Below are 57,671 nucleotides of genomic sequence, written 5' to 3' on the forward strand. Positions count from 1 at the left end.
GCTTCGAGGTCGGCTCCAAGGAACGCAAGCTCGGGATCAAGGGCTCCCCGACCCGCGAGATCCACCTCGTCGACTGCCGGATCCCCGGCGACCGGATCATCGGCGCCCCCGGCACCGGCCTGCGCACCGCCCTGCGCACCCTCGACCACACCCGCCCGACGATCGGCGCGCAGGCGGTCGGCATCGCGCAGGGGGCGCTGGACGCGTCGATCGCCTACACCAAGGAGCGCAAGCAGTTCGGCCGGCCGATCGCCGACAACCAAGCCGTCCAGTTCATGCTCGCCGACATGGCGATGAAGGTGGAAGCGGCCAGACACCTGGTCTACGTCGCCGCCGCCCGCGCCGAGCGCGGCGAGCCGAACCTCGGCTTCATCACCGCCGCCGCGAAGTGCTACGCCTCCGACGTCGCCATGTCGGTCACCACCGACGCCGTCCAGCTCTTCGGCGGCGCCGGCTACACCCGCGACTTCCCCGTCGAACGCATGATGCGCGACGCCAAAATCACCCAGATCTACGAAGGCACCAACCAGATCCAGCGCGTCGTCATGTCGAGGCAGCTGCTGAAGGGCTGATGGGCGGCGCGTTCGCCCTGGTCAGAGGCCGAAATCGCCGTCCGGAAGCTCGGCGGACGGAGCGGTCTCGGTGACGCTGGGTGTCCGGTCATGGCCGGCTGAAGGCGGCTGTGGCCGGGTGTCTGTGGACTCGGCGTGGACTCGATCATGGCCTTGAGGGTCGTCACTGAGCGTGGCCTCGGGGGCGTCCGGCGGATGGACGTCGTCTTGCTCGGCGGCGAAGGAGGCGTCGATCAGGCGGAGAGCGCGCTTTTCCTCACCGACGATGCACTTCGCGTAGACGGTGAGGAGTACACGGACGCTGTGGTCCGCCTCCACCAGGCGCAACAGGTGCGAGAAGTTGACCGGAGCGTCCGCCGCGCGCAACAGCCCTGCACCAGCTGCCGCTCGTGCACGGCGTCGGCCACGAGCAGGTATTGTCCCGCGGCCACCGCGGGGAGATCCCCCGAGCCGCACGTCGCTCCTCTCGGCGGCGGCCCGGGGTCCATGACGGCGCCCGGGCCGGCCGGAATGGCTGGTGGAGTGTGGCCACGCGGGTGGTCAGATGCCGGCGTCGCCGCGGCGGTAGTCGGCGGTGAGCTCGTCCAGGCGCTTGTACAGCTCGTCGTCGAGGTGCAGGTCGACGGCGGCGAGGGTGGCGTCGAGCTGCTCGGGCCGGCTGGCGCCGATGATCGGGGCGGTGACCGCCGGCTGCGCCAGCGACCAGGCGACGGCCAGTGTCGGCAGGGCGACGCCGAGCTCGGCGGCGACGGCGGTGAGCTCGTCGACGGTGTCGAACATCCGCTCCTGCCAGTACCGCTGCTGGTAACGGTCCGCGGCGGTGCCGAGGGTGAACCTGCTGCCGTCGGCCGGCGGCTTCGTCCGGTCGTGCTTGCCCGACAACAACCCGCCCGCGAGCGGGTTGTAGGGGATCACCCCGACGCCCTCCTCCGAGCACAGCGGGAACAGCTCGCGTTCGACCTCGCGGAACAGCAGGCTGTACCGGGGCTGGGCCGAGTCGAACCGGACGAGGTTCAACGTCTCACTGCGCCCTAGCGCGCGGGCGAGCTGGTACGCGAGATAGTTGGACACCCCGACGTAGCGGACCTTGCCCGCCCGCACCACGTCGTCCAACGCCCGCAGCGTCTCGTCGATCGGCGTGTGCCTGTCGTAGCCGTGCAACTGGTACAGGTCGATGAAGTCGGTGCCCAGCCGGCGCAGCGAGGCATCGACCGCGTCGAGGATGTGCCGCCGCGACGCACCCCGGTCCCACGGCCGCGGACCCGTCGGCCCGACGCACTTGGTCGCCACCACGAACCCGTCGCGACGGCCGGCCAGCCAGCGACCGACGATCTCCTCGGTACGACCGATGGTCTCGACGGTCCCACCCAGCGGATAGACGTCGGCCGTGTCGAGGAACGTGATGCCGCCCTCGGCGGCACGGTCGAGGATCGCCCGGGAGCGCTCCTCGTCACACTGCAGACCGAACGTCATGGTCCCCAGGCACAACGGGGACACCTGCAGGCCGGTCCGACCGAGCCTCACGTGTTTCATCGTCTTCATCCTTCGTTGGACATGGTGTCGAAGGCGATGGCCGAACCCCGTCGGCGGGACCGGCGGGCCGTGCCATGCCTCCAGGGGTCGATACGAAGCGGCGCGCCGTCAGCCGTGGACGTGGTCGCGCCAGGAACGCTCTGGCTTCCAGCCGAACAGTTCACGGGCCCTGGCGATCGAGATACCGCCCGCGTCGGGCCGGTCCAACGCGCGCACCGGAGGAGCGGTAGAGCCGAACACCTCGGCGACGAGCTCCGCCAACGGGCGGCCGGCGATGTTGTCCGGTTGGGCGGCATAGACCACCTCATGGCCGATCGTGTCGGACGTCGCCGCCAGAGCGATCAGCTCCGCCAGATCGTCGACGTCGACATACGACCACTGGTTGACCGCGTTTCGCCGAGGATTCGCGGTCACACCGGCGCGGACCTCCGCGTAGCTGTCGGGAGTCAGCACCAGGCTGGGACGCACGGAGACGGCCKTGGCGTCGCTGCGGCGCACCAGCGCGTCGCAGATGGCCTCCCCCAATGCCTTGGACAGGCCGTAGGCGTCCTGCGGACGCAGCGGATGGTCCTCGTCGACGGGCAGGTAGTCGGGCAGGAACGGCCGTTCGGCGGTGACGAAGCCGGGAGCGGTCTCGCTGGAGACGTACACCAGGCGACCCACCCGGGTACGGGCGACCGCCTCGGCGACGTTGAACGTCGACTGGGTGTTGTTCGCGAAGATGACGTGRCCCGGGTCGTGGGACGGCTCGGGGATGCCGGCGGTATGCACGACGACGTCCGGCCGGGTGCGCAGCACGACGGCGATGGCCTGCCCGTAGTCGGTGAGATCCGCACGCAGGTAGGGCTCGAATGGCGGGCCGTAGTGCGCGCCGACGATGTCGGTTCCGGTCACGTCGTGCCCATCCGCGGCGAGGCGGCCGACGACACGGGAACCGACCTTGCCCTGGGATCCGGTGACCAGTACTCGCACGCGTCCTCCTTGAGACTAAGGAATTCGAGGGATTGACCTGTAGGTCCGGCCAAGGTGCGCGCCGCCCGCCCGGGCCTTCAGGCGGAGGATCCCGCCGGGCAGGACGCCCTGGATGAAGCCCGGGAAGGGGCCGAACGACTTCGAGCCCTTCCACGATCAGGGCGGAAAGATCATCACGGCCTACGGCGTGGATGACCCCGCCATACCCGTCGGCTGGAGCACCCAGATCCGGCACCCTATCCGGCAGCCGCGAGTAGACCATCGTCGTCACCGCCGAGTCCATCCTCCTCAACGAGGACACGGCTCGGCGGTGACGACGAGCACCGGGTCGGTGTCCGACAGGCCCCGACCCAGGACGCGGCGCGTTGGGGGAGACCGAGGACGGGTGTGGCGAGTTGGGTCAGCGGTTGCGCCAGCGTGGGTCTCGTTTCCGCGCGAAGGCGGCGAGGCCCTCACGCACGTCCTCGCTGAAGGGCTGACCGGGCGGGCGTTTCTGCTGGTCATCCCTGAAGGAGCGGGGTCGGTCAAGACGGCGCCGGGATCTGTTTTGGCTGGTTGTGGGCGTGCGGGGGTTGGCCGCTGTGGGGCCGGCGGCGCGTGGCTGGGGGCCAGCGGCTGTGCCTGCCGGTGTGCTGCCCGCGGGTTCGCGGAGGCTCCGGGGTCAGGGCCCGTAGGCCCCGGAGGGGACCCGGTCGCCGTAGGCGATGCGCCAGCAACCTTGACGTTGGAGGGGCGGGCCCGCACGCCCCGCGGCGGCGAGGTGCTCGGCGAATCTGTAGCCGGGTAACGTGGCCGGACCCGGGTGCAAGTAGCTCCGGCTGTACGTGCCCCCGGGTACCGCGACGACGACGGTGGTCGGCGCGGCGCCGTCGTCAGGCGTGAAGACGGTGGCCATGACTGTCACCCGCTCGCCGACCACGCTGGACACATCGAACGCGATGTCCGTTCCCATGACCATCGCTCGCTCCTACCAGCCCGGCGGACGGCGCCTATTCCGCCTTTTCCAGGGCGGCGATGACCTCGTGGTGAAGGTCGACGACGAAGTCGTGGCTGACCCGGTTGGTGGGGATGACGAACGCTCCGCTGGCGATGCCGTCGAGGGCACGGCGCGCGATCACGTCACCGTCCTGGCCATAGGTAGCGAGCACCTCGGCGATCGCGGGCTGGGCGGCCGCGTAGGCCCGCAGCCGCTCGGTGCGCACATAGCTGGGGCACAGCAAGGACACGCCGATCCGGTCGTCCGCGAGATCCCGCCGCAGGCAGGCGGCGAGGCCGAGCAGGGCGTGCTTTGACACGGTGTACGCGGTCATCGGCGGGACGTAGGGCGGGACGCCGAGCGAGTGCTCCGAGCCGGTCACGAGCACCGATGCCGCCCGGCCCGCGGCCCGCGCGCGGCGCAGCGCCGGCAGGAACGCCTGAATGGTGTGCAGCGTGCCGACCACGTTGACGTCGAGCACGTCGCGCAGACCGTCTCCGGTGAGCGTGTCGACGGTGCCGCTGGCCCCGATGCCGGCGTTCGCGCAGACCAGGTCGACGGTTCCGTCCGGCCCCAGCAGGTCGGCCGCGACCGCGCCCAGCGCGGCGGCGTCCCGCACGTCAGCGGTAGCCCCCCGCGCCACCCCGCCAGCCGCTCTGACCAACGCGACCGTCTCGTCCGGGCTGTCGACGTCGATGACGACGACCTCGGCGCCGCGGGCCGCGATCTCGAGAGCCAACGCGCGGCCGATACCCGTCGCCGCCCCCGTGACGACAGCCCGTCCGCCCGCGAGATTCACCTGGCACCGCCGGCGGTCGTCATCGGCGGTGTCCTCAGGGCGTTCATGAACACTCCCGGTATTCGGACCGCGGTCCGGTCATGGTGTCGAAGACGTCGTAGGGCGGACCGTCCCGGAAGAACTCCGGATTGAACAGGTCGATGCGGTCGACGGCAGGGCTCATGCGGGTCTCCTCGGGGCAGGCGACCAGCCGGACCACGCCGGCCGTCGCCTTGGCCACGACAGAAGTGATTGAAATTTGGATTCACTGGGACTGATCGGATTTGGAATGGTTCCGTCCAGATCAATCACGCTCAGGCGTGCCCGGCGACCGTCGGCTCGACGGGCTCCAGCGCAAGGCCGTCGCCGTCGGCTCGGATCCTCACCGCGGACGGTTCGGCGAAATGCGTGCCGAAGAGAATGGCGCCGGTGTCGACGGCCCGGTCTATCAGTGCCAGCCGGCTGGTCACGGCCTGCGCGGCGTCGCCGTCCGCGACGGTCGCGAGCTCGGCCTGCAGCAGCTGCAGTGGATGGTGCGCGGCGTCGCCGGTGATGACCGCCTGTTGACCAGCCGAACGGATGAGCACCGAGACATGCCCCGGCGAGTGACCGAACGTCGGCAGCAGGGAGACCTCGTCGGTGAGCCGATGGTCCGCGGCGGCGAGCGTCGCGCGGCCGGCACCGATCACCCAGGTCACGTCGCGTTCGACCGAGGCGAGCAACGAGGTGGAGAGGTCCGCGTCGCGCACCGCGTTCCACTCCTGCTCGCCGAAGACGTACTGGGCGCGGGGGAAGGTGGGGACGCGTTCGCCGTCGACGAGCCGGGTGTTCCAGCCGACGTGATCGAAGTGGACGTGGGTGCAGACGACCACGTCGATACTCTCCGGCGGGAAGCCGGCCTCGGCGAGACGCCTCAGGAACGGAGACGCGGGGTCGCCATGCTGATGCTCGGGTCCGACGCAGGTGTCCACCAGGATGCGGCGGCCTCGGCTCTCGATGACGAAGGCGCCGATGACCAGTGTCATCGTGCCGGCGTCGTCGAGCTGCGCGGCGCTCAGGCGCCCCGCGTGGCGGCGGCGGACGTCGGCGTCCGCGGCCGGGATGAACTGGTCGATCGGCAGGCGGTGTTCGGCCTCGTCGATCCGGGTCACGGTTACCTCTCCGACACACCAGCGCCGGAGAGGTAACGGAAGGTCGGCGAAGCTCACTGGCCGACTCCGACGGGCAGCGGCACGTTGTAGAGCTTCGCGGCGTTGTCCTGCATGATCTTGCGGACGCTGACCGGGTCGACACCGCGAAGCGCCTCGGCTGAGCGCTCGACGGGCGACGGGTACAGACAGGTCGGGTGCGGGAAGTCGGTCTCCCACATGATGTTGTCCGCGCCCAGGTAGTCCAGCAGCAGCTTCGGCCCGGCGTGTTCGAACCAGAAGGTGCCGTAGATGCCGCGGCGGAACATCTCCAGCGCGTTCGGCCGCTCGACCGGCGGCAGGTCCGGGAAGGTCTCCCGGTACTCGTAGTCGATCCGCTCCAGGACGTATGGAATCCAGCCCATGCCGCTTTCCACCGAGACCCACTTGAGGTCGGGGAACTTCAGCAGGATGTCGCTGACGCACAGGTTCGAGATGAACCGCGAGTTGGCCAGCTCCATCTGCACCGAGTTCACCGGCTTGACTGCCCGGGGCTCCAGGGACGGCCAAGCCGTGGTGTGATTGCTCTCGCCGGTGGTCGCCGTGGAGCCGACGTGGATGTTGATCGGCATCTTCAGGTCCTGCAGCGCCTCGTACAGCGGCTCCCATTCCGGCTGCCCGAGGTCCGGGAGACCGCCCAGGTGCGGGTTTCCGGCCATGGTGATGCCGCGCAGCCCCATCGCGGCCGCCCGCTCGGCCTCCTTCACCGACGCCTCGATGTCCCAGAACGGCAGCACCGCCATGGGAAGCAGCCTGTTCTGGCCCTCCTGCTGCCATTCCGCGGCGGCGTCGTTGTAGATCGACACGATCGCGGCGCCGGTCTCGCGGTCAACCTGCTGGATGAGAGCGTAGGCGGCGAAGCCCATCGTGTTCGGATAGACGATCTGCGCCCAGATCCCCATCTGGTCCATCACCTCGAGGCGGGCGCGCGCGTCGTAGGAGGCCGCGTGGATGTCCTCCCACTTCATGCCCTGGGTGATGTCGACCTTGTACATCGGGGTCTTGTTGCCCGCCTTGTCGACGAAGCTCGCRCCGCCCGCCATGAACAGCGGGGTGTCGCCGAGCCACCAGCGCAGCGCGCCCTTCGCGTCGGCGCGCACCTGCGGGACGGAGTCCTTCAGCTTCGCCGGGGCGCGGGAGGTCCACAGGTCATAGGGCTCGGAGAAATGCGAGTCCGCGTCGATGAGGTGCAGCCCCTCGAGCACACCGAGGTCCCGTGTCATGTTCCACTCCCGGTTGTCGGGCCGATCGCCGCCGGCCTCGTGCCTCGCCGCTGCGACCGGCGCGCGACCGGCCACCACGAGGTCTACCCACCACCGACCACACTAGCAGATCCTGGATTCAGGATGCACCACGATCGACGCGATCCGGCTCGCGCTGGCAGAGGCCGGGATCGGCAAGGACGAGGCAGAGTACCTGCTCCCCATCCTCGACGAGATCGTCGGGGCAGGTTGCAGACCCAGCGACCCGCGAGTTCCGCTCCGGTCGCCCGGCGCGCGCGGGTCGGGCGACGTGGGCGCCGACGTGTCCTGTTTCGCGACACCACCTCCCGGGCACCGCCCACGGCGGACGTCAGACCGCGGGGAGCGTCCCCGCCGCCACGTCGGCGACCGTCCTGGCCGTCGGCAGCGCCGTGACCGACTCGAGCAGGGCGGCGCTCCCCGCGCTCCCGAGAACCGGTGCGACCAGATCGATGAACTTGCGCGTCAGATCGGTCCGCTGCGCCGGGAGACCAGCGTCGGCCACGGCGCCCGCGGAGTCCGCCTCCTGCGCGAGGGTTGCTCCGTCGCGCAGCCGCAACCGAAGGGTGACGCCGAAACCGGGCCGCTCGACCTCGCGGAGCTCGACACGGTCCTGCAGTCGCGCCACCTCCGTGTCGCCGACGGCCTCGTCCGTGAAGCCCTCGGGCGTGGTCGGGCGCCCGCAGAGCGCCAGCGCCGCCGTGTAGCGGAGGCTGAACTTGGCCTCGAGCCCGCTGCGCGGCCGGTCGACCTGGCAGGTACGCCAGACCAGCGGGCCACCCTCGATCACGAGGTGTTCCACGTCGCCAGCCGCGAGGCCGTCGGTCGTCAGCGCTCGCAACGCGTCGATGGCCGGATGGGTCACCCCGCAGCAGGCGTGCAGCTTGAACCGGGTGTTCTCGATCCCCCACGCCCCGCCGAGCCGCTCCTCCACGATTTCTGGACGGAAGTCGTCGGACTCGATGGCGAGCCCCTGCTCGGCCTCGATCGCGTCGAGCGGAGCCGTGAACCCGCCGGCGGCAAGCTTCGCGGCGAGCACCCCGCTCATCGCGGCCCGCCCGGCGTGGAGCGGCTTGGCCATCGTCCCGAACATCGCCTTCAGCCCGGCGGCCTGCGTCGCGGCGAGGCCGAGGGCGACGCGCATGCCAGTCTGGTCCAGGCCGAGCAGCCCGCCCGCCGCGCCGGCCGCGGCCAGCGTCCCGGTGGTGCCCGTCCCGTGCCAGCCCCGGCGGTAATGGCTCTCCCCCATCGCGAGGCCGACCCGGGCGGCGACCTCCGTGCCCACGACGACGGCGACGAGGAGCGCCTCGCCCGAGGCGCCGGCCTCCTCCGCCACGGCAAGAGCGGCCGGGCAGACCGCGACGGACGGGTGGCCCAGCATCCAGCCGCTGCCGTCGTCGAAGTCCAGCGCGTGGGCGGCGACCCCGTTGACGAGCGCGGCATGCTGAACTCCAGCGCCGGCGTGCACCCCGAGCACGGTCGCCGGCCCCGCGCCGCCGTCACCGGCCGACCGCGCGATCGACGCGGCCGGCTCGGCGGCGCCGGCGACCGTGACGCCGATCCAGTCGAGGACCGACTGCGCCGCGCGTTCCTGGATGGGAGCCGGCACGTCCGCGGCCTTCAGCGCGGTCACGCGAGCCGCCAGGTCCGCGGTGAAGTCCCTCATCATCTCAGGGGACCAGCACTGTGCGGACGACCTCGCCGCTCTCGATGGCCTCGAACGCGTCGTTGACCTTCTCCAGTGGCACCGTGGCCGAGACCATGCTCGCCAGGTCGAGTCGGCCGGTCTGCGCGAGCGCCACGAGCTGCGGCATGTGCCGGCGCACCTGCGCCGAACCGTACGCCGAGCCGATGAGGCGCTTGGCCGACGAGTGCAGATCGTTCGCGGGCAGGGGAAGCACCAGGTCCGAGGCCATCGCGCCGACGAAGGTGACGGTCCCGCCGCGGCAGGCCGCGTCGTAGGCCTGGCGCATCGTGTCGGGCCGTCCGACGACCTCGAAGGTGAAGTCCACGCCGCGCCCGGCGGTCAGCGCCCGGATCTGCTCGACGGGATCACCAGCGCCGGCGTCCACGATGTCGGTCGCGCCCAGCTGGCGCGCCATGGCGAGCTTCGCCGGCGCCAGGTCGACCGCGATCACCCGGGCGGCCCCGGCGATGACCGCGCCCTGCAACGTGGAGAGGCCGACCCCGCCGCAGCCGAAGACGGCCACGGTCGAACCCGGGACGACGCCGGCCGCCCACAGGGCCGAGCCGACGCCCGTCGTGACGCCGCACCCGATGAGCGCCAGCTGCTCGAACGGCAGGTCGGTCTCGACCTTCACCACGCTGGACTCGTGGACCGTCATCTGCTGCGCCATCGTGCCCAGGCCGGCCATGGACTTTCTGGGCGCGCCGTCGATCGACACGTGCGGCACGCCGCCGAGCGCGCGGCCGGCCTCGCACAGGTGGGAGCGGTCGCGCAGGCACTGCCAGCAGCGGCCGCAGGCCGGGATGAACGAGGCGATCACCTTGTCCCCAGGACGCACCAGGGTGACCGCGTCGCCGACCTCGGCCACCGTCCCGGCACCCTCGTGGCCGATCACGATCGGCAGCTCGAACGGGTACTGGCCGCGCTGCGCCGACAGGTCGGAGTGGCAGACCCCGCTGGCGCCCACGTCGACGAGGACGTCGTGCGGGCCCAGTGCCAGCGGCTCGACCTCACGTACGACCAGTGGCGCGCTGTAGTGTTCGAGGATCGCGGCTTTCACAGGGACTACCTCCTCTGGACGCGGCACCCGTACGGCGCCACAAGCACCCGAAGACTTGCATCCAGGATTCTGGAATGCAAATCTAGCCGTGTCGGCGGGAAAGTCCAGTGACGCCGGCCTCCGGGGCCGCCAAAACCCGGGAGCGCGGAGCTCCCCGTCGCCCGGCGACGCCGGGGACCCGACTACCCACCACCGGAGCCAGCTCGATGTCGATCACCGAATCCCAGCCGGCCGCCCAGGCCGCCGGGCTCATCCGCCACGACCCCTGGATCAACGGCCAGGCCGCGCCGGCCGCCGAGGGCGCCTACCTGCGCACCATCTCCCCCACCACCGGCGAGCCCGTCGCCGAGGTCGCCCGGTGCGGCGGGCCGGAGGTCGCGGCCGCGGTCGCCGCCGCCCGCGCCGCCCAGCCCGCCTGGGCGGCCAAATCAGCCGTCGAACGGGCGCGGGTCCTCTCGTCGATCGCCGCCGGTATCCGCGCCGAGCTCGAAGCCTTCGCCGAGGCGGAGTCCGCCGAGACCGGCAAGCTGATCGCGCACGCCCGGCCCGAGGTCGCCGCGTCGGCCGACTACTACGACTACTACGCCGGCGCCCTGCACGCGCTGCATGGGCGGACCATCGACCACGGCGCGGACAAGCTGGTCTTCACCCGACGCGAGCCGTTCGGCGTCGTCGCCGTCATCACGCCGTGGAACGGCCCGCTCAACCAGGTATCCCGCAGCATCGCCCCGGCGCTCGCGGCTGGCAACGCCGTGGTGGCCAAGCCCTCCGAGTTCACCTCGGCGACCACGCTGCTGCTCGCCCGGGTCGCCACCGCCGCCGGCCTGCCCGACGGCGTGCTCAACGTCGTCCCGGGCACCGGTCCGCAAGCCGGCGAACCGCTCGCCTCGCATCCCGACATCGCGAAGATCGTCTTCACCGGCTCGGTGCGCACCGGCAAGCTGCTCGGCGCGATCGCGGCGGAACGTGTCATACCGATCACGCTCGAGCTGGGCGGCAAGTCGCCGCTGGTCGTCTTCGACGACGCCGACCTCGCCGGCGCCGCGGGCGCCGCCGTCGCGACGATGCTGGCGAATGCCGGCCAGGTCTGCTCGGCGACGACCCGGCTCATCGTCCAGCGCGGCCTCCACGACCGGCTCGTCGAGGCGATCACCCAGCGGGTCGCGCCGCTACAGCCTGGCACCCACTACGGGCCGATCATCACCGGACCGCAGTACAAGCGCGTCCTGGAGTGGTTCGCCACCGCGGCCGAGGAAGGCGCGACCGCGGCGGTCGGCGGTGGTCCCTGCCTCGCCGAGGACGGGACGCCACTCGCCCAGTACGTCCAGCCGACCCTCTACACCGGGGTGCGCAACGACATGCGCATCGCCCGCGAGGAGATCTTCGGCCCGGTCGTCGTGGTCATCCCCTTCGACGACGAGGACGAGGCAGTCGCGATCGCCAACGACTCCGAGTACGGCCTCGCCGGCGCGGTCTGGAGCCGGGACACGTCCCGAGCGCTGCGCGTCGCCGCGCGGCTCGAGACCGGGCAGGTCGCGGTCAACGGCGGGACGTTCGGAAACGACACCCCGTTCGGCGGCTACAAGCAGAGCGGCCACGGCCGTGAGAAGGGCCTCGAGTCGCTCGACGAGTACACCCGCGTCAAGTCGATCAGCGTCCGCTTGTCCAGCTGAGAGGGCGGCCTCGAGGCCTGACGCGCCCGTCGAGACCACAGTCGGCGACGGCGGGCGTCCTCGCGTCCTGTACGAGACGACGCCCGCGGTCACCTCGGGCGTCCCGGCTGGGAAGCAGGCACCTCCGCATGACGACCTTCCACGTCGGACGGGCCGCGGTGACCACGCTGGTCGACGGCACCTTCCTCATGGCGCCCGACTTCCTCGCCGGGCCCGTCGATCCAGGTACTGACGAGCGCGACACGCGAGGCCGTGTGCCGCTGCCCATTCAGGCGTTCCTCGTCCGCGGCCGGCGCACGGTCGTCGTCGATGCCGGGCTCGGCCCTGACCCGGAGGGCGCGATGGAATCTCTCGCGGCCCATCTCGGGATCGATCGCGCCGGCATCGGCCTGTTCGGCCACGCCGGACTCGGACCCGCGCTCGCGGAGCAAGGAGTGGCGCCCGACGACATCGACGTCGTCGTCGTCTCCCACCTGCACGCGGACCACACGGGCTGGCTGACCGGCCAGGACGGCACGTCGATCTTCAGAAACGCTCGGCTGCTCCTGCCGCGGGCCGACTATGAGCTCTTCGTGGCGGGCGAGCGGCGGGGACTTGTGCCCGCGACGCGCGAGGCGCTGCGCGCACTCGTCGCGAGCGGCCAGGCGGAGCTGTTCGACGGGGAGGAGACGGTCAGTCCCGAGATCACTGCGTTGCCGGCACCTGGCCACACACCTGGCCACACGGTGTTCGCGATCGCCCACGGAGGCGAGCGCGCGATGATCCTCGGGGACGCGATGTACTGCCCGGCGCAGCTCGGCGAACTCGAGATCGGCGCGATGCACGACGTCGACCCGGCCCTGGCCCGCAGAACCCGCGAGCTGATCGCACGCGACGCCGAGGCTCACGGCACCCTGGCAGTCGGCTGCCACTTCGCCGGCGGCCGCGCCGCCCGCCTCGTGAACGGCCGCGCCGTCGTCAGCTGAGCGGCGCCCTCCTCGGGTCCGRCCACGCGGATCTCGACCAGCCGTTCCCCACTCGTTCGGCGACGGGCCCCACCCTCGGTGCGCCGGCCCGGCTTGCGCGGATGGCCGCGGCGCCACCGGCGACCACGCCGGTCAGGCCGGTCAGGCCGGTCAGGCCGGTCAGGCCGAGGGCCCACCTGATCTCCTCGGCTCCGGGCGTCAACCAGATGCGCGAACGGAGCGGAGCATCGGAGGGACGGACCGCACGTCACGGCGGCGTCAGCGGAGACATGGACCCTCGTCGGCATGATCGGATACGGAGGGTGACTGCCCAGCGCCACATCTCCGATTGAGGTCTTCGCGCCAAAGGGCAGCGCACCTATGCGGCTCCTCGGGGCGCCCATGGGTTGGTCGTCCCGGTCGATCATAGTGGCAATTTATTTAGTCGAGTCTTACTCTATTGACGCGCGGCGACCGCCGCGTGGACCACGCCCGAGGGTCGAGGGAGACTCCCATGCTCACCGGACTGTCCGGCCGCACCGCCGTCGTCACCGGTGGAGCCCGGGGTATCGGCGCCGCCATCTGCGAACGGCTGGTCGCCGAGGGCGTCAACGTCGTCGTGGCCGACATCGACGGCGACGCGGCAGTCGCGTTGGCCGACCGGTTCCCGACCGCCGTCGCGGTGAGCACGGACGTCTCCGTTCCCGGCGGCGCCGAGACGGCGGTGCGGACCGCCGTCGACACCTTCGGCCGGCTGGACCTGTTCCTGTCCAACGCGGGGGTCGAGTGCGCGGTGCGCTCGGTGGTCGATTTCGACGTCGAGGACTACGAGCGGGTCTTCGGGGTGAACGTCCGGGGCACCTTCCTTTCGGTCCAGGCGGCGGTCCGGCGTTTCATCGCCCAGAGTGAGGACCGGTCCGGCGACGGAACGTCGCCCGGGAACGCGGGCCGGCTGCTGCTCACCGCGTCCACCGCTTCGCTGGTGGGCAGCCCGGGGATGGCGGTGTACATGGCGTCCAAACACGCCGTCCACGGCATCCTGCGCTGCCTCACAGGCGAGTTGGGCCCGCTGGGGATTCGGGTCAACGGAATCGCGCCCGGTTCCGTCGACACCAGCCTCCTCCGCTCTTTCGAGGTCGGGAAAGGTGAACACGCGGGCATCGACGCGGCCGCGATGAGGAAGGCCATGGAGGCCAGTTCGCCCATCGGGCGCTACAGCCGTCCGGCCGAGATTGCCGCGCTCGCCGCCTGGCTGTTGTCCGACGAGGCGAGCTACATGCACGGCGAGTTGGTCACCATCTCCGGCGGCACCGCGCCCTGACCGCGCCGGCGCGCCTCGAGCCGACTGGCGCCTACCGGCGTCGCCGGCGTCGGCGCTCGGCTGGCGACCGGAGAGGCCGGGGCGCTGACGGTACCGTGACCGGCGCGGGGGGCGGCGCGGCGCCGGTTTCCCCATGCTCCCGCGCGCTCCCGCGCCGCGGTCACGTCAGCCGTCGCCCAGCGGGAGGTTGTAGAGCTTGACCGCGTTGTCCTGCATGATTTTCCGGACCGACGCCGGGTCCACATCCTTCATCGCGACGGCGGAACGTTCGACCGGCGACGGGTAGAGGCAGGTCGGGTGCGGGAAGTCCGTTTCCCACATGACGTTGTCGGCGCCCAGGTAGTCCAGCAGCATCGTCGGCCCGGCGTGCTCGAACCAGAACGTCCCGTAGATGCTCTTGCGGAACATCTCGAAGGCCGGCGGCCGGGTCGGCTCCGGGTCGCCCGGGAACTGCTCACGGTACTCGTAGTCGATCCGCTCCAGCACGTACGGAATCCAACCGATCCCGCTCTCGACCGACACCCACTTGAGGTCCGGATACTTGAGCAGGACGTCGCTGACGACCAGGTTTGAGATGAACTTGGAGTTGTTCAGCTCCATCTGGACCGAGTTCACCGGCTTGATCGCGCGCTTCTCCAGCGACGGCCAGGCGGTCTTGAAGTTGTCCTCGGACGTCGTGTTCGTCGACCCGACGTGGATGTTGATCGGGAGCCCGAGGTCGGTCAGCGCCTCGTAGAGCGGCTCCCAGTCGGGCTGGCCGAGGTCGGGCAGGCCGCCCACGTGCGGGTTGCCGGCCATCGTGATGCCGCGCAGGCCCATGCGCTTGACCCGCTGTGCCTCGGCCACCGACGCCTGAATGTCCCAGAACGGCAGGACCGCCATCGGGAACAGCCGGCCCTCACCCTCGGCCTGCCACTCCGCGATCGCGTCGTTGAAGATCGAGACGACGGCCGTGCTGGTGTCGCGATCCAGGTCCTGGATCAGCGCGTAGGCGGCGAAACCCATGGTGTTGGGGTAGACGATCTGTGCCCAGATCCCCATCTTGTCCAGGATTTCCAGCCGCGCCTTCGCGTCGTAGGACGCCACGTGAATCTCGTCCCAGCTCATACCCTGAGTGATATCAATCCTGTGCATGGGCCGCTTCTGTCCGGAGCGGTCGACAAAACTGCCGCCCCCCGCCATGTACAGCGGCCGCTCTCCTAGCCACCAGCGCAGCTTCCCGTCCGGGCCGGTGCGCACCTGGGGAACGATGTCCCGGTATTTGGCCGGCGCGCGCGACGTCCACAGGTCATATGGCTCGGAGTAGTGGGAGTCGGAGTCGACGAGCTTCAGACCCGCGAAGGGCCCGTCAGCGGGGAGTGCCATGGCGGGAACCTCTCTGCCCGCGCAGCGCGGGCGGTCATGAGACGGATGGTCGGGCGAGCGCTGGGTGCGGCCCGCCGGAAGCGGCCCCGACCAGGACCTGGTCGCGATGCCGGTTGTCTTGAGCTGACCACCGAACGGGGCTTTCCACCCGAGCGCCCCGCCGCTGCCTGCGGCCTGACCCGGGCATCCATCCGGTGGGTACCTGCGGCACCCGGCCGGCGTCGCGGGTTCACCCGCTCCCGCCACGGCCTGACGCCACATCCGCGAGGCCTAGGCATGGCCTCTCCGTATCGCTTCGGTTAAGTTGGCAAAGGACGTGTTGTACCTCTCGAGCCGCGACTCGGCGAGCGGCTCCTCCGGCAGGTAGTCGGTGATCCAGCGCAGTCGGCAGCCGACGCCGTCCACCGGGAGGATCTCCATAACGGCGAAGTGGTAGATGTTAGCCTCGGACCAGGCCGGAATGGTGTAGGACAACCGGCGATGCTCGGGGTCGACAGTGACGAGGTTCTCCCGCACCGTGTAGCCGTCGACGGTCGTGACGACCCGAGCGTTGCCGTCCATGACAACCTTCTCGACCACCGAGAAGATACGGTCCTCCCCCCGGCTGTAGGCGGCCAGCACACTCCAAGCCGTGTCCGGGTCGGTAGAAACCTCGGTACTCAGATGAATACTCGGCATCTCGCGCATCCTTCCGGTCCGGCGAGAACCTCGCTGGAGAAATCGGTGACACGGGTCGGGTTGAGGAACGTCCCGCGGGTCATCCCGCCGTCCACCGGAACCGCCGGTGATGTGCGCGGACGTCCGACCTGTTGAGGGCGCCAGCCCCGGGGAAAGCGGTCGTCGTCAGATGGCACTTGGACACCTGAGCCTGCGGATGCGGCCCCGGTCGAGAGATTACCACCATCAATATGGTATTACTATATTAACTGGAGTATCACTTCAGTCGATCTCGGGGCGCCCGGGCCGGTCACACCATCCACCGGCCAGCCAGCCCCGTGGGCGCTCGCCGCGCCGCGCCCATTCCGCGCCCTCGTCCGCGCCGTAAGCAGCCGCGCCTGCAGCGGCGGGCCCAGACCGAGAGGGCAGCGTCAGCCCCTCACGCGCCGGCCGTGACTCCCTCAGCCTGCTGGGCCCGTCCGGCCCAGAAGGGGCTCCTACAGGTGGCCCGGGCCGGCCGGCTCAGCCGAAGGTGAGGACCAGCCGCCCGCCGGCTCCCCCGGCCGCGAGCCGCTGGTGCGCCTCGGCGGCCCGCGCCGCCGGGAACGTCGCCGCGACCCGCGGCGTCAGCGATCCGGCGGCGGCCAGGTCGACCAGGCGCTGCAGCTTCGCCTGCTCCCGGCCGTAGACCCGCACGCTGATGGTCCCGGTGGCGATGCCCCGCTCGGTCGCGCCGGAGTAGGCGCGCACCGCGATCAGCCGTCCGCCGTCCCGGATGGCCGGCAGCAGCGCCTCTCCCAGCAGTGCCCCGTCGATCACCACGTCCACGCCGCCGGGCACCAGCTCGCGCAGCCGGGCCGGCGCCCCCTCTCCGCGCGCCACCAGATCCGAGACGCCCATGGCCCGGAGCCGGTCGGCGTACTCCGCGCCGGCCACCGCGATCACCCGCGCGCCCGCCGCCACGGCGAGCTCGACGGCGAAGGCGCCGACCGCGCCGCCGGCCCCGGTCACCGCGACGGTGGTGCCGGGCGCCGCGCCGGCCTGGTCGACCGCGAGCTGCGCGGTCAGCCCGGACATCGGGATCACCGCCGCCTCGACGGTGCGCAGCGCGTCCGGCAGCAGGGCCACCGCGTCGTCCGGGACGAGCAGGAACTCGGCGTGCGCGCCCCGCCCGCCCGGGATGAAGGCGGTGATGGCCGCGACCCGCTGCCCCTCCTCCCAGCGGGAACCCGGCCCGGCCGCCGCGACCGTGCCGGCCGCCTCCAGTCCGCCGACATGCGGCGGCGGCCCGGTGATCGCCGAGCCCACCCTGCCCTCCCGGAACGACAGGTCAGCCGGATTGATGGTCGCCGCCTCCACCCGGATGAGCATCTCCCCGGGGCCGGGCTCGGGGCGCGGCAGCTCCAGCATCGTCAGCACCGCCGGCCCCCCGGGCTCCCACCAGCCCACCGCCCGCATCGTCGCCCCGCTCGCGGTCTCGCCCACCTCGCGCCGCCTTCCATCCCAGCAGTCGTTTCGGTAGTGCCTCACAGTAGTTAGTGAAGCATCGCTTCATCCAACGACGGATCGCGACCTTCACAGGCCCCGGGCCGACCAAAGGCTCCGCATGGCCCCAAGCGCCCCCGCACCGCGGGTGACCTCGACTCGACATGCCGGTCGGACGGACAGGTCAATGACGTGACGCGGGTGAATGCCGGCGGACAAGGMCAGCGCGACCGCCGTCGGCGAGGCATGACCGCCCGCTGGATCCGGGCGATGCAGTCGGCGAGCGATGGTCGGCAGCGGGCAGGCGGTCAGGGCTCAGCGCGTTCGCGACGGCCCTCGTTCTTCGACTCGTCCCGCGTGATGCCGACGGCCGCCTCACTGAGACTCCACAACCGCTGGGCCGCGACCGCGTCGAGGGCGTACTCCTTCACCCCGCGCATCGGGTTCCGCCGCGACCACGGTCGGGCAATCTGGCAGTCCTCGAGGTAAAGGCCGCCCAGGCCTTCGAGTTCGGGGGCGACGACGGCCCAGACAATGGTCGCGGCACCCTCCCGTAGGTTCTTCGGCCGACGGCTCGGGCTTCCGTCCTCCGCGCTCGGGGACGACGGTGGCTGGGGGCGTTCGTCCATGGCGTCGAGGTGGCGGGGCAGGCCCGTACCGCGGACGAGACCGGGCATCACCGCGTTCGCCGTGACCCCACGGCCGGCGCGGCGACGGGTCAGTTCGACAGCGAAGAGCACCGCCGCCGTCTTCGAGCGCGCATAGCCAAGCCACGGCTCATAGCCGTTGTCGAAGTTCAGGTCGTCGAGATCGACGTCGGACCAGATATGCGCCGACGAGGTGAGAGTGACGACCCGGGACGGCGCCCCCGCGATCAACTGCTCGGTCAGCAGCTGGGTGAGCAGGAAGTGGCCCAGGTGGTTGACACCCATCTGGGTCTCGAAGCCGTCCACCGTACGCCCCTTCGGCGTGCCCATCAGACCGGCGTTGTTGATCAGCGCGTGGATCGGCTCCGAACCGAGGCGGGTGGCGAACCTCCGGACTGAGGCGAGGCGCCCGAGATCGAGCGCCTCGACGCGCGGCGCGGGGCGGCCAGTATCGGCGGCGATGTCCTGCGCCACCTTGGTGCCCACCGCCGTGTCACGGACCGCGAGCACGATGTCCGCGCCCGCGCCGGCCAGGGCCTTCGCGGTTTCGGCGCCGAGCCCCCCCGAGGCGCCCGTGACCACGATTCGGCGCCCGGTCAGGTCTTGACCGGCGAGAACCTCTTCCCAGGTCGTAGCTTCGTCGAAGTCGGGCATCTCATGCACTCCTCATTCCTACGGCCGCATGGGGCCGGTCCGACCCCAGACGGTGATCCACTTGGAGGAAGTCGACAAGACCACGGTCGAGTCCTCCACCGTGTTCTGTGGGCTCGACGTCGGCAGGTCCACCCACCACGCGACCGCCCTGGACCCGGCCGGGAAGAAGCTGCACGACCGGCCGCTGCCCGACGACGAACCCGCCCTGCGCGCCCTGTTCGAGAAGCTGGCCGAGCACGGCCGGCTGGGCGGCTCGCGTGGCACGGTCGCCCGCGCCGGTGGGATACGCGCCGAGTCAGAGCGTGGCCGGTAGGGATTTGGGGCCGTGGTGGTGGATCTGGCCGCCCGGTTCGGGGTCCTCGGTGAGCAGCCGCAGGGTGGGTAGGCGGTCGAGGACCCTGTCGACGACGGTGCCGATCTCCAGCCGGCCCAGATGGGCGCCGAGGCAGAAGTGGGCGCCCCAGCCGAATCCGAGGTGCGGGGCGGTGACCGGCCGGGTGACGTCGAAGACGTGCGGCGCGTCGAAGACGCCGGGGTCGCGGTTGGCCGAACCCAGGGCGACGACGATGGTGTCGTCCCGCCGGATCTGCTTGTCCCGGCGGGAGAAGTCGGCGTCCGCGACCCGCCAGACCGCGTGCACCGATCCGCTGTAGCGCATGATCTCTTCGACCGCGGCCGGAAGGATCTTCGGCCGGCCGGCGCGCACCGCCGCGAGCTGGGCGGCGTTGCGCTCGCTGAACAGCTGGAGCAGGCCGCCGCCGATCGCGCTGGCGGTGGTCTGGTGGCCGGCCAGGAAGACGAGCACGGCGTTGGACGCGATCTCATGCTCGGTCAGGGTGTGGCCGTTCTCCTCGGCGAACGCGAAGCCGGTCAGCAGGTCCTCGCGTGGGTCGGCCCGGCGTGCCGCGATCAGCTCGCGGAAGTGGGCCTGCATCTGCTGGGCGGCGGTGATGCCGGCCTGGATCTGTTCCCGGGTGACGATCGGCGAGTAGGTGACGCTGATGTCGTGGGTCCAGTCGTGCAGGAGGTCACGGTCGGACTCCGGCATCCCGAGCATCTCGCAGATCACGTACATCGGGAGCTGGTAGGCCAGATCGGCGACGAGGTCGCCGCCGCCGTCGGCCTGGATTCCGTCGATCAGTTGGTCGACGTAGCTGTCGATGATCTGGCGGAGGCCATGGACGGACGTCCGCTTGAACGCCCGGTCGGCCAGCGCGCGCCGGCGCTTGTGTTCCGGCTCGTTCGACATGCCGATCCACTCGCGGATGGTCTGCTGGAGTTCCTCGATGCCGGGCAGGCCGTAGTCGGGCTGCCACTCGGCCGGGTCGGCCTGGCGGGTCAGGTCGGACTTGAGCAGGTCGCGGCAGTCCTCGTAGGCGAGCGCGATCCAGCCCACCCCCGCGCAGTGGGGCAGCGGGTCGAGGGCGCGGACGCGGTCGTACTCGGGGTGCGGACGGCGGGTGAAGGCCGGCGCGGCGAACGGGTTGAGCGGGTCGACGCCGTCCTCGATGCCGCCCTCGACGGTGGACGCGGTCATGACGTGGCCCCGGCCGGGTCTGTGGCGGTCGGGTCTGTGGCGGTCGGGGCCGCGCCGTCACGCAGGACGTCCTCGGCGAGCGCGCGGATCCGGGCCGGGTCGAGGAACGTCCCGCAGGTCATCCCGCCGTCGACCGGAATGGCCTGGCCGGTGATGTGCGCGGAGGCGTCGCTGGCCAGGAACAGCGCCGTTTCGGCGATGTCCTCGGGCCGCCCGACGCGGTGCAGCGGCGACTGGTGCCGGAAGTACTCCATCACCGGCCGGGTCCGCGGATTGCTCATCATCGAGCGCTCCAGCGCCGGGGTCTGGATGGCGCCCGGGCAGATGGCGTTGGCCCGGATTCCCACCGGCCCGTACTCCCAGGCGACGTACTGGGTGAGGTTGATGACGCCGGCCTTGGCCGCGCCGTACACGCCGAGAGTGTTCTGGCCGCGCATGCCGGTGATCGAGGCCGTGCTGACGATGACGCCCCCGCCACCCGCGATCATCAGCGGAATGGCGGCGCGGCAGCCGTGGATGGGGCCCTTGAGGTTGAGCGCGATGCAGGCCTCGACCTCGTCGTCGCTCACCTTGGTCAGGTCGCCGGTCGCGCCGACGGCGCCGCCGCCGGCGTTGTTGAACAGGACGTCGAGCCGCCCGTGCTGGCTCATCGCCACGTCGAGGACACGGGCGACGTCGGCCGGATCGGTCACGTCGCCCTGGACGAACTCGCAGCTCAGCCCGGCCTCGGCCGCGAGCCGCCTGGTCTCCAGGCCTGAGGCTTCGTTCAGGTCGGTCGCGATGACCCGGGCGCCCTCCCGGGCGAACAACAGGGTCGACGCTCGTCCCATGCCGCCGCCGGCGCCGGTGATCACCACKACCTTGTCTCGCAGGCGCACTGTTCCTCCCAGTGTTGCCGAGCTCGGGGAATGGCCGCGCCAGAGCCTCCACCCCTCGGGGCCAAGTATCCACTATATCATCTTAACTATAGTGAGTCTAGATTGAATAAATCAACCCTATATCGGCCTTTATGCCGGATAAAGAAAGGGCACGATGCACAAAACGATCCGCTAGTGGTGGGCCCTACGCCGCGAGTCGCGGCGGCCCGTCGAGCTTGGTGGGCGCGAAGCGGTCGAAGGCGATAATATATCTCCACTAGACTGACTAGAGCTTTGCTCTACACATCGCGAGAGGAGGGTCCGACCCCGTGGCGTTCGACGACGTGCCGCCGGCTGACCACCCGTCCCGCGACGGCACGCACCGCCAGCGGCAGGCCGCCGCGACCCGCGAGACCATCGCCCGCGTAGCCCTGGCCCTGTTCGCGGCCCAGGGCTACGCCCGCACGACCATGGAACAGATCGCCCGGGACGCCCGGGTCTCGACCGCCAGCGTCTACGCGATCTTCGGTTCGAAGCGCGAGGTGCTGCGCGAGATCCGCCGGGTCTGGTTCCGCGAGGCGGAGCTGGCCAGCCTGGTCGAGGCGGCGCTGGCCGAGCCCGACGCYGTCGAGCGTCTCACCCTGGCCGCCCGCTGGATCCGCCATCAGCTCGAGGTCGGGGCGACGATCGCGATGCTGGTGGACGAGGYGATCCGGACGGACCCGAGGGTGGCCCAGATGTGGGGGGCGCTGCGTCTGGTGGCCGACGACACGATCATCAAAGTGATCRCCGGCATCGCCGGCCAGCTCGCGCCGGGTGTGTCGGCCCACTTGGCCGTCGACGTCGTGTGGGCGCTCTCGCGGGCCGCCGTCTACCGCGAGCTCATCGAGGACCGGGGCTGGACCCCGGACCGCTACGAACGGTGGCTGGCCGCGACCCTGCGCCAGCAACTCCTGGGGACGACGATCTCACCCGCGGCCGAGGCAGGAAGCGACGACCACGATGTGGGACTTCACCACTGATCCCGATTACCAGGAGAAGCTGGACTGAGCCGGCGACGCCCGGCATCGCCGGCGACCGCGGTGTCCACCTGGAGGAATCGGTCACAGGGCCGCCGTATTGATCCACCGCGGCCGCCAGGCCGTGTCGCCGCCGGAGCAGTGGCGACCTTTCAAGGAAAAGATCGCCCCGATTTGTCGGGACAACGACCAGATCCGGCGCGCCGCCATGTCCGCCGGTCTCCCAAGGGACGACGCGGGTTCCCCGAGGCGCGACCACGTCACTTAGCCCGCTCGGACGGACGCCATGACATGAACGGTCACCGMCAGGCCGGCCGTCGGCCGCTGTCTCGACAGCAAGCGCTCCGCGCCCCGCCGGATCACCGCGACAGACATCTTCCCGATGGAAATCGGGCACTTGACACCCACCAGCTAACCAACACTCCCGCATGAGTCACACCGAGAATGTTGCCTCCAGATGAAATATCAGTATCCTGGATCCATGTTCTACTTCGAACATGTTGCGTCCTGTTGTCACACCCCCGAGCGCCTCCCAAGGCCTCGACTCCTTGACCGTGAGCCGGCAGTAGGACCGCGACACCCCACACCCACGACGACCTTTTGTCCGGGTGTCCTTCTCACATGGGAAATATTATGATCAACGAACGACAGCGGCTGGCCATGACAGCGGCGACCAGCCTCGCTCTGAGCATAGCGCTTACGGCGAGTGGATGYGCGGGCGCGGACAACTCTCCATCCAGCGGCAGGTGTTCTTCGCCGGGCGTCAGCCAGAAGGACATCCGCTTAGGCTTTATCTACCCAGACTCGGGCCCTGAGTCATCGACATTATCGCCCACACGCGCCGGCGTCGAGGCACGTATCGCCAGCCTCAACGCGCAGGGAGGCGTCCACGGCCGCAAGGTGGTGCTCGAGTGGCGCGACGACAGTCAATCCCTGGACAGCAACCTCAACGCTGCCAAGGACCTCGTGGAGCACGGGAACGTCTTCGGAATTATCGAGGAGTCGGTGACGGCGACGGGATCGGCTGACTACCTCGCGAACGAGGGTATACCAGTGACAGGACTCGCCCTCGAGCCCGCGTGGGCCCAGCATCAGAACATGTTCGGCGCCGTCTATCCCTATGCCCAGGGGGCCACGACGACATTCGGCCAGTATGCGCGGCGCCAGGGCGGGACGAAGGCGTTCGTCATAAATTGGCCACTTTCGGCCGCCGCCAACGATGTCGTCAAAAAGCTCACGGCCAGCCTGAACTCGCAGGGAATCCCGGTGGTCGGGACCACGGAGTTCCGCGACGGCATCACGCCGCCCGAGAGGGTGGCGCAGGATTTCGCCTCCTCCCACGCCGACGTGCTGGTGGCGTCGATTCCCGGCGCGGGGATGGCGTCGATCGTCGCGGCACTCCGGTCGTCCGGTGCTACGTACAAGACCGCGTTCGGCCCCGACGGCTATGATCCCGCACTGCTGCAGAAATACGGATCAAAGATCGCAGGCATGACCTCCTACACGTACTACACGCCCTTCGAAACCCAGACACCAGGTATCCGAAGGTACATGGATGCCATGAATAGTTATGCTCCCGAGCTTCCCAGCAAAACCCAGACCTGGGCTCTGCACGGCTATATCGGCGCCGATCTTTTCCTCCGCGGGCTTGAGGTGGCAGGCGCCTGTCCGACACGTGAGGACTTCATCACCTCCCTGTCCCACACCACCTACGACGCCGACGGTCTCCTAMCCTCGCCGGTGAACCTGGCGACGTCTCGCGGAGTTCTCAACAACTGCTATTTCTTCATGCGTGTGAACGCCGACGGAACAGGATTTGAACCAGTGCCGAGCGACGGTTCCGAGGACATCCGCTGGTGCGGTGAGCGCATCGCCAACTGACCCCGTACACACGAAGTCCGCTGACAGTGCCGTAAGAAAGCTCACGACGGGAGTTACCCCACCGATCGGTGGGGTAACTCCCGTTGGCGGCTTCCTCGTCGCTGCCAACGGTGTATTTTCGCCCCCCGCCTCGCCAGCACGTGCCAAGCCCCGAGATCGCCGCTTCGACCACTCCGGGCCTCAGAGAGTGGTCACGAGGCGGCCAGGACAACCGCGCCCGACGCCGACGCGCGCCGACACCGAACACAAGGTGGCCACCCACGATCCGGGCGGATCAGCCTGTCTGATGGACGAGTATCCGGGTCAAGCCGCACACGCCCAAGAGCTCCAGGTCTCGATGGCTCTGCTCGCCGGCGCCAGAGCGGCCAGAAACCGCCTTGTTGCTGCCATGCCCTATCGGGGCAGACTCCATACGTAGGTAGTTCGTGACGTTACGTGAGGTTGGCCGATGGGTACCGACGGTACGCCGCCCGGCCTTGATCCGCGAGTGACGGTGGAGCTGCTCCACGAGTCGCAGCGGACTCGGATCACCCGGCTGGTGCTCCCAACCAGGAGCGTGATCCGGAAGGAGCCGCTGGGGYCGGCGGCGCAGGAACGGTTGCGGCACGAGGCGGAGATCCTCGAACGACTGTCCGAAGCCCACGGGGTCGCGCACCTGGCAGTTGGTGCGCCGCCGTGCCCAGGGTCGCTCCTGATGGCCGACGTCGGCGGAACCGCGCTGTCCGAACGGACGACACCCTGGGACCCGGTCGAGCTGGTCCGCATGGCCGAACTGCTCGCGCGGGCGGCCGCGGAAATACACCGCCACGGCGTGGTGCATCGTGACATCAACCCGGCGAACGTCGTGGTGAGTTCCGACTTGCATATCCCGTTTCTTATAGATTTCTCATTGGCGACGACATTCACGGTGGTTCAGCCCGTATTCCTGCACTACCAGGAAATTGTCGGAACGGTGCCGTACCTGGCGCCGGAACAGACCGGGCGGACGGGGCGCCCAGTGGATCAGCGAGCCGACTTGTACGCCCTCSGGGCGACGTTGTATGAGTTGGCGACAGGTACGCCGCCCTTCGGCACGGACGACCCACTGCGGATCATTCATGACCATCTGACGCGGGTGCCGGTGGCGCCGTCAGCCATCAATCCGGCAGTACCGGTGGAGTTGTCAGTAATCATCCTGCACCTRCTGGAGAAGGAACCAGACGACCGATATCAGAGCGCCGACGGGCTTGTACATGATCTCGCGCTGGTACGCCAGGGCGGTGTGGTGACGCGTCCTGGTGAGCGTGATTTTCCGGCTCGGCCGCTGGYACCGTCCCGTCTTGCCGGGCGTGGYCGGGAAATCGAGGAGCTGAGAACGGCGTTCGCCGAGGCGATGGTTGGTCGTTGCCCGGGGGTCGTGCTCAGCGGTGTGCCGGGGGTAGGCAAGACGTCGCTGGCTCATGAGCTGCGACGGACTGTCGCTGATGTCGACGGCTGGTTCGTGGCGGGTAAGTTCGATCAGTACCGCCATGACCACGAGTACGACGGTGTTCGGCAGGCGTTCCGAGCGCTGGGCCGGTTGTTGCTGGCCGAACCGGAGGAGCCCCTCGCCGAGGCACGTGACCGAATGCTGCGGGCGCTGGGGCCGAACGTCGGGCTGGTGGYGGTGGTCGTGCCGGAGCTGGCGACACTGCTGAAGGCGTCTCCGGATCCAGGGGATCCGATGACGGCGCGGGTGAGGGCGCAGCACAACTCGGTTGAGGTGCTGCGTGCGGTCGCGTCCCGAAAGCGGCCAGTGGTGTTCTTCGTCGACGACCTGCAGTGGGCCGGACGGACCCCGATCGGCTTCCTCGACCTGGTCTTCAGCGGCGAGGAGGCGGTCGAGGGCCTGATGCTGGTGTGCGCCTTCCGGGACTCTGAGGTGGACGCGGCCCATCCGCTCGCGCCGACGCTTACCCGGTGGCGTCGCCAGCAGTCCGGGCCGCGTCTGTTGCGTCTGGGCAATCTGAGACCGGACGGGCAGGCCGCCATGGTGGCCGACCTGCTGGACCTGGCTCCACGGCCCGCCGCGGAGTTGGCACGGATGATCGAGCCATCGACCGGGGGAAATCCGTACGACGCTGTTGAGTTGTTGAACTCGTTGCGTCAGGACGGGTTGCTGTCACGCGGCGAGGAGGGCTGGCGGTGGGACAAGGGGGTGTTGAGCCGGCGACTGGCACGGGTGGACGTGACCGGGCTGTTGGCTGCCCGCACGGCCACCCTGCCGGCGGCAACCAGGCAGTTGTCGGCGGTGATGGCGTGCCTGGCGGGTCGCGCGGAGCTGGAGCTGTTGGAGGCGGCGACCGGGYTCACGGGACACGAACTCGAACAGCGACTCGCTCCGGCTTTTGCCGCCGGTCTGCTGGTGCTCACACTGGCCGGGCGGCCCAGTGTGGAATTCCATCACGACCGCACCCAACAGTCCATCCTGGAAAGCCTTACCGTCCAGGAACAGGACGCGGTGCGCTTGGACCTGGCCCGGCACCTGGCCGACCGACACGAGTTCATCGCCGTGGCGGCGGAGCAGTACCTGCTCGCGGGCCACGCGGTGCACGACGCAGCAGAGCGGCGCACGATGGTCGAGGTGTTCCGGCAGGCCGCCGACCAGGCGAAGGGACTCATCGAGTCTCCGTTGACGGAGAGGTTCCTGGCCGCGGCGCTGCGGCTCATCGAACCGACTGACACTGGTCAACTGCTGGCGGCCCACATCGATCGGYATGCCGTGCTGTACCGGCTGGGTCGGCTGGAGGAGGCGGACGAGGAGTACCAGGCCATCAGCCGGCTGTGCGCCGATGCGGCCCTTTGCGCGTCGGCRACCGCGCTGCAGGTAGGCAGCCTGTTCCACCGGGGCCACGCCGGCGAGGCGATGAAGCTCGGCCTCGAGGCGTTGCGGCGTCTGGACCCCGCCGTCCCGGATCGCGACCATCTGGACGTGGAGATCGACCAGGGGCTTGACGAGCTCTACCAGTGGATCGACCGGACCAGCGAGCGCGACGACCTATGTCGGCAGAGCATCACCGACCGTTCACGTCTGGGCGCCATCCAGCTCATCAACGGGCTCATGGCTCCGGCCTTCTGCTGCGACCCCGCGATGCAGGCATGGCTGACCGTGGCGACCCTGCGGACGTGGGCTCGAGACGGCCCGGACCCCGCCCTCGTCGGCCCGAGCGGCTGGATCGRCTCCCTGACCGTCACCCGCAGGCATGACTACCGCACCGGACACCGCCTGATGAGGCGGATTCTCGCCGTGAGCCGGGCCCGCGGCTACGAACCCGACCTGTCGCTGGCACAGTTCTTGTACGTGGCCGGTACTGGTCACTGGTTCGAACCCCTTGAGGACAACGTGTCCACGGCGCGTCGCGCGTTGGAGGGCCTGATCCAAAGCGGTGATCTGCTGAACGCGTGCTTTACGCACTCTGTTCTGATACCGATCCTCCTCGACTGCGCGCCGTCGCTCGAAATCGTTGCCGCCGAGTCCGACGAGGCACTGGCGTTAGCCACGCGTACCGGCAACGGACAGGCTGTCGAGGTGTTCCGGGTATACCACGATCTGGCGCGAGAGCTGCAAGGCCAGACCACCGAACCGGCGGTCGGCAAGGCGTTCGCGCCGAGCCTGCTGGACGACCAGGTCGTCATGCCCCACCTACACTCCACCCAAGCGTTTGCTGCCGCCATCTTCGATCATCCGGCTGACCTGGAACAGCACACAGCCGCCATGATGCGGTTACTGCCGACCTTCGAGTCAGCATATTTGTCGATAACGGGACGTCTGCTACGGGCCTTGGCGTTGGCGGGCCAGGCACGCGCGGCGGCCCCGGACCAGCGCGACGGCGTACTGGGCGAGTTGAACGAGTTGATCGTATGGCTAGCCGACCGTGCCGCCGACGCGCCGGCGAACTTTGGGCATCTACTGCGTCTGGTGGAGGCGGAGCGGGCGTGGGCGGTCGGCGACTTCCGTGCGGCGGTCTACGCGTTCGACGCGGCGGAGCGGGAAGCCTCCGCACGGACCCGCCCGTGGCATCGAGCGCTGATCCTGGAACGCGCAGCCAGGTTCTATCTGGCTCACGGCATCCAGGAAATCGGTCAGAGACAGCTTGCCTGCGCCCGGGACCAGTACCAGGCCTGGGGCGCGACCGCGAAGGTCAGCCAGCTTGACTACGCCCACCCCGCCGCTCGAACGACGCAGGCCAGCACTCGGTCCACCGTCACAACCGGTGCGCTCGACATGCTTGGAATCGTCGCCGCTTCCCGGGCGCTGAGCTCCGAGACGACCATCGACGGTCTACGAACGAAGGTCGTGGGCATCCTGGGCGAGATGACGGGCGCCACCGGCGTCCGTCTTCTGCTCCGCGACCAGGACCAGCACGGTTGGACGGCACCGCTCGACCACAGCGACACAGTGCCCCTCGACGAGGCCGCCCGTCGGCACCTCCTCCCGCCTTCGGTCGTCCGATACGCCGAACGCACCGGAGAACCCGTCGTCGTCGACGACGCCACCCGCGACGATCGGTTCCGCAACGWCCCTTACCTCACCGACCTCGACCGTGTCTCCCTGCTCGCCATCCCCATCACCATCCGCAACGAGTTGCGAGCCATGCTCCTGCTCGAGAACCGGCTGATCCGCGGTGCGTTCACCACCGAACGCCTCGACGGCATCATGCTCATCGCCGGACAGCTCGCCGTCTCCCTCGAGAATGCCCTCGTCTACACCTCCCTTGAACGTAAGGTCGCCGAACGCACCGAACAGCTCGCCGCCGCCAACCAACGCCTCGAACAGCTCGCCGCCACCGACCCGCTGACCGGGCTGGCCAACCGGCGGCAGCTCGACGAGGTCCTCAACGCCGCGTGGCACGCAGCCGCGGACCGGGCATCTCCCGTCGCGCTTGCCATGATCGATATTGACCACTTCAAGTCGTACAACGACCACTTCGGCCACACCGCAGGCGATCAGTGCTTGCGACGCGTAGCGGCGTGCCTGGCCGCCAGCATCCGCGGCACCGATCTCGCCGCCCGCTACGGCGGCGAGGAGTTCGCCGTCGTCATGCCCGGCGCCGACACCACCATCGCCACCCGCATCGCCCACCGGCTGCGCACCGCCGTCGCCGGGCTCGCCGAACCACACCCGCAGGCCAAGGGCCGCGTCGTCACCGTCAGCGTCGGTGTCGCGGCGGCCACTCCCGGTCCCGACGACGACGTGGCGGCACTGGTCGAACTCGCGGACGCCGCGCTGTACCGGGCCAAGGGCGAAGGCCGCGACCGTGTGGAAGCAGCACATCCACTGYCCGCGTCCCGATAGACGGGCTTCGTCGTGGCGCGGTCACCAGCGCCTCAGCAGAGCAGAGGCGTCCGCCCCGGCTCAGACGTCGGCGCTGGAGGTGACGTCGGCGGCGGCGGCGATGAGGCTTTCGAGCGGGCTGGGGTGCCAGGCCACGAGCGCGGCGACGTCGTCGACGGTGACCTCCGCCTGTAGGAGAGCCGCGGCGGTGCCGACGATCTCGCCGGCGCCGGGGCCGACGCAGTGCACGCCCAGCAGCTCGCCGTCCGGGCCGGCGATGACCTTCACGGCGCCGCCGCCACCGCCTCCGGCGACCGTCCGGGCGTTGTGCGCCAGGTCGGCGACGCCGACCCTCACGTCTCCGGCCGCACGCCGCGCGGCCGGCTCGCCGAGCCCGACCCAGCCGATCTCGGGCCGGACGCCCACATAGCGCGGCACGGCGACGGTCCGTGCCCTGGCCGAGCCGCCCGCGGCGTTCTCCCCGGCGACCCGGCCGGTGTGCTCGGCCACCGAGGTCAGCAACGCCCCGCCGAGGACGTCGCCCGCGGCGAAGACGTGCGGCACCGCGGTGCGGCAGGCACCGTCGACCGTGATCGGCGCGGAGTCGGGCAGCCCGACGCCGGCGAGGTTGAGTCCGGCCACCGACGGCACCCGCACGTCGACCGCCAGCACCGCCTGGGCGGCGACCTCCGGCCCGTCCGCGCCCAGCGCCACGGTCCCGTCCGTCCCGCCGCGCACCGTCACCTGGCGGTGCACCGCGCAGCCGAGGGTCTCGAGGCCGTCGACGACGAGGGCCTGCAGGTCCGGGTCCAGCCCCGGCACCACCGCGCCGGTGGGGCAGGCCAGCGTCGTCTCGACGCCGAAGACGGACAGCAGGAAGGCGTACTCGACCGCGAACGGCGTGCCGCCGGCGTCCGGTCCCAGCACCACCACGCTCGCCGGGAGCTCGCCCATGCCCTGCACCACGTCGGGGGTCAGGATCCTCGACGCGGGTACGCCGGGCAGCGCGGGCACCTCCCAGGACGCACCGGTCGCCAGCACGAACGCGTCCGCGGTCAGCGTCGCCTCGGACTCCCCGCCGATCTTGAGCGTCTCCTCGTCGACGAAGGCCGCGTTGCCCGTCAGGTGGCGGACGCCGGCGAACCGCAGGGCCGCGGCCACGCCGTCGCGAAGCTGGCCCACGAGCCCGGCGGCGCGCGCGACCGCGCCGCCGACCCGCAGGTCGACGCCGCCGCCGAGCACCCCGGTGCCCGCGAGCTCGACGGCGGACAGCGTGGTGCGCCCGACGTCGAGCAGGATCTCCGTGGGGATGCAGGTGGCGTTGACGCACATGCCCCCGAGCCGCTCCCGCTCCACCAGGGCGACCTTCGCGCCGAGCTCGGCGGCGCGGCGGGCGGCGGCCACCCCGGCCGGCCCGCCGCCGATGACGGCGACGTCGTAGTGCTCGCTCACCGCAGCAGCCTGTGCGGGTGGGCCAGCAGGTCGGCGACGGTGGCGAGGAAGGCCGCTCCCGGTGCGCCGTCGACGACCTGGTGGTCGATGGTGAGGCTCAGCGTCATCGCCCGGCGCCGCATTGGGGTGTCACCGTCCCAGGCCACCTCGTCGGTCAGCGCCCCCACGCCCAGGATCGCCACCTCCGGCGGGTTCAGCACCGGAGTGAACCACTCCACCCCCGCGGAGCCGAGCGCCGTGACGGTGAAGGTGCTGCCGGTGAGGTCGTCGGGGCCGAGTGTCCCGGCCCGCGCGGCCTCGGCCAGCCGCTGGCTCTCACCCGCCACCTCGAACAGGGTCCGCGTGTCAGCGGCCCGGATCGCCGGGACGACCAGGCCGTCGTCGAGCGCGACCGCGAGCCCCACGTCGACCGGGCCGAGCAGCTCGACCTCCTGGGTCTCCGGGTGCAGCACCGCGTTGAGGCCGGGGTGTTCCCGCAGCGCCCGGGCGGCGGCGACGACGACGAGATCGGTGTACGAGGGCTTGGCGCCCAGCGCCGCCCAGTCCGCGACCAGCGCGGTGCGCAGCGCCACCGCCGCCGTCATGTCGACGCGGCGCCCCAGGGTGAGCTGGGCCGAGTCCCGCAGGCTGTCGCGCATCCGCGCCGCGATGATCCGGCGCATCCCGCTCATCGGCGCGCGCTGACCCGCCACCGCCGGCGGCCGCCCCACCGGCGCCACGGCGACGGCGCCCGAGCCGTTCGAGGCGCTGGCCGAGGCGGCGGCCTGCTCCACGTCCTCCTTGGTGACGCGCCCGCCCGGGCCGGTGCCGACAACGCGGTCGAGGTCGACGCCGAGACGTTCGGCGGTCCGGCGCGCGACCGGCGACGCGGGCATGGGGCGGTCGGCGCCCGCTTCCCTCGTGGGCGCCGACGGCGCGGAGCTCGGCGCAGGCGCGGCGGCGGCCCGCTCGCGCTCCGCGAGGGCTCGCCGCACGTCGTCCACCAGGACACGGCCGCCGGGACCGGTGCCGGCCACCGCGGCGGGGTCGAGACCGTGTTCCTTGGCCAGCTTGCGGGCCGCGGGCACGACCGGGGCGGCCTTGCCCCCGGCCGGACGCGGCCCACCGGTTCCCGTCACCACCGTGGGCACGGGCCCGTCGGGCCGCGCGCCGGACACCTCGGCCGGGTCCTCGCCGGCGAGCGCGATGACCGCGAGGACCTGCTGGACCTGGGCCACCTCGCCCTCCGGGACGAGGATGCTGGCGAGTACGCCGTCGACCGGCGCGACGAGCTCGCCGTTGGTCTTCGCGGCCTCGATCTCGGCGAGCACGTCGTCCAGGGCGACCTTGTCACCGACCGCCTTGTGCCATCGGTTGACGGCACCTTCCTTCATCGCCATGCCCCACTGGGGCATTCTGATCTCGACCGGCACCCGGTCCGCCCTCCTCGCCTGTCCTCGCCGTCTCGGCGCCGTAGCCGTGCTGGAAGGAGCCGCCGGCTATTCCAGGACGGACCGGACCGCCGCCGCGATCCGCTCGCTCGACGGGAACAGCGGCGCCTCCAGCGGCGGGGCGAACGGGATGTGTATCTGCGGCGTGGTGACCCGCACGATCGGTGCCTGCAGGTGCCAGAAGCCGTGCTCGGCGACGACCGCCGCGATCTGGCTCGCCGCGCTGCAGACCTCGTGCGCGGGGTCGGCGACGACCAGCCGGCCGGTCTTCTCCACGGAGGCGAGGATCGTGTCGGTGTCCATCGGGGCGAGCGTGCGCGGGTCGACGACCTCGACGGACACGCCCTCCTCCGCCAGGAGCTCGGCCGCCGCGAGAGCCTGCGGGACCGCGCCGGCGATGCCGACGACCGTGACGTCGGTGCCCTCACGCTTGACGTCGGCGACGCCAAGCGGCACGAGGTACTCCTCGTCGGGCAGGTCCTCGGCGGTGAACCAGCAGTTGCCGTCCTCGAAGCACAGCACCGGGTCGTCGTCGCGGATCGCGCTCTTGAGCATGCCCTTGACGTCGTAAGCGCTGCTCGGCGCGATGATCTTCAGGCCGGGCACCGTCATGAAGGTCGGGTACGGCCGGTCACTGTGCTGGGCGGCGTTGCCGTTCCCGTAGAGCATGACGGCACGCATGACGACCGGGACCTTGGTCTGGCCGCCGTAGATGTACGTCGACTTCGCCGTCATGCTGACGATCTGGTCCATCGCGACGTACATGAACGGCGCGATGTTGAAGTCGGCGATCGGTCGCATGCCCGCCATCGCCGCGCCGGTCGCGGCACCCGCGATCGCACCCTCCGAGATCGGGGTGTTGCGCACCCGCTCCTTGCCGAAGTCCTCGACGAAGTTGCTGGTCGAGCCGTAGAGGTTGTTCGCGACGTCCTCACCGAGGATGAACACCGACGGGTCGCGTTCCATCTCCTCGCGCATGGCCTCGCCGATGGCCATCAGATACGTGGTCTTCGCCATTACCCGCTCCTGTCCAGTCCCTGGTCCCGGTCCGTGTCCGCCGTCAGCCGGCCGTGCGGGCCGGCAGCGGAACGGTGAACAGGTGGTCGAAGGCCTCGGCGGGTTCCGGGAACGGGCTTGTGCGGGCGAAGTCGACGGCGGCGGCCACCTCCGCACGGGCCTCGTCCTCGACGGTCTTCGCCGCGTCGTCGGACAGGACGCCGTCGGCGACGAGCCGGTCGCGCAGCAGCGGGATCGGGTCACGCCGCAGCCACTGCTCGCGTTCCTCGGTGGTGCGGTAGTTCTCGATGTGCAGGCCGAAGGCGTGGTTGTCGTAGCGGTAGGTCTTGGCCTCGACCAGCGTCGGGCCCTCGCCGCGGCGGGCGCGTTCGACCGCCCTCGTCACGACCTCGTGGACCGCGACGACGTCCTGGCCGTCCACGATCTCGCCCGGGATCCCGTAACCTGCCGCGCGGTCGGCGATGTCGGTGACGGCGACGACCTCCCTGGCCGACGTCGTGGCGCCGTAGCCGTTGTTCTCACAGAGGTAGATCACCGGCAGGTGCCAGATGGCGGCGAGGTTGAGCCCCTCGTGGAACATCCCCTCGTTGGAGGCGCCGTCGCCGAAGAAGCACAGGCAGACGCGGTCCTCACCACGCAGCTGGGCGGCGAGCGCCGCCCCGGCGGCGACCGGGATGCCGGAGCCGACGATGCTGGACTCGCCGAGGCTGCCGACGCTGAAGTCGGCCAGGTGCATCGACCCGCCCTTGCCCTGGTTCACGCCGGTCCTGCGGCCGAGCAGCTCCGCCATCAGCGGCGCGAGCGCCGCGCCCTTGCCGATCGGATGCCCGTGCGACCGGTGGTTGCCGAGCATGTAGTCGCGGCGCTCGACCGCCATGCAGGCGCCCACGATCTCCGCCTCCTGCCCGATGGACAGGTGGATCGAGCCCGGGATGACACCCTCGGTCTTGAGTGCCTGGGCGCTCTCCTCGAACAGCCGGATCCGCAGCATCCGGCGATACATCTCCGCGAGTACTTCTGGCGATAAGGCCACCGGTCGGCTCCTCTGCCGTGGATGTCTTGGATGCAGGATACGCAGTCCAGGATCCTCATTCCATCCACGTCGGCCCGGGGTCAAAGGCCGCCGGACTCGCTCAGGCGTCGACGATGGCCCGCATCCGCTCGACCAGGCGGACGGGATCCGGGCCGTGCGGGACGATCTCCAGGTAGGTCACCCCCGCCGCTCGGAAGGCGGCCACCCGCTCGGCCACCGCGGCGGGCGGGCCCGCCAGGACGAGCCCGTCGAGCAGGTCCGCCGGCAGGGCCGCCTCGGCTTCCTTCTTCTTACCGTCGAGATAGAGATCCTGGACGATCTTGGCAGCGTCCCCGAACCCGTACTGGGCGACGATGTCGTTGTAGAAGTTCTTGCCGCGCGCGCCCATCCCGCCGACGTAGAGCGCGACATGCGGGCGGATCGCATCCCGGACGGCCTCGATGTCGACGTCGTCGCCGACCGCGGTCCGACCGCCGGCGAGCACGTCCAGCGGCCCCAGCTCCGGCGCGCGCCGGGCGCGGCCCGCCGCCAGCGCGTCGCCCCAGACCAGGTCGGCCCGCTCGGGAAAGAACAGGAACGGGATCCAGCCGTCCGCGAGCTCCGCCGCCGCCGTCACGGCCCCCGACTTGAGGGCGGCCCACCAGACCGGCACGGCCGGCCGGTCCGGGCGGTTGATCAACTTGAGCGGCTTGCCGAGCCCGGTCCCCGCGGACGCCGGCAGCGGAATCGTCACCGCGGCGCCGTCGTGGACCARCACCTCCCGGCGCACGACCTTGCGGACGACCTCGATCACGTCCCGGGTGCGGGCGAGCGGCTTCGTGTACGGCAGCGCGTGGAAGCCCTCGACGACCTGCGGGCCCGACGCCCCCACCCCGAGGATGAACCGGCCACCCGTCACATGGTCGGCCCCGGCCGCCGTCATCCCCAGCAGGGCCGGGGTCCGCGAGTACACGTTGACGATTCCGGTGCCGAGCTCCATCCGCTCGGTGACCGCCGCCAGGTAGCCGATCTGGCTGATCACGTCGAACGAGTACGCCTCCGGGAGCAGCACGGCGTCCAGCCCCGCCCGCTCCAGATCCGGCACCAGCCTGGCCGCCGCCCGGAAGTCACCCGAGTAGGGCAGCGTCATCGCGAGCTTCATCGTTCTCCCTCGTCAGGCGTAGGCGTGGAAGCCGCGGCCGCTCTTGCGCCCCAGCAGACCCGCCGAGACCATCCGCATGAGCAGCGGCGGMGGCGAGTACAGCGGCTCCCTGAACTCCTGGTACATGGACTGGGCGATCGCCGTGACGGTGTCCAGCCCGATCAGGTCCGCGAGCCGCAGCGGGCCCATCGGGTGGGCGCAGCCGAGCACCATGCCCTGGTCGATGTCGGCGGCGGTGGCGAACCCGGACTCCAGCATGCGGACCGCCGAGAGCAGGTAGGGCACCAGCAGCGCGTTGACCACGAAGCCCGCGCGGTCGGACGAGCGGATCACCGTCTTGCCCAGCACACCGACGACGAACGCCTCCGCGTCCGCGACGACCTCGGGCCGGGTCACCAGGGACGTGACCATCTCGACGAGCGGCAGCACCGGCACCGGGTTGAAGAAGTGGATGCCCACCACCTGCTCGGGCCGGCCCGTCGCCATCGCCAGCTTCATGATCGGTATGGACGAGGTGTTGGAGGCGAGCAGCGCGTCGGGCCGGGCGAGCGCGGCGTCCAGCTGGGCGAACACCTCCAGTTTGACCGCCTCGTCCTCGGCGACCGCCTCGATGGCGAGGCCCACGTCGGTCAGGTCCTCGAAGGCGGTGGTGAACCGGATCCGGCCCAGCGTCGCCTCCGCGTCGCCGGCGGCGAGCTTGCCCCGGCCGACCGCGCGGTCCAGCGATCCGGCGACGCGCTGGCGGGCCACCTGGGCCGCGGCGTCGGTCACCTCGCGGACGATCACGTCGAGGCCCGCACGGGCGCAGACCTCGGCGATCCCGGCCCCCATGAGGCCGCCGCCGACGACCCCCACGCTCACGATGTCGACCACCATGACTCCCTGAATTGGATGCGTGTATCCAGGATACTGTTACATCTCAGTCGACTCCGGAGGGACAACCGTGGCGCATCTCCCGATCGCCGTCGTCGGCGCCGGCATCGGTGGCCTCCGCGCCGCCGAGGCGCTGCGCGACGCCGGCCACGACGGGCCGATCACAGTGTTCGGCGCCGAGGGCCACGCCCCCTACAGCCGGCCGCCGCTGTCCAAGGACCTGCTCGCCGGTCAGCACGGGTCCGACAAGATCGTGCTGCGTGCGACCCGCGACCTCGGCGACGTCCGCTGGCGGCTGGGCGAGCCGGTCGTGGCCTGTGACCTGGCCGCCCGCCACCTGACGACCGGTGACGGCGCGGAGGTGGAGTTCGAGGGGCTGGTCGTGGCCACCGGTGTCCGGTCCCGTCGGCTCAGCCTGGCGGGGCCGAAGATCGGCCGGTACGCGCTGCGCGGCCTCGACGACGCCCTGACGCTGCGGCCGCTCCTGCGCGAGGGGGCCCGGCTCGTGGTCATCGGCGCCGGCTTCATCGGCTGCGAGGTGGCCGCCACGGCGCGCCGCCTGGGCTGTGAGGTGACGATCGTCGCGCCCGAGCAGGTGCCGATGGAGCGCCCGCTGGGCTTCGAGCTGGGCGCGATGCTGATGCGCCGTCATCTGGCGCACGACGTGCGCTTCCGGCTGGGCAGGGGCGTGCGCGCTCTGCTGGGCGAGGACCGCGTGACCGGTGTGGTGCTCACCTCCGGCGAGGTCCTCGGCTGTGACCTGGTCGTCGAGGCCGTCGGGTCGGTGCCGAACGTCGAGTGGCTCACCGGAAACGGGCTGGACCTGGCCAACGGCGTGAACTGCGACGAGTTCATGCGGGCCGAGGGCCGGGCGGACGTCGTCGCGGTCGGGGATGTCGCGCGTTTCCCCAACCGGATGTTCGAAGGCGTGGCGACGCGCGTCGAGCACTGGAACATCCCCCTCGAGACGGCCCGACAGGCGGCGCCGGCACTGCTCGCGGGGCTCGCGGACCGGGAGCCGGTGGGGCCGGCGTTCGCCCCACTTCCGGTGTTCTGGACGCACCAGTTCGACATCCGGCTGCAGTCCTTCGGGGCGCCGGGGCTGGGCCTCGACGACGTGCGGGTCCTGGACGGCGACCTCGACGAGGGCCCGGTGGTGATGGGCTACCATCGCGCCGGGCGTCTCGTGGGAATCGTCGGCACGGGCGGCCCGAGGCAGCTGCTTCCCCACCGCGCGCGGCTGCTCGCCGAGGCGGCCCCGACACCGCGCGAGCCGATCGCCGGCTGACCTCACTCTCCCCGCGACACCGGATCTCCCCCCGCCGGCGACGGGTGGCTCGACCGACGGCGAGGCGGCGGGCCGGCCGGGCCCGCCGCCTCGCTCCCCGGGCGTCGCCACCCGTGGCAGGGTCAGGTAAGGGGGATGTAGACGTTCTTGTGGTGCACGTACTCCTCGATGCCGGCGCGGCCACCCTCACGGCCGAAGCCGCTGATCTTGGTGCCGCCGAACGGAGCGCTCGCCGTCATCGACGGGAAGCTGTTGACCGAGACGTAGCCCGCCTCCAACTCCTCGACGACGCGGTGAGCGCGCTTCAGGTCCTGGGTGTGGACGTAGGCCGCCAGGCCGTAGCGAGTGTCGTTCGCCTTGGCGATGGCCTCCTCCTCGGTCTTGAACGGCATGACCGCGAGGACCGGCCCGAAGACCTCCTCCTGGGCGATCTTGCTGGAGTTGTCGACGTCGGCGAACACGGTCGGCTTGATGAAGTAGCCGCCCGCCAGGTCGCCGCCGAGCCGCTCGCCACCGGTCACCAGCCGGGCGGTCCCGCGCGCCTCGTCGACGTAGCCCAGGATGCGGTCGACCGCGCTCTGGCTGATCACCGGGCCCATCCCCGTCGCCGGGTCGAGCGGGTCACCGATCGTCGGGGACTCGGCCACGGCCTTGACGCCCTCGAGCACCTGCTCGTAGACGGACTCGTGCACGAGCAGCCGCGTCGGGTACAGGCAGCCCTGCCCGGACGACGCCACCGTGCTCATGAAGGCGGCCATGGTCGCCGCGTTGGAGATGTCGGCGTCCTCGAAGACGATGTTGGCGGACTTGCCGCCGAGCTCCAGCACGACGGGTGTGAGGGAGTCCGAGGCCGCCGCCATGATCTTGACCGCGACCGGCGGCCCGCCCGTGAACGACACCTTCCGAACCAGCTCGTGGCGGATGATCGCCTCGCCGGTCTCAGGGCCGCCGGACAGCACGTTGAGCACACCGTCGGGCAGGCCGGCCTCGGCGCAGATCTCCGCGAGGTGCATGATCGCGAACGGCCCGAACTCCGGGCTCTTGAGCACGACCGTGTTGCCGGCGGCCAGCGCCGGCGCGAGCTTCATCGACGCGTTGACCACCGGGCCGTTCCAGGTGATCAGTGCGCCGATGACGCCATAGGGTGTGTAACGCACGTAGTCCAGGGCGGGCGCCGGGTAGCTCGCGATGAGCTCACCGGCGAACTTGTCGGCGAATCCCGCGTAGTACTGGAACTGGTCGATCGCCATGTCCAGCCTGTTGACGGCCGTCGGCGTCCCGGTCTCGAGTGCGCTGAGGGTCTTGAACTCCTCGGCGTCCCGGCGGATCAGCTCGCTGATCCGCCAGAGGATCTCGCGGCGGCGGTCGGCGGTGAGCCGGCGCCAGGCCGGGAACGCCTTGTGTGCCGCCCGCGCCGCGGCGTCGACCTCGGCGGGGCCCGCGACCGGGAACTCGGCGAGCGTCGTCCCCGTGCTCGGGTTGACCCGGGCGAGGCTGCCAGCGGACGTGCTGGTCACCTTCTCGCCGCCGATGAACAGCGCCGGCTCCGGAAGGGTCTTGCGAGCGTCCTCTAGGGTGAGCGTCATTGCTGGCTCCTGCGTTCGCTGGCCTGCCGGTCACAGGTGTCACGCACGGAAGCGCGGCACACCGGCTAACAACGCCCAGCCTAAATCCTGGATACAGGCGCCAGCAAGAGGCGCGGGCGCTACCCGCCAGCACCCCGGCCAGCGGCCTCGGCCAGCACCGAGCGCGCGCAGCGGGCGGCACGGTGCGCGTTCACAGGCAGCGAGTCCTCGCGATACGCGGCGTTGAGGACCTCCACCTCGACCGGGAACGCCGCGCCGGGCCGCAGCAGGCAGTCGACGAGGCCCGCGAGGTCGAGCGCGCCCTGCCCGGGCCACAGCCGGTGGCCGAGCGTCTCCTCCAGGACCGGCCAGGCCGGGTCGGCCGCGACGTCGCAGAGCTGGAGCGCGACGATCCGTTCCGCCGGGATCTCGCCGAGCATGACCAGGTCGGTCGTCCCCCGCCCGACGTGGAAGGCGTCCACCGTGACCCCGCCATTGGGCCGGCCCGCGTCGGCCACGACCCGCCAGGCGCGCCGCGCGTCGGACAGCACGAAGAACGGCATGAACTCCAGTCCCACGAGCAGGCCGTGGTCGGCCGCCCGGTCGCACAGCGCGGCGAACCGCTCCACCAGCAGGTCGTGGGGCGGCGCGGCCTCCGGCGACACGCTCGCGCCGACGCCGACGTGCCGGGCGCCGAAGGCCGCCGCCATGTCGAGGACCAGCCGCTCGTGCCTCTCGGCCTCGGCGCGCCGCTCGCCGTCGGCCCACCAGGCGTTCAGGAACTCGACCTCGACGACACGTACGCCGCTGTCGTCGGCGAGGGTGCGCAGGCCGGCCGGGCTGTGCCCGCGCGCGAGCAGATGCTCGTAGTCCAGCCAGGTGAGCCCGATGCCGCCGAAACCGGCGGCGGAGGCGACGGCGACCCGGTCGGCGAAGGAGAAGCGCGCGGGCTCGGCGACGCCGACGCCCGACAGGGTGTGGTGGCAGGCGACCAGGTCGAGGCCCACCGGGCCGGCCGGCGACTCGCCCGCCTCGGCGGTGGGCGTAGCGGCCGTGGCCGCGCGGGTGTTCGTCACATCGCCCCCTTGTTAGCATCCTGGATTCAGGATGCACCTACAGGTCTCAATGGGTCAAAGGCTCGCCCGAAGTCCCCTGAGACCGCGGGAAGGCCATGCATGGCTTCACGACCGCGCGTCAAGCTTGATCATCCCTGAGGCACCTGTCCCGCACCCCCGCCGACCGGGAGCCGCCAGGTTCACCTCCCCGCCGGCCGCCCTCGGTCAGCTGCCTTCCCGCGCCGCCAGGGCGGCCTTCACCGCGTCCTCGACCTCGGAGGCGCGACCGTCACCGGTCCACGCCTTGGGCACGCCGCCGAACCAGTAGTCGGGGTCGACGTCGCCGAGCACCCGCTCGTGGCGGGCGAGGGCGGCCTCGACCAGTGGCTCCCGCTGACGCGCCTTCGCCGCGGCGCCGGCCTGCTCGCGCTCGACGAACTCGGGGAGGACCTCCTTCCCGAGCAGCTCGAGGCTTTCCATGATGTCCTCGTGCCGGGCCGGCGGGAGCAGGAACATCAGCTCATCCAGGCCCGACTCCTCGTAGCGGCGTAGCTGCTCGCGTACCTCGTCCGGCGTACCGACGCCGCCGTGCGCGTCGGAGGTCTTCTTCGCGTTGGCCAGCGCGAGCGCCTGCCAGTCCGCGCGCTTCGCGTCGGCGGCGGCCTCCGCCTCCAGCCGGGCGTCGCCGGTCTGCTCGCCACTGAGCGAGCGCAGGTAGTCCTCCCAGACCGCGGTCTTCCCGGGATGGTGCCGGCCGCTGACGTAGTAGTGGCGGATGCCGTAGCCGTGGAAGCCGATCCCGAGCCCGATCCGGTCGACCGCCTCCTCATGGCTGCGCGCGACCATGAGATCGCCAGCCGTGATCAGCATGTTCGGGTTGACTGCCCTGGTCAGCGGCCTGGCCTCGGCGGCGAAGATCGAGTAGTAGTTGTCGATCAACGGCTTGACGGCCGACGGCCCCGTGTAGGAGAAGCTCAGCGCGCCGATGCCCATCCGCGCGGCCAGCTCGGTCGTCGCGGGCCGGGTGCACGCCACCCAGACCGGCGGGTGCGGCCGCTGGACCGGCTTCGGGACGATGTTGCGCGCCGGCATGGAGACGTGGGTTCCCTCGTAGCCGGGGAACGGCGACTCGCTCAGGCAGCCGAGCGCCACCGTCAGGCCCTCGAGCCACATCTCCCGTTTCCTGCCGGGGTCCATGACGAAGCCGCCGAGCTCCGCCATCGAGGACGCCTCCCCGGTGCCGAACTCGACCCGCCCGTTCGACAGGACGTCCAGCGTCGCGACCCGCTCGGCGGACCTGGCCGGGTGGTTGATCGCCGGGGGCAGGTGCATGATCCCGAAGCCGAGCCGCAGATTGGTGGTCCGCTGACTGACCGCGCCGAGGAAGACCTCGGGTGCGGAGGCGTGGGAGTACTCCTCCTGGAAGTGGTGTTCGGTGATCCACAGTCCCGAGAGGCCGACCTTGTCGGCGAGCTCCAGGGCGTCGAGCGTGCCGTGGAAGACGTCGCGGTCCGACGTGTCGCTCCACGGCCGGGGCACCGGCAGCTCGACGAAGAGGGAGACGCGCATATCGACAGTCCTTCCGTGGGCGGCCATGGGACCGCTTATTGGATCCTGGATTCAACAGCCTCATGGAGTCCGGGGAGGGCGTGATCCGCGCGGGCCCGGGCTATGCCTCGTTCGGCGCGGCCACGCGCGTGGCCGTGACCGGCAGCCTGCGGACGCCGCGTACGTGGCCGACGGCCCGTTCCGGCGCGTCCCCGGGGGCCACGTCGTACCCGGGAACGACGGCGTGGAACTCCTGGATACCGACGATCATCGTGCGCCGGGCCAGATGCATGCCCAGGCAGCGATGTGGCCCGATACCGAACGTGAGGTGCCGGATGCCCTCCCGGTCGAAGTCGACCTCGTCGGGGCGGTCGTAGACGGCCGGGTCCCGCCCGGTCGCCCCGATCACCATCATGATCCTGTCGCCGGCGGCGACGGGCACGCCGCCGATCGTCGTGTCGCGGGTCGCGGTGCGAGTCGTGCCGGTGACCCCTTCATAGCGAAGGAACTCCTCCACCGCGTTCGGCACCTTGTCGGGGTGGGCGACGAGGACGTCCCGGCGGTCCGGGTGCTCGGCGAGGTAGCCGAACGCGTTGCCGAGCGTGGCCGTGGTGGTGTCGAGGCTCGCGAGCATCAGCACCACCGACGTCGCGACGACCTCGTCGTCGGTCAGCGGCCGGTCGCCATAACGTGCCCGCAGCAGATGGCTCATCACRTCGTCGCCACCGGYCCCCTCGGCCCRGCGCCGCTCCAGCAGCTCCCGGAAGAACCCGACGACGGCCTCCTCGCCGGGCTTCAGGCCCGCGCGCCCGTCGCTGCCGCCGTGGATGAGCACGTCCTTGAACGCGAGCAGGTCGTCGAGCACCTCGACCGGCAGGTCGAACGTGTGCAGGAACGTCTCGCTCGTCAGCGGGACGACGAAGTCCCCGATCAGATCGCCGGAGCCGGCCGCGGCCAGGGCGGTCGCGAGCCGGTGGGCGGTCGCCCGCATCCGTGGCTCGATGCCGTTGACCATCCGCGGGTTGAACAGCGTCGAGAGCGCCTGCCGGTAGAGCCGGTGCGGCTCGCCGTCGATCTCGACCGGGATCTGGGGGCCCAGCGGGAAGTCCCAGTTGGGGATCAGCGCCTGCCCGTTGGAGAACGTCTCGGCGTCCTGGAAGATCTCGGTGGCCAGCCGGTGGCTGGTCACCGTCCAGTGCCCGCCGTGGCTCTCCGACCAGCTGACGGGGCAGTGCCGGGTCAGCTCGCGGTACAGCGGATAGGGGTCGTCCTGGATGGCCGGGTCGTGCAGCTCGAAGCTGGCCGCCCGGGCCGCGACCTGGTCAGGAACGCCGGCGTGCGCGGGCTGGGYGGGTACGGCCGCCGCGGCAGCCGCGGGGCGGTCGGCGAGTTCGGCCATGGTTGCCTCCGATGTCGCTGGGCGTGGAAAGGCCGATCTCGACGTGGGCACAGGTGTTTCGTCGTCCATGGGCCAGCGCCTCGCGTCGGACCGGCGCGTGCGGGACGCGGTCAGCTCAGCCCGCGGAACGTGTCCCGGATGTCCGCGATGAGCGCGTCCGGGCGCTCGAGAGCGGGGAAATGGCCTCCCCTCTCGTGCCAGCGCACCAGGCGGAGGTTGAAGTACGACTCGTCGACCGGGGAGGACCGGCCGAGGGGGAGGTCGGGCTCGAACAGCGTCAGCCCGGTCGGGACGCCCACCACCGGCCGCCCCGCACGGACGGGCCGCCACAGGTTGCGGGACGCCTCGGCGTAGATACGCGTCGAGGAGCCGGYGGAACCGGTCCCCCACATCATCGTGGCGTTGGTGAGGATGTCCTCCCGGCTGAAGACCGCCTCGAGATCGCCGTCCTCGCCGCCGCGGTCGCTCCAGGCCCGCAGCCGCTGGACATACCAGGCGAGCCAGCCCATGGGCGAGTCGTCCAGGGCGACCGCCAGGGTGTCGGGCTCGATGTTCTGGACGGCGACGTGCGGCGCCACGCCGCGCTCCCAGCGGACCAGGCGGGCGCCCAGCTCCGGGGCGACGTCCGGCCCGGCGTGGCTGATCAGGTCGGTCGACCACGGCCGCGGCCCGCCGAAGACGTCCAGCGGCGCGGGGCGGGTCGCGTGCACGCCGACGACGTGCTCCGGGTGCGCGTGCCCCAGCGCGAAGCTGATCATGTCGCCCCAGTCCGAGCCGTGCGCGCCGTACCGCTCGAACCCGAGAACGCCATGCATGAGGCGGTGCCACAGCTCGCCGACCGACCAGTAGTTGAAGCCGGCCCTGGCCAGCGGCATGGACCAGGCGAAGCCCGGCATGGACGGGACGATCAGCTCGAAGCTGTCGGCCGGGTCACCCCCGTGCGCCGCCGGGTCCGACAGCGGCCCGAGCAGTGCCCGGTAGTCCCAGAACGTCGCGGGCCAGCCGTGGGAGAGGACGAGCGGCAGCGAGCGCGTGCCGCGGGCGGGCACGCGCAGGAAGTGCACCGGCTGCCCGTCGATCACCACCCGGTAGTTCTCGTGCGCGGCGATACGCCCCTCGACCGCCCGCCAGTCGAAGCCGTCGAGCCATGTGCCGGCCAGGTCGGCCAGGTAGTCGTGATCCACCCCGTAGGCCCAGCCCGGGCCCGGCCGCGCCGGCGAGCGCCGCCAGGAAGCGACCCGGTGCTCCAGGTCCTTGTGGACCTCCGCGGGGATCGTCGGGACGAACCGTTCCGGCGCCGCCATCTCCGCCGCCACGACGTCCGCCGCCGCCATCAGAACGTCAGCTCGAGCGAGAGCAGCCCGCGCACGTGCCCCAGCGCCCACTCGGGCTCGCTGCCGGGAGCCAGCCGGTAGTCGGTGGTGACGCCGTGCAGCTCCTCGATGCCCACCCGGAGGGTGAGCCGGGCCAGGTGCATGCCCAGGCAGCGATGCGGCCCGGCACCGAACGTCAGGTGCCGGATGTTCGCCCGCTCGAACTGGACCGTCTCGGGGTCGTCGTACTTCCGCTCGTCGCGGCCGGTGGAGGCGTAGAGCAGCATGACCCGCTCGCCGGGGGACAGCTCGACGCCGCCGACGGTCGCCTTCTCGGTGACGAGCCGGCCGTTGGATATCATGCCCTCGTACCGGAGCAGCTCCTCGACCGCGCCCGGGATCAGCGCCGGATCCTGGGTGAGCTGGCGTCGATGGTCGGGGTGGTTCACGAGGAACGCCAGGATGTTGCCGAGCGCGGCCGACGTCGTGTCCAGGCTGGCCAGCATGATCACGACCGAGATGTTGACGATCTCGTCGTCCGTCAGTGGCCGGCCRGCGAACCGGGCCCGCAGGAGCTGGCTCATCGCGTCGGGGCCGGTGGCCCCCTCGGCCCTGCGTCGCTCCAGTTGCTCCTGGAAGAGGCCGACGATCGCCGGCGACCCGGCGGCCAGGTCGTCGCGGCGCTCGCCGCCACCCCGGATGAGCAGGTCCTTGTAGGCCAGCAGGTCCGGGAGGACGTCCCGCGTCATGTCGAACGTGTGCAGGAAGGTCTCCGCGGCCAGCGGCGAGGCGTATTCAGAGATCATCTCTCCGCCGCCCTTCGCGGAGATCGCGGCAAGCAGGCGGCGCGCCGTCGTGCGCATCAGGGGTTCGAGCGGAGCGATCTGGGCCGGGCTGAAGAGGCTCGCGAGCGCGACCCGGTAGAGGCGGTGGTCCTCACCATCGATCTCGAGCGGGATCTGCGGGCCGCCGACGGGAAACTCCCAGGAGGGGATCAGCACGCCGGACGAGGAGAACCGGGCCGGGTCCTGGAGCACCGCCAGGACGTCGTCGTAGCGCGACAGGATGTGGTGCCCGCCGTGCATGTCGGAGTGGGCGACCGGGCGCTCGGCCCGTAAGCGGGCGTACACCGGATGCGGATCGTGTTGCAGCGCCGGGTCGTGGACCTCGAACCGCGCCGCGACGGCCTCGATCGGCTCGGCCGCCTCGCTGGATGGCTGTGTCGTCATGAAACGGACCACTTCCTACCAGGATTCTGGATGTAGGATCCTAAAGCCTTCCCCGCGCTTGCCAGTACCCACAGGGTGGCRTGGCTTGAGCTAGATATTGGATCCAGGATACGATAAACGGGATCGACGTGGGTAGACGTTTGCCCCGCCCGAGCTCCCCGGAGACCTCATGGCACCGCGTGTCGCCGCGTCCTTCACTCCCGAGGTCTCCTCGGACGTGCTCGCGGACCTGCGCCGCCGCCTGGCCGCGCCCGCGCCATCGACATGATCACTCTGAGCGGGCAGAAACGACGATCATGTCCGGCGCCCCGGGGAGCGACGTGGAGGACGGATGAAGCTGGAAGCGGGGCAGGTCGCGGTGGTCACCGGTGCCGCGAGCGGCATCGGCCTGGCGATGGCCGTGGCCTTCGCCAGGCGGGGGCTGCACGTGGTGCTGACTGACGTGCGTGCCGACGCGCTGGACGCGGCCCGGGAGACACTGCCGCGCGGCGACGCCGGCGTCCTGACACGTGCCGCTGACGTCCGGCGGGCCGAGGAGGTCGACGCCCTCGCGTCGGCGACGCTCGCGGAGTTCGGCCGGGTCGACGTGATCTGCAACAACGCCGGCGTCGTCGGACCGCCGGCACCGATGTGGGAGCAGTCGCTGGACGTGTGGCGGTGGGTCGTCGACGTCTCGCTGTTCGGCGTCATCCACGGCGTCCGCGCGTTCGTCCCGCACCTCGTCCGCCAGGGCCACGGTCACGTCCTGAACACGGCGTCCGTCGGCGGCCTCGCGCCGTTGCCGACACTCGCGCCGTACAACGCCGCCAAGCACGGCGTCATCGGCCTGTCCGAGACCCTGCGCGCGGAACTCGACGCGGCGGGTGTCGCGGTCGGCGTCACCGTCGTCTGCCCCGGGCTGGTGGCCACGGGGATCCGGGACAACTCCGTGGCCAGCCGGCCGGGCGGCGTCGGCCGCTGGGCCGTCGGCGGACGGGAGCTGGACGACGCCACCCGCGACGCCCCCGTCGTGCGGCCGGGCACGGTGCTCGCGGCGGCGGACGTCGCCCGGCTGGCTCTGGAGGGCATCGAGCAGGACCGCCTGCACGTCCTCACGCACCCCGACAGCGGCGCCGTCGTCCAGGCCCGCCTGCGCGCCGTGGCCGAGGCCGTCACGGCGGTCACGAGCCCGCCGACCGACGCCGGCTGAGGCGCGGCGACGACGGCGTCCCGTGGAGTGGATCTCGGACTACGTCGCCGACCTCGACCGCCGCGGCGTGGTGGCGACCGAACCGCTGCCGCGAGCCCAGGACGACTGGGTCGAGCACGTGAACACGGTCGCCGACCTGACGCTGTTCCCCGTCACCAGCCCGAGCGCGGCGCCAGCCACCTGGCCGGCCCGCGCGGTTCACCGGGCGTGATGGGTGTCCGGGGACGGCGGTACCGGGGCCGACGGCTCCTCGCGGTGCACCGGCCGCGCCGCGGCGGGGGTCGCTGGCGCGGCGGCCCGGGCGGCAAGGGACCGGCCGGGCAGCAGGTACGCGGCCGCGCCGGCCAGCGCCCACACCACCGCCCCGATGATGGCGGCGGTGTCGTAGCCGGCGGCCCTGGGCAGGGCGGACGGGCCGTGGGTGTACGCGTCGAGGATCGTGGCGCTCAGCGCGCTGCCGATCGCGAACCCGACGAAGCGCATGACCTGGTTGGCGCCGAGCGCGCTGCTGGTCTGGGCCGCGGGCACGGATCTCAGGACGAGCCGCGGCAGGACGGCGAAGGCGCAGCCGACACCCAGACCGGCCAGGCCCATGACCAGGTAGAGCTCCCAGAGGTGCGCCCGCTCCAGCCGGAACACCACCAGGGACACGACGAACGCCAGACAGCCGATGGGGATCACCGAGCGGAAACCGAGCCACTGCTCGATCCGAGGCGCGATCCGGCTGGACACCACCGTCATCAACGAGAACGGGATGAGCACGAGACCCGCCACGACGACGGACGCCCCGAAGCCGTAGCCGGCCGCCTGGGGTGTCTGCACGAACCGTACGATCAGCGCCAGCAGCAGGTACATCCCGACGCCGGAGAGCAGCCCGGTCACGTTCCCGGCGAGCGCGGCCCGGTTCGCCATCAGCCGCAGGTCGACGACCGGGTAAGCCGAGCGCAGTTCCYGCCAGGCCCAGCCGGCGAGCAGCACGGTCCCCCCGGCGAACAGGCCGAGCACGCGGCCCGAGCCCCAGCCCCACGGCTCACCCTCGCTCATGGCGAGCAGGACGGCGCCGAAGCCGGTGACCAGCAGAAACGCGCCCCTCGGGTCGACCCGGCTGTCCGGGCGCCCCTCGTCGGCCGGCACGACGAGGGCCGTCAGCACCACGGCGGCCGCCCCGAAGATCGCCGCGAACCAGTAGCCCGCGCGGAAGTCGAGATACTTGGCGATGAGCCCGGTCGTGGGGTAACCGAGCCCGACACCGACCGCGGAGCTGATCGACAGCGTGCCCACCGCGTGCCTGACCCGGTCGGGCGGCAGGTTGTCGCGCGCGATCGACATGGCGATCGGAACCAGGCCGCTCGCCGCGCCCTGCAACGCTCGCCCGACCAGCAGGCAGACGAAGCCGGCCGGGAGCGCGGCCAGCACCCCGCCGACGGTGGCCAGGGCGAGCGCGCCGATCAGGACCGACCGGCGGTGGCGCCCATCCCCGAGCCGGGCCAGCAGGGGCGTGATGACCGCGCCCGCGAGCAGGGTGATCGTCAGCGACCACTGGGAGGCGCTCTCCGAGACGTGGTAGGTCCGGGCGATCGTCGGGATCAGGGGCGCGCCGAGGCTGCTGATCAGCGAGATCAGCACACCCACGGACACCAGGACGGGCAGGAGGAGCCGGCTCGACGCCGTGGCCGTCCGCGTGGGTTCCGAGCCGGCCGGGCCCGCGGCGCCGGCCGCCGGCGGCTCCGGCCGCAAGCGGGCGGACGTCACAGCAGTTCGAGCAGGGTGGCGTTGGCCTGCCCACCGGCCTCGCACATCGTCTGCATCCCGTACCGGATGCCCTGCTGGCGCATGTGATGGACGAGCGTCGTCATCAGACGGGCGCCGCTCGCCCCTAGCGGGTGGCCGAGCGCGATCGACCCGCCGTTGGGGTTCAGGGCCTTCTCGTCGGCTCCGGTCTCGGCGAGCCAGGCGAGCGGCACCGAGGCGAAGGCCTCGTTCACCTCGAACGCGCCGATGTCGTGGATGGACAGGCCGCTGCGGGCGAGCAGCCGCTCGGTCGCCGGGATCGGCGCCGTCAGCATGGGCATCGGCGCCGCGCCCAGCACGACGGCGGTGTGCACCCGGGCGAGCGGCGTGAGGCCGAGCTCCGCCGCCCGCTCGGAGGTCGTCACCAGGACGGCGGCCGCGCCGTCGCTGATCTGCGAGGCGTTGCCCGCGGTGATGACGCCGTCCTGCCGGAAGGCCAGCCGCAGCTGGCCCATCCGCTCCAGCGACCCGCCGCGGCGGACGCCCTCGTCGGTGTCGACGACCTGGCCGTCGGGCAGCGTCACCGGCACGATCTCGGCGTCGAACCGCCCATCGTCGATGGCGTGGGCCGCTCGCGCGTGGGACCGCAGGCTGAACTCGTCGAGCTGCGTCCGGGTCAGGCGCCACGTCGCGGCGACGTCCTCGGCGCCGATTCCCTGGTTCGGGAACTCGGGGCCGTACCGCTCGGCGTATCCCTCCCCCAGCGGCGAGGTCCCCTCGGTGATCGCGGAGAACATCGGGACGCGTGACATCGACTCGACGCCGCCGGCGACCGCGAGGTCGTAGTGCCCGGCGATGACCGACGCGGCGGCGAAGTGGACCGCCTGCTGCGACGAGCCGCACTGCCGGTCCACGGTCACGCCGGGCACGTGCTCCGGCCAGCCGGCCGACAGGACGGCGGTCCGCGCGATGTCGAAGGTCTGCTCACCGACCTGGCTGACGCACCCCCACACGACGTCGTCGACCAGGCCCGGGGCGACGCCGGCGCGCTCCACCAGCGCGCGCAGCACGTGCGCGGACAGGTCGGCCGGGTGCACCCCGGACAGCGCGCCGCCGCGCTTCCCGAGTGGTGTCCGCACCGCCGCCACGATCACCGCGTCACGAGCCATGGTCATCCTCTCGGTCACTGCCGCCGCACGGCCGCGCGCTCCGGCCGGCCCCATAAGGCCAGTATATGAATCCTGGATTCAGGTCTCCAGCGATGACTCGTCTCGTCCCGGCGAATGCGTCACATCGCCGAGCGGGGTCATCGGTCCACCGGCGAGGCGGGCGGCGCGACCATCGGYGGAACGAAGGTCGACGCCACGGCGAAGGGGAGAGCGCTCGCGGTGATGGCGCGGTTGTGGGTGAAGGTGTCGAAACCAGCCTTGCCGTGGTAGTAGCCCATGCCGCTGTGCCCGACGCCGCCGAACGGGACGCCGTCCACCATGAGGTGCAGCGCCATGGCGTCGCGGGTCACCCCGCCCGAGATGGTGCTCACCGGACGGGCGGCAGCTCCAGGCCGAGCAGGCGGATGAGGTTCCCTCGGGCGATCTTGTCGACGGTCTCCTGGTCCAGGTCGCCGAACTGTTCCTCGGCGGCCTTGAGGGAGTCCGGGTAGGTCGTGTCGCCATGGGGGTAGTCGACCTCGAACAGGACCTGGTCCGCGCCGATCGCGTCGAGGTTGAGGATGCCGGTCCGGTCCCGGTAGAAGCACGAGTAGACGTGGTCTCGGTAGTAGTCGGAGGGCTTGTCGGCCAGCGGCGGGGTGAACGTCCACCCCTGCTGGGCGTACAGGTCGTCGGCCCGCTCCAGGACGTAGGGGATCCAGCCGATCTGGCTCTCGGCGTAGCAGACCTTCAGGTTGGGGAAGCGGGCGAACACGCCCGACATCAGGAAGTCGAGCATCGAGGCGCAGCTGTTCGCGAAGATCGCGACAGCGGACACCGACTGGGGCGCGTCCGGCGAGGTGTTGAGGATCTTCGTGCCCGACCCGATGTGGCAGAAGATCACCGTGCCGGTCTCGTCGCACGCCTGGAAGAACGGGTCCCAGTAGCCGGAGTGGATGCTGGGCAGCCCGAGCCACGGGGGAATCTCGCTGAACGTCACGGCCCGCACCCCGCGGGCGGCGTTGCGGCGGACCTCGGCCGCCGCCAGGCCGGCGTCCCACAGCGGCACCAGGCACAGCGGGATCAGCCGGCCCCCGGAGCCCGCGCTCCACTGCTCGACCATGAAGTCGTTGTAGGCCCGCACGCACAGCTCGGCGAGCTCCCGGTCCGACGCCTCGTTGAACGCCTGCCCACAGAACCGCGGGAAGTTCGGGAAGCACAGCGACGCCTCGACGTGGTTGGCGTCCATGTCCGCCAGGCGCCGCGCCGGGTCGTAGCAGCCCGGGCGCATCTGCTCGAACAGCATCCCGGTCGGCCGGACGAGATCGGGGTCACCGGCGGAGTGCAGGAACCCCTTGATGGACGTCCACGCGTCCTCGTAGTGCCAGTAGTCGACCAGCGCGCCCTCGCCGCCCGGCTCCTCGCGGGGGAAGCCGGTCACCGGGTCACGCCAGGCCCGGCCCTGGTGGCGGCGTTCCACCCGGGGGCACCGGTCGCGCCAGCGGCGGGCCAGGCGGGACGTCCACAGGTCGGGGGGTTCGACGACGTGGTCGTCCGCGCTCGCGATCAGTGGGATGGTCGCCACGGTTGCCTCCTCGGGTGGGGAACTATGCGGACGGGAGACCCACGGTCACGGCGGCGGATGTGGCCTCGCCACGGCGCAGCACCTGGCCGCCCGCGTCGCCGGTGAGCCGGCCGTCGCGCACGACCGTCGTGCCGGCGGCCACGACGTGGTGGATGCCCACCGGCTCCTGGTAGAGCCGGCCCGCTCCGGCGGGCAGGTCGTCGCGCCAGCTGGCGCGTCCGGGAGCGATCCGGTCCGGGTCGAGGACAACGAGGTCCGCGACCCCGCCGACCGCGATCMGGCCGCGGTCGACGAGGCCGTACGCGTCGGCCTGCACGGAGGTGACCTTGCGGACCGCCTCGGCCAGGCTCAGCACGCCGCGCTCCCGGTTGGCGGCGAACAGGGCGGACGCCCAGTCGTAGGTCGTGATCAGGTCGAGGTGCGCCCCGGCGTCGCTGGCGCCCAGCACGACGCGGGGATCGGTCCACGTCCTCGCCCGCATCCGCCAGGTCTCCTCGTCGTCCCCCGGCGCGGGCGGGGCGAAGGCCGTGCGCAGGTCGTCGGCGAGCGCGACGTCGCAGAGCACGTCGAACGCCGAGCCGCCCCGCTCGGCCGCCAGCTCGCCGAGCCGGCGGCCCTCCAGCTCGCGGGCCGGGCCGCCGTGCCCCTCGAGGACGGCCGTCCGCTCCCAGTAGTGCTCGCCGTAGACGGGGACGGCGGCCGCCGCGAGCGCCGCGCGGGTCTGTGGCGAGCGCAGGGCGGCGGTCTTCTCGGCGGCGGAGGCCGACGAGAGCTTCGACCAGCCGGCGAGCGCGTCGAGCATGACCGCCGGCCGGTCGAGCGTGTAGCGCGCCCGGATCACGTCCGGGTAGGCGAGCGCCCACACCGAGCCGCCCTCGGCGGCGGCCGCGTCGCTGGTCGCGAGCGCCGCCTCGCACGCCTCGCGCCTCGCGGCGTCCGGCACGTAGACGTTCCAGTTGACGGCGCGGCCCGCCCGCGTCGACATCCGCCGCATCAGGGCGCCCTCCTCGGCCGGGAACCGAGGGGTCGGCGAGAGCTGGAGCTGGGTCCCGGGGAACCGGCCGACGACCTCGGCGAGCGCGAGGACCTCGGCCGGCTCGGCGAGCCGGGACGGCACCGGGTCGCCGTCGCCGTCGACGTGGTTGCGTGACCAGGACGTCGACAGGCCGAGCCCACCGGCCGCCAGGGCGGCGGCGAGCAGCTCGCACATGCGCTCGACCTGCGCCGGGCTGGCCTTCTCGTGCGCGTGCTCGCCCATGACGACCCGCCGCAGCGCGGAGTGCCCGACGAGGAAGCCCATGTGGATCACGGGTCGGCGGGCCTCCACCAGCCGCAGGTACTCGTCGAACGAGCGCCAGCTCCACGGGACCCCCGCCCGCAGGGCCGCGAGCGGCATCCCCTCGACGCGGGCGAGCATCCGCACGAGGTAGTCGGCCGCGCCGTCGGACAGCGGCGAGATGGAGAACCCGCAGTTGCCGGAGATGACGGTGGTGATGCCGTGCAGCGGGAGCGGGGTCAGCGCGCTGTCCCAGAACACCTGCGCGTCGAGGTGGGTGTGGATGTCGACGAAGCCGGGGGCGACGACCAGGCCGGTGGCGTCCATGACGGGCACGCCGGGCCGCGCCGCGGCCGTCCCGGGCGGGACGATTCCGGAGATCCGGTTTCCCGCCACGACGACGTCGGCGAGCCGCGGCGCGGCGCCGGTGCCGTCGACGACCGTGCCGCCGGTGACCAGGAGCGATGACATCTGTTCTCCCTGCCCAGGGCCTCGTCCGCGGGCTCGTTCGTTCCGCGCGGGACCCCGCGTCGCCAGAACGCCTTCGGATCGAAGATCTTGAATCCAGGATTCCAGAGTAATCACCGTCACTGCGACGGTCCACGAGTCGGGCGCGGAGGGCAGGCCATCCGGCGCTACTCGCTCGACGACCGCCATGCCCCACCTCCATCGCCGGCGCGCCTCGACGCCGGACCGGATGGCGGCGTCACCCGACACCAATGTCAATGGCCGTTGACTTGCTGACCCGCGAGGTCGACCATGTGGTCCGGATGTGACGGCGCCAGGTGACCGTCACGGCATCCGGCGGCCAGCCGGGGAATCGGAGCGATCCGTGGGGTACCTCGACGACACGGCGGCGCTGACCGAGCTGAGCTACCGGTATGCCCGCGCCATCGACAGCAAGGACTACGACGCACTAGCGACGTTGTTCACGCCGACCGCCACGTTCGACTACAACCACGCCGACGGTGAGCAGCACGCCCTGGAGTCGTGGCTCGCCGGCACCCGGCGCCTCGAGCAGCTCGACGGAACACAGCACTTCTTCACCAACCACGAGTTCGACATCGACGGCGACGCGGCCCGCGGCCAGTTCAACATGATCGCCCAGCACGTCCGACGCGGTCTCCCCGGTGGTTCCCTGCTGATGATCGGCGGAATCTACCGCGACACCTACGTCCGCACCGATGGGCGTTGGCTGGTCGCCACCCGCTCACACGAGGCGAAGTGGGCGACGGGTAACCACGACGTGCTCTGGGGCTGGTACGAGGAACTGTCCTAGCCAGTCCCCACTCGGCCACGCCTTCGAGCTCGTCGGCGGTCATCTGCGACGCGCCTCCTGGCGGCTGCCGCGTAGCCCGGCCGTCCGTGCGCGGCCCGCTGGTGGACCGGCGGGAGCCGAGCACGAACGCCTGGCTGTCACGGCTGACAGGACAGTCCCGTGCCGGCCGCTGGTCCCCCCGACCAGCGGCCGGCACGGCCGTTCACCATCGACGTCCGGCCCTGCCGGGCGCGCAGGCTCGTCAGTCCACTCAGGCGCGCAGCGCGACGCTGGAGATCCTGCTCTGGAAGCGCCAGCCCTGGGGCGTCCGGACGTAGGAGTCGTGATACGCGCCCACGTAGTTCGGCGTCCCCAGCGGGGCGGGCCCMTCGCCGTCCCACACCACTCGGTAGAAGGTGAGGTAGACCAGCCCGGTCGCGTGGTCGGCGTCGACGACGTCGACCGAGATGTTGGTGCTCACGTGTCTCGAGACGACGTTCGTCTGGGCCTGCCGCTTGGTGAAGAACGCCCGGATGGCCTCGGCGCCCTCGAAACGCCCGGCCGACAGCTCGCACACGCCGTCGTCGGCGAACAGGTCGGCGACCTCGGCGGCGCGGCCGAAGTCGACGAGCCGGGCGTAGTCGTGGCTCAGCCGCGTACAGGCACGATCGATCAGCAGCAGGTCAACGTCGTCCATGCGCGCTCCTGTGTCCGGGTCGGGGATGGTCAGGCCGCTGCCTGGTGAACGGGGGCCGCGATGGGCTGCACGCTCAGCAGCTGGGCCGCCTCGCTGTCAGCCCCGCCAGCCCCGGCGGCCGCCGCGACGGTGACGCTGTGCGCCGCGTCGACGTAGATCATCGTGCCGGCCGCGACGGGCGTCCCGTCGATGACCGCCGTGCCGCGCAGCACCTGCAGGAACAACCCATGCTCCGGCCGGGCCCACGTCACCGGGCTGGTGTCGGTGAGGTCGACCACGGCGACCGGCGGCCGGTCGCCGGCCGGGTCGGGCGGCATCAGCCAGCGCGTGCTCAGCCCGGTCGCCGGGTCGACGACCGGGTCGACGGACGCCAGGTCGAACGTGTGCAGGCCCCTGTCCGCCAGGCTGCCGGCGACCCGGTCGAGCGAGTTGACGACGCCCTGGGCCCCGGCGCGGGCGACGTCCTCGTCGGTCGCCACGACCGTGTTACGCGCCCAGGCCCGCCGGATCATGAGGAAGTCACAGCCCTCGGGCCCCGCCGCCTCGGCGCCGTAGATGGTGCGGGCGTCGTTGTAGGCCATGCCGCCGACGCCGACCTCCTGGTCACCGACAGCCGCGGAGCCCCGGAGGATCAGCATGAACTCACCCTCGGTGTGCCAGTGCCGGGCGAACACGAAGTTCGGGCGGAAGCGCACCGCCGACACGGGGAACCGGTCGTCATCGGCCGCCGGCCTGACGAACCACTTYTCCCGCACGCCGGAGCGACGGGTCTCCTCTGGGTCCCGGCCGGCCCGCGGGGCGGGGTCGGACCACTCCATCGCGTCCGGGTCGATGATGTGCACACCGCGCCCGGTCGTGGGCGTGACCGACAGGCCGGGGACGTCGGGTTCGCTCATGGACCCCTCCAGGTGACGCGCCGGCGGAAGCCCTGGCAGCCGCATCGCCGGGGCCGCTCTCACCGTAACAACGAGGCGTTCAGGAATCCAGGATCCAACCCTCGTCGACCCTGCGATCGGCGCCGCTCACCGGCGCCAGCTCGCCGGGTGGCTAGGGAATCGTCACGACTGGTAGGCCCCTCCGCATGAGCCGGCGCAACGGGTTCCAGCCCAGCCCGCTCCGCCCACTGCCGCGGAATCCCACGACAACCAGGTCAGCGCCCTCGCCGAGGACCGCGTCGAGCACCGCCCCGACGCTGTCGTCGCTGTACGCCAGATGGGCCTCGACGCCGCGATGGTCGGCTTCCTCGCGCAGGGCGACGACCTGCTCGGCCAATCCGAGGTACTCCGCCATCTGGCCCACCACGACGGGTCCGCAGGACATCTCGAAGGTGGGCATGAAGCGCGCCGGCCCGGTGTCCACCACCACGCCCACCAGCGCCGCGCCGGGGGTACGGCCCACGTATCCGCAGGCCCAGGCGAACGCCCTGGCTCCTCGCTCGCCCTGGTCGACGACGGCGACCACCCGCACCCGGCCGGCCACGGCTGGCGGGAGCTCCGGCAGGACCGCCGGCGCGTCGGTACGCGAGGCCCGGGGCTCGGGGGCGGAACGCGCTGATCGTCGGAAGGCAAGCATGATTACCTTTTCCCGAGGGAGGCGGAGGTGGTCGGTCCCTGGGTGACCATGGTTCGCGCCGCGCGCGCCCCGCGGAACGCCGCGCCCAGCAGGTTGACCTCRACGACGCGGCGCAGGGTCGCCTCGTCCAGCTCTTCGGGCCGGGCCAGGCGCATGATGCCGGCGTTGTTGAGCAACCCGTCCATGGCGCCGAACTCGGCGACGCAGCGGGCGACCAACGCCTCGGCGGCCGTCCAGTCCGAGACGTCGCCGGGCTGGGCCAGCGCCCTGCCACCCGCGGCCACGATGCCAGCCGCGACCCGTACGGCCACGTCGGCATCGACGTCGTTGACCACGACGGCGGCGCCGAGCTCGGCGGCATGGCGCGCGCAGGCCTCCCCGATGCCGCGTCCCGCGCCGGTCACCACGACGGCCCGTCCGGTGAGGGCCCCGGGTGTCGTGTCCATAGGCAGAGCCACCACCAAGAGCCAAGGAGGATGGAGCGGCCCTCGCCGCCGCGCGGAGGCGCCGCCGGGAGAGCCCCGCCATCGATGAGTCGTGACGTCAGAAGCCTCACGCCAGCAAAGGCTCGGGATTCTGGATGCAGGATGCTATGCGGGTCGATCGACGTCGTCAACCGAACCGCCCCAGCCTCCATCGGCCGCCACCGCGACCGCCAGCGGGCCACGGGCCGAGGGTCGACAGGCGCCCCGACAGGGCTCGAGTCGAGCCAACCTGTGCCGCGCCGGCAGGAGCGAAGCGGGGCGCCATCCATGCGGCCGCGGCCACCCGCGGGCACCCGATCCCGGGCACCCGCGTCGCGGCCGGGCCACCTCGCCACTTGTCGTCCAGGTCACATCGGACTAACGTCCRCTCTGGATTCAGGATTCAGCTTTGCGGCCAGACAGCCAGGCCAACCCAGGAGGTGCGATGCCATCCTCTGCCGTCGGGGTCGCGCCAACCTATGTCCGCCTCGTCAACGAGGGCCGGCTGGCGGAGACCGTCGATCTCTATGCCGAGGACGGCGAGGCGTTGCCCCCCAACCCGGCCTACGAGCCGGTGATCAGAGGCCGCGCGGCCCTGCGCGAGCACTACCAGAGGTCGGTCGGGCGACGGCTCCCGAAGATCGAGATCACACATCTGTACGAGGCCGGCGACACCCGCGTCGTCGAGCTGAGCAGCGGGACCGTCGACGAGGACCAGCCGTGGGGCGTCCTCGACATCTTCACTGTCCGCGCGGACGGGCTCGTCACCCGGATGGCCGCCTACCGCCGCCCGCTCGCTCGGGTGCGGGCGTGAGCCGCCGAGGCGTCGGCCGCCTCCCCCACGCGACGCGGCCGCCGGCGGCGGCGGCGGTCCGAACCTGATCTCACGGCACACGTCCAGCAGACCACATACCCGCGGAGGGATCGAAGATGGCAGGCCGGGTCGACGGCAAGGTCGCGCTGGTGACCGGGGCCGCCCGGGGCATGGGGCGCAGCCACGCGCTGCGTCTCGCCCTGGAGGGCGCCGACGTCATCCTCGTGGACATCTGCGACCAGATCGAGACCAACC

General features: G+C 71.3%; 50 protein-coding genes (1 of these 50 running past the window's edge). 14 read left to right on the plus strand and 36 right to left on the minus strand.

What is annotated here, in order from left to right; genetic code table 11:
• On the plus strand, positions 1 to 572 hold a 572-nt coding region (locus BL253_RS20690), incomplete at its 5' end, for an acyl-CoA dehydrogenase family protein (RefSeq protein WP_274535229.1).
• A 21-nt stretch (positions 573 to 593) separates the two neighbouring features.
• Here the strand turns inward: BL253_RS20690 and BL253_RS20695 are convergent.
• From BL253_RS20695 to BL253_RS20735, 9 genes are all read right to left on the minus strand, one after another.
• The gene (locus tag BL253_RS20695) at positions 594 to 938 is read right to left on the minus strand and encodes a hypothetical protein (protein WP_241834974.1); all 345 of its coding nucleotides are present in this window, start codon (positions 936 to 938) and stop codon (positions 594 to 596) included.
• Positions 939 to 1,112: 174 nt separating this feature from the next.
• Complete coding sequence (locus BL253_RS20700) at positions 1,113 to 2,105, minus strand: aldo/keto reductase (protein WP_076818885.1); 993 nt, start codon at positions 2,103 to 2,105, stop codon at positions 1,113 to 1,115.
• A 108-nt stretch (positions 2,106 to 2,213) separates the two neighbouring features.
• A complete protein-coding gene (locus BL253_RS20705; protein ID WP_076818788.1) occupies positions 2,214 to 3,077 on the minus strand; it encodes an NAD-dependent epimerase/dehydratase family protein in 864 nt (287 codons plus the stop codon).
• A 661-nt stretch (positions 3,078 to 3,738) separates the two neighbouring features.
• The gene (locus tag BL253_RS20710) at positions 3,739 to 4,035 is read right to left on the minus strand and encodes a hypothetical protein (RefSeq protein ID WP_076818789.1); all 297 of its coding nucleotides are present in this window, start codon (positions 4,033 to 4,035) and stop codon (positions 3,739 to 3,741) included.
• Positions 4,036 to 4,066: 31 nt separating this feature from the next.
• Positions 4,067 to 4,852: an SDR family NAD(P)-dependent oxidoreductase gene (locus tag BL253_RS20715; protein WP_076818790.1), complete on the minus strand. Its 786-nt coding sequence runs from the start codon at positions 4,850 to 4,852 to the stop codon at positions 4,067 to 4,069.
• Positions 4,853 to 5,145: 293 nt separating this feature from the next.
• Positions 5,146 to 5,982, minus strand: a complete 837-nt coding sequence (locus BL253_RS20720; RefSeq protein WP_081438494.1) for an MBL fold metallo-hydrolase — start codon at positions 5,980 to 5,982, stop codon at positions 5,146 to 5,148.
• A 53-nt stretch (positions 5,983 to 6,035) separates the two neighbouring features.
• On the minus strand, positions 6,036 to 7,241 hold the full coding sequence (locus BL253_RS20725) for an amidohydrolase family protein (RefSeq protein ID WP_076818886.1): 1,206 nt from the start codon (positions 7,239 to 7,241) through the stop codon (positions 6,036 to 6,038).
• Positions 7,242 to 7,590: 349 nt separating this feature from the next.
• Entirely contained in the window at positions 7,591 to 8,928 is a 1,338-nt protein-coding gene (locus BL253_RS20730; protein ID WP_076818792.1) for an MmgE/PrpD family protein, read from the minus strand.
• 1 nt (position 8,929) lies between these two features.
• The gene (locus BL253_RS20735) at positions 8,930 to 10,006 is read right to left on the minus strand and encodes a Zn-dependent alcohol dehydrogenase (protein WP_076818793.1); all 1,077 of its coding nucleotides are present in this window, start codon (positions 10,004 to 10,006) and stop codon (positions 8,930 to 8,932) included.
• A gap of 206 nt (positions 10,007 to 10,212) precedes the next feature.
• Between BL253_RS20735 and BL253_RS20740 the strand changes: the two genes are divergently transcribed.
• The 3 genes from BL253_RS20740 (at position 10,213) to BL253_RS20755 (ending at position 13,944) form a co-directional block, all read left to right on the plus strand.
• Positions 10,213 to 11,679: an aldehyde dehydrogenase family protein gene (locus BL253_RS20740; protein ID WP_076818794.1), complete on the plus strand. Its 1,467-nt coding sequence runs from the start codon at positions 10,213 to 10,215 to the stop codon at positions 11,677 to 11,679.
• 128 nt (positions 11,680 to 11,807) lie between these two features.
• Complete coding sequence (locus BL253_RS20745) at positions 11,808 to 12,644, plus strand: MBL fold metallo-hydrolase (protein WP_076818795.1); 837 nt, start codon at positions 11,808 to 11,810, stop codon at positions 12,642 to 12,644.
• Positions 12,645 to 13,137: 493 nt separating this feature from the next.
• Positions 13,138 to 13,944, plus strand: a complete 807-nt coding sequence (locus tag BL253_RS20755) for an SDR family NAD(P)-dependent oxidoreductase (RefSeq protein ID WP_076818797.1) — start codon at positions 13,138 to 13,140, stop codon at positions 13,942 to 13,944.
• Positions 13,945 to 14,109: 165 nt separating this feature from the next.
• Here the strand turns inward: BL253_RS20755 and BL253_RS20760 are convergent, their stop codons facing one another.
• The 4 genes from BL253_RS20760 to BL253_RS20775 form a co-directional block, all read right to left on the minus strand.
• Positions 14,110 to 15,309, minus strand: coding sequence for an amidohydrolase family protein (locus tag BL253_RS20760; RefSeq protein ID WP_076818798.1), 1,200 nt, complete (start codon positions 15,307 to 15,309; stop codon positions 14,110 to 14,112).
• Between the two features lie 270 nt (positions 15,310 to 15,579).
• A complete protein-coding gene (locus tag BL253_RS20765; RefSeq protein WP_076818887.1) occupies positions 15,580 to 15,987 on the minus strand; it encodes an SRPBCC family protein in 408 nt (135 codons plus the stop codon).
• A gap of 501 nt (positions 15,988 to 16,488) precedes the next feature.
• Complete coding sequence (locus BL253_RS20770) at positions 16,489 to 17,451, minus strand: NADP-dependent oxidoreductase (protein WP_081438498.1); 963 nt, start codon at positions 17,449 to 17,451, stop codon at positions 16,489 to 16,491.
• Between the two features lie 308 nt (positions 17,452 to 17,759).
• Entirely contained in the window at positions 17,760 to 18,752 is a 993-nt protein-coding gene (locus BL253_RS20775) for an SDR family NAD(P)-dependent oxidoreductase (protein ID WP_076818799.1), read from the minus strand.
• A gap of 61 nt (positions 18,753 to 18,813) precedes the next feature.
• Here BL253_RS20775 and BL253_RS20780 point away from each other — a divergent pair, with 61 nt between their 5' ends.
• Positions 18,814 to 19,065 carry an IS110 family transposase gene (locus tag BL253_RS20780; RefSeq protein WP_420801700.1) on the plus strand — a complete coding sequence of 84 codons (252 nt, stop codon included), beginning with the start codon at positions 18,814 to 18,816 and terminating at the stop codon, positions 19,063 to 19,065.
• Here BL253_RS20780 and BL253_RS20785 read toward each other — a convergent pair.
• Positions 19,048 to 20,289, minus strand: coding sequence for a cytochrome P450 (locus BL253_RS20785; RefSeq protein ID WP_076818800.1), 1,242 nt, complete (start codon positions 20,287 to 20,289; stop codon positions 19,048 to 19,050). The two genes, BL253_RS20780 and BL253_RS20785, sit on opposite strands and share 18 nt — an antisense overlap.
• Positions 20,286 to 21,167 carry an SDR family NAD(P)-dependent oxidoreductase gene (locus BL253_RS20790; RefSeq protein ID WP_076818801.1) on the minus strand — a complete coding sequence of 294 codons (882 nt, stop codon included), beginning with the start codon at positions 21,165 to 21,167 and terminating at the stop codon, positions 20,286 to 20,288. Before BL253_RS20790 ends, BL253_RS20785 begins: the two co-directional genes overlap by 4 nt.
• A 308-nt stretch (positions 21,168 to 21,475) precedes the next feature.
• Between BL253_RS20790 and BL253_RS20795 the strand changes: the two genes are divergently transcribed.
• From BL253_RS20795 to BL253_RS20805, 3 genes are all read left to right on the plus strand, one after another.
• On the plus strand, positions 21,476 to 22,168 hold the full coding sequence (locus BL253_RS20795; protein WP_076818802.1) for a TetR/AcrR family transcriptional regulator: 693 nt from the start codon (positions 21,476 to 21,478) through the stop codon (positions 22,166 to 22,168).
• 630 nt (positions 22,169 to 22,798) lie between these two features.
• Positions 22,799 to 24,046, plus strand: coding sequence for an ABC transporter substrate-binding protein (locus BL253_RS20800; protein WP_158230385.1), 1,248 nt, complete (start codon positions 22,799 to 22,801; stop codon positions 24,044 to 24,046).
• A gap of 448 nt (positions 24,047 to 24,494) precedes the next feature.
• The gene (locus BL253_RS20805; RefSeq protein WP_076818803.1) at positions 24,495 to 29,360 is read left to right on the plus strand and encodes a diguanylate cyclase; all 4,866 of its coding nucleotides are present in this window, start codon (positions 24,495 to 24,497) and stop codon (positions 29,358 to 29,360) included.
• Between the two features lie 60 nt (positions 29,361 to 29,420).
• Here BL253_RS20805 and BL253_RS44800 read toward each other — a convergent pair whose 3' ends face one another.
• The 6 genes from BL253_RS44800 to BL253_RS20835 all read right to left on the minus strand — a co-directional run bounded on the left by BL253_RS44800 (position 29,421) and on the right by BL253_RS20835 (position 36,288).
• The gene (locus BL253_RS44800; protein ID WP_076818804.1) at positions 29,421 to 30,791 is read right to left on the minus strand and encodes an FAD-dependent oxidoreductase; all 1,371 of its coding nucleotides are present in this window, start codon (positions 30,789 to 30,791) and stop codon (positions 29,421 to 29,423) included.
• Positions 30,788 to 32,203, minus strand: a complete 1,416-nt coding sequence (locus BL253_RS20815) for a 2-oxo acid dehydrogenase subunit E2 (protein WP_081438502.1) — start codon at positions 32,201 to 32,203, stop codon at positions 30,788 to 30,790. Before BL253_RS20815 ends, BL253_RS44800 begins: the two co-directional genes overlap by 4 nt.
• Positions 32,204 to 32,269: 66 nt before the next feature.
• Complete coding sequence (locus BL253_RS20820) at positions 32,270 to 33,238, minus strand: alpha-ketoacid dehydrogenase subunit beta (protein ID WP_076818805.1); 969 nt, start codon at positions 33,236 to 33,238, stop codon at positions 32,270 to 32,272.
• 43 nt (positions 33,239 to 33,281) lie between these two features.
• Complete coding sequence (locus BL253_RS20825; protein ID WP_241834975.1) at positions 33,282 to 34,271, minus strand: thiamine pyrophosphate-dependent dehydrogenase E1 component subunit alpha; 990 nt, start codon at positions 34,269 to 34,271, stop codon at positions 33,282 to 33,284.
• Between the two features lie 100 nt (positions 34,272 to 34,371).
• Positions 34,372 to 35,412 carry an LLM class F420-dependent oxidoreductase gene (locus BL253_RS20830; protein ID WP_076818807.1) on the minus strand — a complete coding sequence of 347 codons (1,041 nt, stop codon included), beginning with the start codon at positions 35,410 to 35,412 and terminating at the stop codon, positions 34,372 to 34,374.
• A 12-nt stretch (positions 35,413 to 35,424) separates the two neighbouring features.
• Positions 35,425 to 36,288, minus strand: a complete 864-nt coding sequence (locus BL253_RS20835; RefSeq protein ID WP_076818808.1) for a 3-hydroxybutyryl-CoA dehydrogenase — start codon at positions 36,286 to 36,288, stop codon at positions 35,425 to 35,427.
• Between the two features lie 67 nt (positions 36,289 to 36,355).
• Here BL253_RS20835 and BL253_RS20840 point away from each other — a divergent pair, with 67 nt between their 5' ends.
• Entirely contained in the window at positions 36,356 to 37,573 is a 1,218-nt protein-coding gene (locus tag BL253_RS20840) for an NAD(P)/FAD-dependent oxidoreductase (RefSeq protein WP_198946337.1), read from the plus strand.
• 122 nt (positions 37,574 to 37,695) lie between these two features.
• Here the strand turns inward: BL253_RS20840 and BL253_RS20845 are convergent, their stop codons facing one another.
• The 6 genes from BL253_RS20845 to BL253_RS20870 form a co-directional block, all read right to left on the minus strand.
• A complete protein-coding gene (locus BL253_RS20845) occupies positions 37,696 to 39,159 on the minus strand; it encodes an aldehyde dehydrogenase family protein (protein ID WP_076818809.1) in 1,464 nt (487 codons plus the stop codon).
• Positions 39,160 to 39,278: 119 nt separating this feature from the next.
• A complete protein-coding gene (locus tag BL253_RS20850; RefSeq protein ID WP_076818810.1) occupies positions 39,279 to 40,214 on the minus strand; it encodes a sugar phosphate isomerase/epimerase family protein in 936 nt (311 codons plus the stop codon).
• A gap of 204 nt (positions 40,215 to 40,418) precedes the next feature.
• Complete coding sequence (locus BL253_RS20855; RefSeq protein WP_076818811.1) at positions 40,419 to 41,762, minus strand: LLM class flavin-dependent oxidoreductase; 1,344 nt, start codon at positions 41,760 to 41,762, stop codon at positions 40,419 to 40,421.
• 100 nt (positions 41,763 to 41,862) lie between these two features.
• Complete coding sequence (locus tag BL253_RS20860) at positions 41,863 to 43,140, minus strand: cytochrome P450 (protein WP_076818812.1); 1,278 nt, start codon at positions 43,138 to 43,140, stop codon at positions 41,863 to 41,865.
• Positions 43,141 to 43,250: 110 nt separating this feature from the next.
• On the minus strand, positions 43,251 to 44,474 hold the full coding sequence (locus BL253_RS20865; RefSeq protein WP_081438504.1) for an epoxide hydrolase family protein: 1,224 nt from the start codon (positions 44,472 to 44,474) through the stop codon (positions 43,251 to 43,253).
• Positions 44,474 to 45,682, minus strand: coding sequence for a cytochrome P450 (locus BL253_RS20870; protein ID WP_076818893.1), 1,209 nt, complete (start codon positions 45,680 to 45,682; stop codon positions 44,474 to 44,476). The genes BL253_RS20865 and BL253_RS20870 overlap by 1 nt, the downstream gene beginning before the upstream one ends.
• Before the next feature lie 331 nt (positions 45,683 to 46,013).
• Between BL253_RS20870 and BL253_RS20875 the strand changes: the two genes are divergently transcribed.
• On the plus strand, positions 46,014 to 46,871 hold the full coding sequence (locus BL253_RS20875) for an SDR family NAD(P)-dependent oxidoreductase (protein ID WP_076818813.1): 858 nt from the start codon (positions 46,014 to 46,016) through the stop codon (positions 46,869 to 46,871).
• A gap of 22 nt (positions 46,872 to 46,893) precedes the next feature.
• Complete coding sequence (locus tag BL253_RS20880; protein WP_076818814.1) at positions 46,894 to 47,082, plus strand: hypothetical protein; 189 nt, start codon at positions 46,894 to 46,896, stop codon at positions 47,080 to 47,082.
• Here BL253_RS20880 and BL253_RS20885 read toward each other — a convergent pair.
• From BL253_RS20885 to BL253_RS20905, 5 genes are all read right to left on the minus strand, one after another.
• Positions 47,070 to 48,608, minus strand: coding sequence for an MFS transporter (locus tag BL253_RS20885; RefSeq protein ID WP_158230386.1), 1,539 nt, complete (start codon positions 48,606 to 48,608; stop codon positions 47,070 to 47,072). The two genes, BL253_RS20880 and BL253_RS20885, sit on opposite strands and share 13 nt — an antisense overlap.
• A gap of 11 nt (positions 48,609 to 48,619) precedes the next feature.
• The gene (locus BL253_RS20890; RefSeq protein ID WP_076818816.1) at positions 48,620 to 49,771 is read right to left on the minus strand and encodes a thiolase family protein; all 1,152 of its coding nucleotides are present in this window, start codon (positions 49,769 to 49,771) and stop codon (positions 48,620 to 48,622) included.
• A 137-nt stretch (positions 49,772 to 49,908) separates the two neighbouring features.
• Positions 49,909 to 50,142: a hypothetical protein gene (locus tag BL253_RS20895; protein WP_076818817.1), complete on the minus strand. Its 234-nt coding sequence runs from the start codon at positions 50,140 to 50,142 to the stop codon at positions 49,909 to 49,911.
• Positions 50,139 to 51,335, minus strand: coding sequence for an amidohydrolase family protein (locus BL253_RS20900; protein WP_076818818.1), 1,197 nt, complete (start codon positions 51,333 to 51,335; stop codon positions 50,139 to 50,141). Before BL253_RS20900 ends, BL253_RS20895 begins: the two co-directional genes overlap by 4 nt.
• Before the next feature lie 22 nt (positions 51,336 to 51,357).
• Positions 51,358 to 53,082: an N-acyl-D-amino-acid deacylase family protein gene (locus BL253_RS20905; protein ID WP_076818819.1), complete on the minus strand. Its 1,725-nt coding sequence runs from the start codon at positions 53,080 to 53,082 to the stop codon at positions 51,358 to 51,360.
• Positions 53,083 to 53,443: 361 nt separating this feature from the next.
• On the opposite strand from BL253_RS20905, the gene BL253_RS20910 reads away from it, so the two are divergent.
• Positions 53,444 to 53,890, plus strand: coding sequence for a nuclear transport factor 2 family protein (locus tag BL253_RS20910; protein ID WP_076818820.1), 447 nt, complete (start codon positions 53,444 to 53,446; stop codon positions 53,888 to 53,890).
• A 250-nt stretch (positions 53,891 to 54,140) separates the two neighbouring features.
• Here BL253_RS20910 and BL253_RS20915 read toward each other — a convergent pair whose 3' ends face one another.
• The 4 genes from BL253_RS20915 to BL253_RS20930 all read right to left on the minus strand — a co-directional run bounded on the left by BL253_RS20915 (position 54,141) and on the right by BL253_RS20930 (position 56,584).
• The gene (locus tag BL253_RS20915; protein ID WP_076818821.1) at positions 54,141 to 54,566 is read right to left on the minus strand and encodes a nuclear transport factor 2 family protein; all 426 of its coding nucleotides are present in this window, start codon (positions 54,564 to 54,566) and stop codon (positions 54,141 to 54,143) included.
• A gap of 29 nt (positions 54,567 to 54,595) precedes the next feature.
• Positions 54,596 to 55,462 carry a cupin domain-containing protein gene (locus BL253_RS20920; protein WP_076818822.1) on the minus strand — a complete coding sequence of 289 codons (867 nt, stop codon included), beginning with the start codon at positions 55,460 to 55,462 and terminating at the stop codon, positions 54,596 to 54,598.
• Between the two features lie 151 nt (positions 55,463 to 55,613).
• On the minus strand, positions 55,614 to 56,138 hold the full coding sequence (locus tag BL253_RS42370; RefSeq protein ID WP_076818823.1) for a universal stress protein: 525 nt from the start codon (positions 56,136 to 56,138) through the stop codon (positions 55,614 to 55,616).
• 2 nt (positions 56,139 to 56,140) lie between these two features.
• Complete coding sequence (locus BL253_RS20930) at positions 56,141 to 56,584, minus strand: SDR family NAD(P)-dependent oxidoreductase (protein WP_076818824.1); 444 nt, start codon at positions 56,582 to 56,584, stop codon at positions 56,141 to 56,143.
• Between the two features lie 463 nt (positions 56,585 to 57,047).
• Here BL253_RS20930 and BL253_RS20935 point away from each other — a divergent pair, with 463 nt between their 5' ends.
• The gene (locus BL253_RS20935; protein ID WP_076818825.1) at positions 57,048 to 57,416 is read left to right on the plus strand and encodes a nuclear transport factor 2 family protein; all 369 of its coding nucleotides are present in this window, start codon (positions 57,048 to 57,050) and stop codon (positions 57,414 to 57,416) included.
• A gap of 116 nt (positions 57,417 to 57,532) precedes the next feature.
• On the plus strand, positions 57,533 to 57,671 hold the beginning of the coding sequence (locus tag BL253_RS20940) for a mycofactocin-coupled SDR family oxidoreductase (RefSeq protein WP_076818826.1). The gene runs 695 nt beyond the window's last position; the window shows 139 of its 834 coding nt (coding positions 1–139); the start codon lies at positions 57,533 to 57,535; the stop codon falls past the right edge of the window.

The organism is Pseudofrankia asymbiotica (genome assembly GCF_001983105.1).
Lineage (GTDB): Bacteria > Actinomycetota > Actinomycetes > Frankiales > Frankiaceae > Pseudofrankia > Pseudofrankia asymbiotica.

What these genes read in the sequence shown, in the direction of transcription:
- BL253_RS20700 (WP_076818885.1), bottom strand. Translation starts at nt 2,105, where the DNA reads ATGAAACACGTGAGGCTCGGTCGGACCGGCCTGCAGGTGTCCCCGTTG.
- BL253_RS20710 (WP_076818789.1), bottom strand. Translation starts at nt 4,035, where the DNA reads ATGGTCATGGGAACGGACATCGCGTTCGATGTGTCCAGCGTGGTCGGC.
- BL253_RS20730 (WP_076818792.1), bottom strand. Translation starts at nt 8,928, where the DNA reads ATGATGAGGGACTTCACCGCGGACCTGGCGGCTCGCGTGACCGCGCTG.
- BL253_RS20740 (WP_076818794.1), top strand. Translation starts at nt 10,213, where the DNA reads ATGTCGATCACCGAATCCCAGCCGGCCGCCCAGGCCGCCGGGCTCATC.
- BL253_RS20745 (WP_076818795.1), top strand. Translation starts at nt 11,808, where the DNA reads ATGACGACCTTCCACGTCGGACGGGCCGCGGTGACCACGCTGGTCGAC.
- BL253_RS20755 (WP_076818797.1), top strand. Translation starts at nt 13,138, where the DNA reads ATGCTCACCGGACTGTCCGGCCGCACCGCCGTCGTCACCGGTGGAGCC.
- BL253_RS20760 (WP_076818798.1), bottom strand. Translation starts at nt 15,309, where the DNA reads ATGGCACTCCCCGCTGACGGGCCCTTCGCGGGTCTGAAGCTCGTCGAC.
- BL253_RS20765 (WP_076818887.1), bottom strand. Translation starts at nt 15,987, where the DNA reads ATGCCGAGTATTCATCTGAGTACCGAGGTTTCTACCGACCCGGACACG.
- BL253_RS20775 (WP_076818799.1), bottom strand. Translation starts at nt 18,752, where the DNA reads ATGCCCGACTTCGACGAAGCTACGACCTGGGAAGAGGTTCTCGCCGGT.
- BL253_RS20785 (WP_076818800.1), bottom strand. Translation starts at nt 20,289, where the DNA reads ATGACCGCGTCCACCGTCGAGGGCGGCATCGAGGACGGCGTCGACCCG.
- BL253_RS20820 (WP_076818805.1), bottom strand. Translation starts at nt 33,238, where the DNA reads ATGGCGAAGACCACGTATCTGATGGCCATCGGCGAGGCCATGCGCGAG.
- BL253_RS20845 (WP_076818809.1), bottom strand. Translation starts at nt 39,159, where the DNA reads ATGACGCTCACCCTAGAGGACGCTCGCAAGACCCTTCCGGAGCCGGCG.
- BL253_RS20855 (WP_076818811.1), bottom strand. Translation starts at nt 41,762, where the DNA reads ATGCGCGTCTCCCTCTTCGTCGAGCTGCCGGTGCCCCGGCCGTGGAGC.
- BL253_RS20875 (WP_076818813.1), top strand. Translation starts at nt 46,014, where the DNA reads ATGAAGCTGGAAGCGGGGCAGGTCGCGGTGGTCACCGGTGCCGCGAGC.
- BL253_RS20890 (WP_076818816.1), bottom strand. Translation starts at nt 49,771, where the DNA reads ATGGCTCGTGACGCGGTGATCGTGGCGGCGGTGCGGACACCACTCGGG.
- BL253_RS42370 (WP_076818823.1), bottom strand. Translation starts at nt 56,138, where the DNA reads ATGCTTGCCTTCCGACGATCAGCGCGTTCCGCCCCCGAGCCCCGGGCC.
- BL253_RS20935 (WP_076818825.1), top strand. Translation starts at nt 57,048, where the DNA reads ATGCCATCCTCTGCCGTCGGGGTCGCGCCAACCTATGTCCGCCTCGTC.